General features: G+C 61.3%; 65 protein-coding genes (2 of these 65 running past the window's edge). 43 read left to right on the forward strand and 22 right to left on the reverse strand.

What is annotated here, in order from left to right:
• The 5 genes from AC3G88_RS21605 to AC3G88_RS21625 all read right to left on the reverse strand — a co-directional run.
• Nucleotides 1-524, reverse strand: partial view of a hypothetical protein gene (locus tag AC3G88_RS21605; RefSeq protein ID WP_488893913.1) — the 5' portion only. 187 nt of this gene lie to the left of the window's left edge; only the first 524 of its 711 coding nucleotides appear in the window; its start codon is at nt 522-524; the stop codon falls past the left edge of the window.
• Complete coding sequence (locus tag AC3G88_RS21610; protein ID WP_488893914.1) at nt 514-711, reverse strand: YqaE/Pmp3 family membrane protein; 198 nt, start codon at nt 709-711, stop codon at nt 514-516. Before AC3G88_RS21610 ends, AC3G88_RS21605 begins: the two co-directional genes overlap by 11 nt.
• Nucleotides 712-817: 106 nt before the next feature.
• Nucleotides 818-1,171, reverse strand: coding sequence for a PLDc N-terminal domain-containing protein (locus tag AC3G88_RS21615; RefSeq protein ID WP_488893915.1), 354 nt, complete (start codon nt 1,169-1,171; stop codon nt 818-820).
• Between the two features lie 19 nt (nt 1,172-1,190).
• Nucleotides 1,191-2,369, reverse strand: a complete 1,179-nt coding sequence (locus AC3G88_RS21620) for a FlhC family transcriptional regulator (RefSeq protein WP_488893916.1) — start codon at nt 2,367-2,369, stop codon at nt 1,191-1,193.
• Nucleotide 2,370: 1 nt separating this feature from the next.
• Nucleotides 2,371-3,549, reverse strand: coding sequence for a hypothetical protein (locus tag AC3G88_RS21625; protein WP_066733012.1), 1,179 nt, complete (start codon nt 3,547-3,549; stop codon nt 2,371-2,373).
• Between the two features lie 685 nt (nt 3,550-4,234).
• Between AC3G88_RS21625 and AC3G88_RS21630 the strand changes: the two genes are divergently transcribed.
• The 6 genes from AC3G88_RS21630 (at nt 4,235) to AC3G88_RS21655 (ending at nt 8,031) form a co-directional block, all read left to right on the forward strand.
• Nucleotides 4,235-4,543 (forward strand): hypothetical protein, encoded by a 309-nt coding sequence (locus tag AC3G88_RS21630; RefSeq protein WP_488893917.1) that lies wholly within the window; start codon nt 4,235-4,237, stop codon nt 4,541-4,543.
• A 99-nt stretch (nt 4,544-4,642) separates the two neighbouring features.
• Nucleotides 4,643-5,074, forward strand: a complete 432-nt coding sequence (locus AC3G88_RS21635) for a hypothetical protein (RefSeq protein WP_066733121.1) — start codon at nt 4,643-4,645, stop codon at nt 5,072-5,074.
• Nucleotides 5,075-5,080: 6 nt separating this feature from the next.
• Nucleotides 5,081-5,848, forward strand: a complete 768-nt coding sequence (locus tag AC3G88_RS21640) for a hypothetical protein (protein ID WP_066733008.1) — start codon at nt 5,081-5,083, stop codon at nt 5,846-5,848.
• A gap of 15 nt (nt 5,849-5,863) precedes the next feature.
• Nucleotides 5,864-6,391 carry a single-stranded DNA-binding protein gene (locus tag AC3G88_RS21645; protein ID WP_066733006.1) on the forward strand — a complete coding sequence of 176 codons (528 nt, stop codon included), beginning with the start codon at nt 5,864-5,866 and terminating at the stop codon, nt 6,389-6,391.
• A gap of 257 nt (nt 6,392-6,648) precedes the next feature.
• Entirely contained in the window at nt 6,649-7,719 is a 1,071-nt protein-coding gene (locus tag AC3G88_RS21650; RefSeq protein WP_488893973.1) for a DUF7146 domain-containing protein, read from the forward strand.
• Between the two features lie 99 nt (nt 7,720-7,818).
• Nucleotides 7,819-8,031 (forward strand): hypothetical protein, encoded by a 213-nt coding sequence (locus tag AC3G88_RS21655; protein WP_488893918.1) that lies wholly within the window; start codon nt 7,819-7,821, stop codon nt 8,029-8,031.
• Between the two features lie 72 nt (nt 8,032-8,103).
• On the opposite strand, the gene AC3G88_RS21660 is transcribed toward AC3G88_RS21655, so the two are convergent.
• The 3 genes from AC3G88_RS21660 to AC3G88_RS21670 all read right to left on the reverse strand — a co-directional run bounded on the left by AC3G88_RS21660 (nt 8,104) and on the right by AC3G88_RS21670 (nt 9,796).
• Nucleotides 8,104-8,235, reverse strand: coding sequence for a hypothetical protein (locus AC3G88_RS21660; protein WP_255366004.1), 132 nt, complete (start codon nt 8,233-8,235; stop codon nt 8,104-8,106).
• Between the two features lie 62 nt (nt 8,236-8,297).
• Nucleotides 8,298-8,765: a hypothetical protein gene (locus AC3G88_RS21665; RefSeq protein ID WP_488893919.1), complete on the reverse strand. Its 468-nt coding sequence runs from the start codon at nt 8,763-8,765 to the stop codon at nt 8,298-8,300.
• Nucleotides 8,766-8,773: 8 nt separating this feature from the next.
• Nucleotides 8,774-9,796 (reverse strand): PRTRC system protein D, encoded by a 1,023-nt coding sequence (locus AC3G88_RS21670; RefSeq protein ID WP_066733000.1) that lies wholly within the window; start codon nt 9,794-9,796, stop codon nt 8,774-8,776.
• 1,043 nt (nt 9,797-10,839) lie between these two features.
• On the opposite strand from AC3G88_RS21670, the gene AC3G88_RS21675 reads away from it, so the two are divergent.
• From AC3G88_RS21675 to AC3G88_RS21690, 4 genes are all read left to right on the forward strand, one after another.
• Nucleotides 10,840-11,970: a helix-turn-helix domain-containing protein gene (locus AC3G88_RS21675; RefSeq protein WP_488893920.1), complete on the forward strand. Its 1,131-nt coding sequence runs from the start codon at nt 10,840-10,842 to the stop codon at nt 11,968-11,970.
• Between the two features lie 14 nt (nt 11,971-11,984).
• Nucleotides 11,985-12,623: a hypothetical protein gene (locus tag AC3G88_RS21680; RefSeq protein WP_488893921.1), complete on the forward strand. Its 639-nt coding sequence runs from the start codon at nt 11,985-11,987 to the stop codon at nt 12,621-12,623.
• 155 nt (nt 12,624-12,778) lie between these two features.
• Nucleotides 12,779-13,072: an HU family DNA-binding protein gene (locus AC3G88_RS21685; protein ID WP_488893922.1), complete on the forward strand. Its 294-nt coding sequence runs from the start codon at nt 12,779-12,781 to the stop codon at nt 13,070-13,072.
• Nucleotides 13,053-13,994 carry a hypothetical protein gene (locus AC3G88_RS21690; RefSeq protein ID WP_488893923.1) on the forward strand — a complete coding sequence of 314 codons (942 nt, stop codon included), beginning with the start codon at nt 13,053-13,055 and terminating at the stop codon, nt 13,992-13,994. The genes AC3G88_RS21685 and AC3G88_RS21690 overlap by 20 nt, the downstream gene beginning before the upstream one ends.
• Before the next feature lie 99 nt (nt 13,995-14,093).
• On the opposite strand, the gene AC3G88_RS21695 is transcribed toward AC3G88_RS21690, so the two are convergent.
• From AC3G88_RS21695 to AC3G88_RS21740, 10 genes are all read right to left on the reverse strand, one after another.
• Nucleotides 14,094-15,041 carry a DNA/RNA non-specific endonuclease gene (locus tag AC3G88_RS21695; RefSeq protein ID WP_488893974.1) on the reverse strand — a complete coding sequence of 316 codons (948 nt, stop codon included), beginning with the start codon at nt 15,039-15,041 and terminating at the stop codon, nt 14,094-14,096.
• Between the two features lie 13 nt (nt 15,042-15,054).
• Complete coding sequence (locus tag AC3G88_RS21700; RefSeq protein WP_488893924.1) at nt 15,055-15,528, reverse strand: hypothetical protein; 474 nt, start codon at nt 15,526-15,528, stop codon at nt 15,055-15,057.
• Nucleotides 15,529-15,755: 227 nt separating this feature from the next.
• Nucleotides 15,756-16,004, reverse strand: coding sequence for a hypothetical protein (locus AC3G88_RS21705; protein ID WP_488893925.1), 249 nt, complete (start codon nt 16,002-16,004; stop codon nt 15,756-15,758).
• Between the two features lie 2 nt (nt 16,005-16,006).
• Entirely contained in the window at nt 16,007-17,251 is a 1,245-nt protein-coding gene (locus tag AC3G88_RS21710) for a DNA methyltransferase (RefSeq protein WP_488893926.1), read from the reverse strand.
• On the reverse strand, nt 17,251-18,252 hold the full coding sequence (locus AC3G88_RS21715; protein ID WP_488893927.1) for a phage Gp37/Gp68 family protein: 1,002 nt from the start codon (nt 18,250-18,252) through the stop codon (nt 17,251-17,253). Before AC3G88_RS21715 ends, AC3G88_RS21710 begins: the two co-directional genes overlap by 1 nt.
• The gene (locus AC3G88_RS21720; protein WP_488893928.1) at nt 18,249-18,542 is read right to left on the reverse strand and encodes a hypothetical protein; all 294 of its coding nucleotides are present in this window, start codon (nt 18,540-18,542) and stop codon (nt 18,249-18,251) included. The genes AC3G88_RS21715 and AC3G88_RS21720 overlap by 4 nt, the downstream gene beginning before the upstream one ends.
• A 74-nt stretch (nt 18,543-18,616) precedes the next feature.
• The gene (locus AC3G88_RS21725; RefSeq protein ID WP_488893929.1) at nt 18,617-18,964 is read right to left on the reverse strand and encodes a hypothetical protein; all 348 of its coding nucleotides are present in this window, start codon (nt 18,962-18,964) and stop codon (nt 18,617-18,619) included.
• A complete protein-coding gene (locus AC3G88_RS21730; protein ID WP_488893930.1) occupies nt 18,961-20,181 on the reverse strand; it encodes a DUF1173 family protein in 1,221 nt (406 codons plus the stop codon). The genes AC3G88_RS21725 and AC3G88_RS21730 overlap by 4 nt, the downstream gene beginning before the upstream one ends.
• Before the next feature lie 8 nt (nt 20,182-20,189).
• Nucleotides 20,190-21,650 (reverse strand): 3'-5' exonuclease, encoded by a 1,461-nt coding sequence (locus tag AC3G88_RS21735; protein WP_488893931.1) that lies wholly within the window; start codon nt 21,648-21,650, stop codon nt 20,190-20,192.
• The gene (locus AC3G88_RS21740) at nt 21,647-22,096 is read right to left on the reverse strand and encodes a hypothetical protein (RefSeq protein ID WP_488893932.1); all 450 of its coding nucleotides are present in this window, start codon (nt 22,094-22,096) and stop codon (nt 21,647-21,649) included. Before AC3G88_RS21740 ends, AC3G88_RS21735 begins: the two co-directional genes overlap by 4 nt.
• 158 nt (nt 22,097-22,254) lie before the next feature.
• Here AC3G88_RS21740 and AC3G88_RS21745 point away from each other — a divergent pair, with 158 nt between their 5' ends.
• The 10 genes from AC3G88_RS21745 (at nt 22,255) to AC3G88_RS21790 (ending at nt 31,363) form a co-directional block, all read left to right on the forward strand.
• Nucleotides 22,255-22,779 (forward strand): hypothetical protein, encoded by a 525-nt coding sequence (locus AC3G88_RS21745; RefSeq protein ID WP_488893933.1) that lies wholly within the window; start codon nt 22,255-22,257, stop codon nt 22,777-22,779.
• 209 nt (nt 22,780-22,988) lie between these two features.
• Nucleotides 22,989-23,141: a hypothetical protein gene (locus AC3G88_RS21750; protein ID WP_488893934.1), complete on the forward strand. Its 153-nt coding sequence runs from the start codon at nt 22,989-22,991 to the stop codon at nt 23,139-23,141.
• A 99-nt stretch (nt 23,142-23,240) separates the two neighbouring features.
• Nucleotides 23,241-23,726 carry a hypothetical protein gene (locus tag AC3G88_RS21755; RefSeq protein ID WP_488893935.1) on the forward strand — a complete coding sequence of 162 codons (486 nt, stop codon included), beginning with the start codon at nt 23,241-23,243 and terminating at the stop codon, nt 23,724-23,726.
• A gap of 11 nt (nt 23,727-23,737) precedes the next feature.
• Nucleotides 23,738-23,968 (forward strand): hypothetical protein, encoded by a 231-nt coding sequence (locus tag AC3G88_RS21760; RefSeq protein WP_488893936.1) that lies wholly within the window; start codon nt 23,738-23,740, stop codon nt 23,966-23,968.
• Between the two features lie 174 nt (nt 23,969-24,142).
• The gene (locus tag AC3G88_RS21765; RefSeq protein ID WP_488893937.1) at nt 24,143-24,847 is read left to right on the forward strand and encodes a hypothetical protein; all 705 of its coding nucleotides are present in this window, start codon (nt 24,143-24,145) and stop codon (nt 24,845-24,847) included.
• Nucleotides 24,847-25,602 carry a hypothetical protein gene (locus tag AC3G88_RS21770; RefSeq protein ID WP_488893938.1) on the forward strand — a complete coding sequence of 252 codons (756 nt, stop codon included), beginning with the start codon at nt 24,847-24,849 and terminating at the stop codon, nt 25,600-25,602. Before AC3G88_RS21765 ends, AC3G88_RS21770 begins: the two co-directional genes overlap by 1 nt.
• 62 nt (nt 25,603-25,664) lie before the next feature.
• A complete protein-coding gene (locus tag AC3G88_RS21775; protein WP_488893939.1) occupies nt 25,665-28,766 on the forward strand; it encodes an SNF2-related protein in 3,102 nt (1,033 codons plus the stop codon).
• Nucleotides 28,763-29,020, forward strand: coding sequence for a hypothetical protein (locus AC3G88_RS21780; RefSeq protein WP_488893940.1), 258 nt, complete (start codon nt 28,763-28,765; stop codon nt 29,018-29,020). Before AC3G88_RS21775 ends, AC3G88_RS21780 begins: the two co-directional genes overlap by 4 nt.
• 282 nt (nt 29,021-29,302) lie before the next feature.
• Nucleotides 29,303-31,012, forward strand: a complete 1,710-nt coding sequence (locus tag AC3G88_RS21785) for a M30 family zinc metallopeptidase (RefSeq protein ID WP_488893941.1) — start codon at nt 29,303-29,305, stop codon at nt 31,010-31,012.
• A gap of 45 nt (nt 31,013-31,057) precedes the next feature.
• Nucleotides 31,058-31,363 (forward strand): putative periplasmic lipoprotein, encoded by a 306-nt coding sequence (locus AC3G88_RS21790; RefSeq protein WP_488893942.1) that lies wholly within the window; start codon nt 31,058-31,060, stop codon nt 31,361-31,363.
• 85 nt (nt 31,364-31,448) lie between these two features.
• Here AC3G88_RS21790 and AC3G88_RS21795 read toward each other — a convergent pair whose 3' ends face one another.
• A complete protein-coding gene (locus AC3G88_RS21795) occupies nt 31,449-31,898 on the reverse strand; it encodes a hypothetical protein (RefSeq protein WP_488893943.1) in 450 nt (149 codons plus the stop codon).
• Nucleotides 31,899-32,228: 330 nt separating this feature from the next.
• Between AC3G88_RS21795 and AC3G88_RS21800 the strand changes: the two genes are divergently transcribed.
• The 16 genes from AC3G88_RS21800 (at nt 32,229) to AC3G88_RS21875 (ending at nt 44,985) form a co-directional block, all read left to right on the forward strand.
• The gene (locus tag AC3G88_RS21800) at nt 32,229-33,902 is read left to right on the forward strand and encodes a PRTRC system ParB family protein (RefSeq protein WP_488893944.1); all 1,674 of its coding nucleotides are present in this window, start codon (nt 32,229-32,231) and stop codon (nt 33,900-33,902) included.
• 74 nt (nt 33,903-33,976) lie between these two features.
• A complete protein-coding gene (locus tag AC3G88_RS21805; protein ID WP_488893945.1) occupies nt 33,977-34,423 on the forward strand; it encodes a PRTRC system protein E in 447 nt (148 codons plus the stop codon).
• 12 nt (nt 34,424-34,435) lie between these two features.
• Complete coding sequence (locus AC3G88_RS21810; RefSeq protein ID WP_008645396.1) at nt 34,436-34,660, forward strand: PRTRC system protein C; 225 nt, start codon at nt 34,436-34,438, stop codon at nt 34,658-34,660.
• Between the two features lie 90 nt (nt 34,661-34,750).
• Complete coding sequence (locus AC3G88_RS21815) at nt 34,751-35,884, forward strand: PRTRC system protein F (RefSeq protein ID WP_488893946.1); 1,134 nt, start codon at nt 34,751-34,753, stop codon at nt 35,882-35,884.
• Between the two features lie 11 nt (nt 35,885-35,895).
• Nucleotides 35,896-36,615 (forward strand): PRTRC system protein B, encoded by a 720-nt coding sequence (locus AC3G88_RS21820; protein ID WP_488893947.1) that lies wholly within the window; start codon nt 35,896-35,898, stop codon nt 36,613-36,615.
• Between the two features lie 2 nt (nt 36,616-36,617).
• Nucleotides 36,618-37,259, forward strand: coding sequence for a PRTRC system protein A (locus tag AC3G88_RS21825; protein ID WP_488893948.1), 642 nt, complete (start codon nt 36,618-36,620; stop codon nt 37,257-37,259).
• Nucleotides 37,256-38,059: a PRTRC system ThiF family protein gene (locus AC3G88_RS21830; protein WP_488893949.1), complete on the forward strand. Its 804-nt coding sequence runs from the start codon at nt 37,256-37,258 to the stop codon at nt 38,057-38,059. The genes AC3G88_RS21825 and AC3G88_RS21830 overlap by 4 nt, the downstream gene beginning before the upstream one ends.
• Before the next feature lie 210 nt (nt 38,060-38,269).
• On the forward strand, nt 38,270-38,743 hold the full coding sequence (locus AC3G88_RS21835) for an outer membrane lipoprotein (protein ID WP_488893950.1): 474 nt from the start codon (nt 38,270-38,272) through the stop codon (nt 38,741-38,743).
• Nucleotides 38,744-38,829: 86 nt separating this feature from the next.
• Nucleotides 38,830-39,231, forward strand: a complete 402-nt coding sequence (locus AC3G88_RS21840; RefSeq protein WP_488893951.1) for a hypothetical protein — start codon at nt 38,830-38,832, stop codon at nt 39,229-39,231.
• 169 nt (nt 39,232-39,400) lie between these two features.
• The gene (locus AC3G88_RS21845; RefSeq protein ID WP_066732847.1) at nt 39,401-39,784 is read left to right on the forward strand and encodes a hypothetical protein; all 384 of its coding nucleotides are present in this window, start codon (nt 39,401-39,403) and stop codon (nt 39,782-39,784) included.
• An 8-nt stretch (nt 39,785-39,792) separates the two neighbouring features.
• A complete protein-coding gene (locus AC3G88_RS21850) occupies nt 39,793-40,263 on the forward strand; it encodes a beta clamp domain-containing protein (RefSeq protein WP_066732845.1) in 471 nt (156 codons plus the stop codon).
• Between the two features lie 225 nt (nt 40,264-40,488).
• Complete coding sequence (locus AC3G88_RS21855; RefSeq protein WP_488893952.1) at nt 40,489-40,881, forward strand: hypothetical protein; 393 nt, start codon at nt 40,489-40,491, stop codon at nt 40,879-40,881.
• 66 nt (nt 40,882-40,947) lie between these two features.
• Nucleotides 40,948-41,301 carry a hypothetical protein gene (locus tag AC3G88_RS21860; protein WP_488893953.1) on the forward strand — a complete coding sequence of 118 codons (354 nt, stop codon included), beginning with the start codon at nt 40,948-40,950 and terminating at the stop codon, nt 41,299-41,301.
• Between the two features lie 72 nt (nt 41,302-41,373).
• On the forward strand, nt 41,374-42,921 hold the full coding sequence (locus tag AC3G88_RS21865; protein WP_488893954.1) for a hypothetical protein: 1,548 nt from the start codon (nt 41,374-41,376) through the stop codon (nt 42,919-42,921).
• Nucleotides 42,922-43,367: 446 nt separating this feature from the next.
• A complete protein-coding gene (locus tag AC3G88_RS21870; RefSeq protein WP_488893955.1) occupies nt 43,368-44,342 on the forward strand; it encodes a DUF932 domain-containing protein in 975 nt (324 codons plus the stop codon).
• 271 nt (nt 44,343-44,613) lie between these two features.
• On the forward strand, nt 44,614-44,985 hold the full coding sequence (locus AC3G88_RS21875; protein WP_488893956.1) for a hypothetical protein: 372 nt from the start codon (nt 44,614-44,616) through the stop codon (nt 44,983-44,985).
• A 95-nt stretch (nt 44,986-45,080) separates the two neighbouring features.
• On the opposite strand, the gene AC3G88_RS21880 is transcribed toward AC3G88_RS21875, so the two are convergent.
• From AC3G88_RS21880 to AC3G88_RS21890, 3 genes are read right to left on the reverse strand one after another with little or no spacing between them, the layout of a single operon-like run.
• On the reverse strand, nt 45,081-45,497 hold the full coding sequence (locus AC3G88_RS21880) for a bactofilin family protein (RefSeq protein WP_488893957.1): 417 nt from the start codon (nt 45,495-45,497) through the stop codon (nt 45,081-45,083).
• An 8-nt stretch (nt 45,498-45,505) separates the two neighbouring features.
• Nucleotides 45,506-46,123, reverse strand: coding sequence for a hypothetical protein (locus tag AC3G88_RS21885; RefSeq protein WP_488893958.1), 618 nt, complete (start codon nt 46,121-46,123; stop codon nt 45,506-45,508).
• Between the two features lie 4 nt (nt 46,124-46,127).
• Nucleotides 46,128-46,676 (reverse strand): hypothetical protein, encoded by a 549-nt coding sequence (locus AC3G88_RS21890; RefSeq protein ID WP_066732830.1) that lies wholly within the window; start codon nt 46,674-46,676, stop codon nt 46,128-46,130.
• A 651-nt stretch (nt 46,677-47,327) separates the two neighbouring features.
• Here AC3G88_RS21890 and AC3G88_RS21895 point away from each other — a divergent pair.
• From AC3G88_RS21895 to AC3G88_RS21925, 7 genes are all read left to right on the forward strand, one after another.
• Nucleotides 47,328-47,636, forward strand: coding sequence for a DUF7696 family protein (locus AC3G88_RS21895; protein WP_488893959.1), 309 nt, complete (start codon nt 47,328-47,330; stop codon nt 47,634-47,636).
• Nucleotides 47,585-48,898 carry a recombination directionality factor gene (locus AC3G88_RS21900; RefSeq protein WP_488893960.1) on the forward strand — a complete coding sequence of 438 codons (1,314 nt, stop codon included), beginning with the start codon at nt 47,585-47,587 and terminating at the stop codon, nt 48,896-48,898. Before AC3G88_RS21895 ends, AC3G88_RS21900 begins: the two co-directional genes overlap by 52 nt.
• A gap of 94 nt (nt 48,899-48,992) precedes the next feature.
• Complete coding sequence (locus tag AC3G88_RS21905) at nt 48,993-50,450, forward strand: metallophosphoesterase family protein (protein WP_488893975.1); 1,458 nt, start codon at nt 48,993-48,995, stop codon at nt 50,448-50,450.
• Between the two features lie 177 nt (nt 50,451-50,627).
• Nucleotides 50,628-51,143 (forward strand): hypothetical protein, encoded by a 516-nt coding sequence (locus AC3G88_RS21910; RefSeq protein WP_488893961.1) that lies wholly within the window; start codon nt 50,628-50,630, stop codon nt 51,141-51,143.
• Nucleotides 51,131-53,455: a sbcc family protein gene (locus AC3G88_RS21915; RefSeq protein ID WP_488893962.1), complete on the forward strand. Its 2,325-nt coding sequence runs from the start codon at nt 51,131-51,133 to the stop codon at nt 53,453-53,455. Before AC3G88_RS21910 ends, AC3G88_RS21915 begins: the two co-directional genes overlap by 13 nt.
• 205 nt (nt 53,456-53,660) lie before the next feature.
• On the forward strand, nt 53,661-53,945 hold the full coding sequence (locus AC3G88_RS21920) for a hypothetical protein (RefSeq protein WP_153950212.1): 285 nt from the start codon (nt 53,661-53,663) through the stop codon (nt 53,943-53,945).
• Between the two features lie 118 nt (nt 53,946-54,063).
• On the forward strand, nt 54,064-54,316 hold the start of the coding sequence (locus AC3G88_RS21925) for a phosphoadenosine phosphosulfate reductase domain-containing protein (protein ID WP_488893963.1). It continues 1,520 nt past the right edge of the window; 253 of the gene's 1,773 nt are visible here — the first part of the coding sequence; the start codon lies at nt 54,064-54,066; its stop codon lies off the right edge, out of view.

Consider the following 54,316-nt stretch of genomic DNA (forward strand, 5'->3'; position numbering starts at 1 on the left):
TTGGAGCCAAGCATGTCGGCCGGTTGAGTGAAATTCTCGACCTCGACCACTTTGACCTTGCCGATGCAGAAGCCGTCCCAGTTCTCAATGTTTCCCCCAGCGCCTTTTACTAGGTACTTTTTTCCCAACTCCGTGAGCGAGTACTCCGTTGCAGGTATAGGCGTCTTGTTCCAAGGATTCAGATTCGGCATCTCGGTGTCCGCTTGAGCCAATAGGCCGGCTTTCGCTAGTGCTTCCGCCTGTACCGGGCTCCTGAGGAAACGGAGTCCATCTTTCTTCTCGATCTTGTACGGGAACGCCTTAGCGGGCGCCAGGAGGCAGACACCTAGAGTCTTGTCGTAATAGTCTTGTATCGCCGACTTGAAGTTGCCCTTGTTCGCGTCCTGTTTGCTGCCGCACGCGGCGAGCGTGAATAGTGCGGCGGTCGACGCAAGTGTCAATGCGAGCTTTACTTTCATTATTGGGAGGGTAATCGTCCAGACGGTGGAGCGGCCGGCGGTAAGGCCGGGCTCTCTAGCGGCCACGATTGTTCAAAGCGGCCTGAATTTTCTTGTCGGTCTTGTACTGGCTCAGCGCGTAGGTCGACCAGATCGCGGCCGGAATCCAACCGATGATCGTGATCTGCAGGACCAGGCAGATAATCCCTGCGAAAGGGCGTCCAATTGTGAAGAACTGGAACCAGGGCAGGAGGATGGCGAGGAGCAAACGCATAGTAAATGTGTCAAATCCGACAAAGTCCGCAAGGATACAAGAAGGCGGACCGAAGTGGTATCGGTCCCTTCGTTGCCGTCCTGAACCCCCGATTGGAGGGGTGTCATCACCGTGAGCGGTAAAGTGTGGACCCACAATGATTGCAGATGTGGTGTTGCCGCACCTTGATGAACGCCTGCTCACGCCACAGTCGAATGCTCCGCGACCCGCAGCGATTGCAAGACATGCCCCCGGCTGCGTTTCCGGGATTGGCCTTGGCGTACTGTTCGACCGTGGGTGGACCTGGACGGGTGAGCGCGTAGGCGAGCAGTCCGAAGTAAGAGAAGACGAAGCATCCAAGACTCCAACCGAACTTCGAGCGGTCATCCCTCTGAGCCCAGCGGAAGGCCACGTAGGTAGGAATCAGGGTTACGATAATAATTGCAAAATAGCCGTTCAAGGTTCTACTCCAGTTTGGCACACGGTCGAGCGCGGTTTCGTTACTTGCGGCGACGGTTCCCGCCGCGCGTGGCCGTCAGCGTCCCGTTGCAGCAAGGGCACGTAAAGGAGTGGGAGAGTTCAATCTTCGCCGACGAGTTGGACGCCAGATATGGTGTCCCGCATTTCCGGCACGGCCAAACCGCCAACTCCTCATTCATTGCCATGGAACGCGCCAAGTGCATAGAGCGCTCGGGAGGCACTTTGCAATCGTCTGCAAAGAACGCTTTGTTGATGTCCATGGTTGCGACAAAGCTCTCCGGGGTCGAAACTTCGCTGGCAATGGCAGAGCGAAAGAGCCATATTTGGAAGGTCGATTGGACGCGGCGGGGCGCTGTCTCGATGAACCATGTCAATGATGATGGCGGCTGCCCGGAAGGCGACGCTTTGTCGTGGATCCTGCGGTACGCCTCGCGGACAACATCGATGCTGATGTTAAACAGAGACGACACGCTCTTGGCACGGCAACCGAAATACAGGAACGCCTCGAGGAGCGCCTCGCGTACGAAGTTCTCCAGGCGGAAGTTCCCCCAAGGCTCCGAGTGTGGGAGCCTGTCCGTGTGCAGCGGAGACGCCTGCATCAAGAAATGAGCGATCAGCTCCCGTGTCAGCCTCCCGGCGTGAGTCTCGAGCCAAAAGACCTCGTCGGCAAATCGCCAGTGGAACAGCGGCACCATGCGCTCGGAGATGGCGACGTCCATCTCGTGTTGCGGGATTGAGCGCAGATACGCCGCGAGCTCGTTGGAAATGCCCACCAGCGGCGCCGCGAGTACCGACATGTTGAGCAAGTCATAGAGCGCGGTGACATAGGACCGATTGGTGCTCTCGAGGGCAAGGCGCTCGACGATGGACAGATCGTTCGGCAGCGAGTCTTTCAATCGTTGCATCGTCATTGTCGGCATCCCGCCTTCGATGAACGAGCGCCAATCCGCCACCGAGGAAAGTGCCGGCGCGAACGCAAGGAAAGGTGTGCAGAAGACCTTATTAGCATGAGTCTGGTCGCTGCGCAGGGCAAAGAGGTCACTGTGGCTCACCCGGAAAACCCGTTCGAGGTCTGGACGTACCGCCATGGCATTCACCACATAGTTGCTAATGCGCAGATTGGCCGACAGGGCGCGGTCCTGGACCCAGCTCGGGACAATGAAGCGTTCGAAGATGGGGCGGGGAGAGTTCGCTTGCATGTCAGGCTCCGGTCAGGCCGTTGAGTTCGTTATGGAAGGATTCGATCCGACGACGCAGTGAAATCAAGGCGGGACCGTGCTCCTTCTTCTTGATCGATTGGATCGTTGCACGGAACTTGCTGAGGGCTTCATCGAGATCCGCGCAGAGCCCATCGATGCGTAGCGCCGTGCTGCGGGAGTCCGCCACCTGGGTTTCCTTGGCCTGAATCTGTACGTTCAAGTCACCGAGGTGTTGCTGTGCTTCGCGCAACTGCGCCTTTGCCTCGTCCAGTTGCTTATTGGCCTCGATGACAGCGTCCGCAACGCTCTTGTATTCCGGCGGCACGACTTCGACCTGCACCTCGCGGACGACTTCGCGAATCTTCGACTCGGTCAAGGTTTTCTGCAGCGCGGTCTTCTCCGCTGTCAGGCGCGACACCAGGACCTGCAGAGACTCCACGGCATTCGCTTGAGAGCTGAGAGCGGCCGTGGAACGATCGAGTTGCTCCTTCTGCGCCAGCTTTTGCGCTTCCGAGGTGTTCGCCTGCTCACGCATGACACGCATCTGGGCTTCGAGGTCCCTTTGGCGCTCGAGGCTCTCGTTCAGCTGGTCTTCCGCTGCTTGCAGCGTGGCCATGACGCTGTTCAGTTCCTGGTGAGTCTTCCGCGACCACTCGATGTAGGGAATGATGTCTTTGCGCGAATAGGTCTCGTTTGATTTGCGCGCATCGATGAAGCGCTGGATTTCTTCATCAGTGATGTCTGCGCGTTTCAGAATGGTCAGTTCGCCGAGATTCAGGAAAGTGATGGCGTCGGCATTGTCGGAGAAGTGATGGAAGGCTTGGAGGTACTTGATAGCCGAGCCTCGCGAAATCCTTAGCGCTTTCGCAGCGAAGGCATACAGCAAGGCATCCGCCTCGCTCTGCGAACGCTCTCCCTCACCAAAGCGCTTCTGAACCGAGGTGAGGATCGCGTGATAGATCTGGAACATGCGCGAGCCGATCGAGGCGTGTTCGCTAAGGATCCGACGCCGAGAGATTTCAATCTCTTGCGCGGCCTGGACGATGCGGCCGATAGCGGCGCTGTCGACGTATTGTCCCAATTGGCCCATGGCGAGCTCGCGCAAGGAATGCGAGGCGCTCGGATTGACGATATCAAATCGCGGCTGGCCGTCTTTATCTTCGTTCCCTTTGTTTTCCATCTTTGTTCCGTCATGAAAAGGAGAGTGATGCGGACCCGTATGTGCCGCACCTCCTTCAACCTACCACTCGAAAAGCGATGTCAAGTGAGACGAAAAACAGATGCAGCGACCGGACAGAAGCTTATGCCGTTGTCGAGCGCTTGTGAGGGTCGAAAGCTCGGCAAAACCACATAGCTTTCAACGCCCAAGCCCAAATCAGCGGTGCTTCAGTGCCTCTTTTATCGACTCGGGTTTAAGCAATTAAAGGCTAGTGCCCCTTCAGTAGGGACGCCCTGTCTATACAGGTTTCGCCCCTATGGACCCTGGCGTAAGAGCGCGGCGAAGGAACATGTTCCCTTCAAAAACGACGAAAGCTCGGTCTACAGACCACTGATTCGCAGGCGATGCCCACGAACGGGCCCAACCTTGTCAGGCAACGAAATCGCGTGTAGAGTCAACACTACCTTCAGCGTCCCTCGACGCATCGATATCGCGGTGGCCAACTGGCCTCGACATAGCGCAAGCATCAGCGCACCGCCCATTTCCCTATTTTTCCCGTACACCGATAGCGCCTTTACGACATGCGTCGCATGTCTTAAGCGCGTTGTGGTCGTGCGCGCGTCTATGGATTCCTTGCTCGTCCGAGCATCGAAAAATCGCCTGGCTTCAGCCAGGAAATCCCTTTAAACGTTTCTCGATAGAAACCATGGAATCCTTTGCCAAAAATCTCATCAAGCGTCCGCTTCAGCTTCTCGCATGGTCCCTGGCCCTGTTTGTAGCTTCGCAGTCGTTCATCGTTGCGATGTTCTTTTCCGCTGTTGTGTTCTTCTACCTGAAGGAGAAGGCCACGCAGGGGAAAAAGGTCGTACCGGCAGCGCCGAAAGATGCGACGCCTGAGAATGCTGCCGACTCCAAGCCGGCAGCTGTGGAGCCGACGACGCCGCCTGAGAAGCAGTACGCACGCTCGGCCGTGGTGACGCCAATCCGTCGTACCGGAACGCATGATCGTTCCTAATCACTAGCCGCCCGCTGTTTAGGGCGGCCTCTTCCACCTGTCGCGGGTATCCGATACCCGCCGGCAGGTGGGTCTTCGGACGCCCGTTCGGAGACCATGATGGACGCTTTGGCCGCTGGATGGCAGCTCGACTTCTTCGGTGAAGCCGCTGCAATCGTTGTGCCCCCTCCGAAAGTCGACCCCCTGCCGGACCCCTCGCTATGGAGCGATTCGGTCCGGGAGAAGATGGTCGATGCACTCATTAGCCTGGCTTGCGATAGCCGCCGCGGCGACAACATGCCAGAGTCGTTAATCGACTGTGCTGATCTGCTCCGTGACCGCATCCGAAACAAATCGTCGCTCGACTTGGAGGAGTACTCCATGACGCTCGGCTGGATCTTCGGTTACTGGGGTGGCGCGCTTCCCTATACGTACGTCTGTGCACTCTGTGGCGTGAGCCCCGAGGTGCTGCAGGACGTCGTTCTCAACAATGCCCGCCTAAAAGCTGACCTCGATGAGGTGCGCAGGCAGTGCTGCGGCTCACTCCTATAGGATCATATGACCTTCATTCAATTGCTCAGACACGCAGCTTCATCGCTGTTCATGTCGGTTACGCCGAGCGCTGCGACGAACGATGCACCGGTCAGCGTAGGTGCAGGCGCACCCAACGAATACCAAATCCACATTGACGGTATTCCGCACCTTTTTCGAGACGAGGGCGACCACGTCGTCCATTTTGTCGCAGCGTTCGATCGGACCATCCAACACACGGCCTTTGGCAACAAGCTTCTCCCCGAAGTGGTACCGCGTTGGAATAAGGTGCAGACATATCGCGGGCCGAAGGACACCCCCCAGTCCGTCGCCGAAGCCGTCGTTCGCAGCTCTAAGCGTCCTGGCACGTCCTCAGCAACGACACAGGAGCCTGGTGACAAGCGCCGGGTGGCTGGATTGCCGTCCGCGGCTCCACGTGACCCGGTGTCCGTTAAGACAGAAGAGCCGTCTGGCGCTGCCTACACCGTCGGAACGCTCGTGGAATGGGGCGAGATGGAGTTCCCGAATCGCAAGCCCGGCGGCAAGCCGACCTACCGATCCTTCGCCGTGAAGTTGCAGACCGAGGCAGGCATCAAGACTCTACAGGGCGAAGGCCTCAAAGACGTCCTGGCAGATGCCAGCTGCAAGGTGGGCGAGCGGGTAGGCATCAAGCGGCTCCGTAAAGAGAAAGTTCCCGCCTTCGATCACCAGACCGGCAATCCCATCCTCGACAAAAAGACGGGCGAGCAGAAGCTGTGGGATCGGTGGGTGTGGGCGATCAATCGTATTCATTGACAAGGAAGCATCAACATGGCGTCGGTAAACAAGGTCATCCTCGTTGGCAATCTCGGGAGCGATCCCGAAACACGATATCTGCCGAGCGGGGATGCCGTGACGAACATTCGCATCGCAACCACGGACCGTTACAAGGACAAGCAGTCCGGCGAGTTCAAGGAAGCGACGGAGTGGCATCGCATCTCGTTCTTCGGCAAGCTCGCCGAGATCGCGGGTCAGTATCTGAAGAAAGGATCGTCGGTCTACATCGAGGGTCGCATCCGTACACGCAAGTGGCAGGACCAGTCCGGCCAGGACAAGTACAGCACCGAGATCGTTGCCGATCAGATGCAGATGCTTGGCGGACGTGGTGGTCAATCGTCGGCCGAGAGCGGCCCTGAGGAAGCTGCATCATCCCGGTCACGCACGCGTGGTGATACCTCGCATGAAGCATCGAGGTCCAGCGGGTACGGCGGCGGTGGTGCACAGCCAGGATTCTTGGACGAAGACGACATACCCTTCGCGAGCAATCCGATGCTAGACGGTATCCCATTCCGTCGCTGATTCGCTGAAGCGCTGAAGTAGCAGGGCGCCTCGCGGCGTCCGCTGATCCATCATGTTCACTCCCTACTGTTGCCGGTACGCCGGCAACAGTAGCGCCACATCTTCCCCCCGCCCCGCGGGGCGCGACACAACCTTCCCACGATCAAACGTCATGCTGAAACGACCTTCTGGCAGAGCCGGGATGTCTTTTGAGCAAGCGTTCCTCCGCCTGTCTCAGGCATCGACAAACCTACTCCCCTGGAGTCCATCCCATGAAATTGAAGGATCTGAGCGTGATTGTTGCGAGTTGGGAATCCCGTCAATGGGATGCCTTCGTTGCAGAGTACCTGCCTGCCGGCGTGCTGACCGATGCATTCTGGAGCGGTCGGCCTTGTCCTTGCCCCATATGCGGAGGCAAGGATCGCTTTACCTACACCCGTAACCGTGATCGCGGCGACTGGGTGTGTCGGAAATGCAATAACGGTAGCCCTGGCGGTGGCGACGGCCTCGAGTTGGTCCGCCGCTATACCAACATGTCGTATTTCGAGATGAAGCGCAGGCTCAACGGCATCAATAATCCGGTGCCATTGGATTTGCCTAACAGGCCCGTTTCGGACCGTAAGCCGCTCGACTCGGCGGCAAAAATGCGCCGGATCGAGAGGCAGTGGACCGGTGCCGCTAGCCTCACGCCGGGCGACCACGCCATGCAGTATCTGGCTGCCCGAGTCCCAGGGCTGCGTGCTCCAAAGCCACAATCCTTGCGGCTGGCCGTGCAGGAGTACTGGCACGAAAAGCAGTTGATCGGAAAGTATCCGACGATCGTTGCGCAGTTCACGCTGCCAGACGGCCGTATGGCGACGGTCCATCGCACGACGCTGGACCCACACAAGCCCGCAAAGGCGACTGTGGTAACAGCCGATGGCGAGATTCTTCCCAACAAGCGCAATGACGTTTCTGCGCTTTCGCCTCGCGGCGGAGCAGTGCGGCTCATGCCGCCACGCGACGGCGAGCTCGGCATTGCGGAAGGGCTTGAAACGGCGTACGCCGCATACATGCTTTTTGGCATCCCGACCTGGTACAGCCTGAACCGTGTGTTGCTGAGTCAGTTTGTGGTCCCAGATGGCCTTGGGGTTCACACCGTTCACATCTTCGCTGACTTCGACGAGATCGACGTGAAGACTGGAAAGTCACCGGGAATGGCCGATGCGCTTGGGTTGCAAAAGCGCCTTCGCAGCGAAGGCTTTAAGGTCGTACTGCATCGCCCGAGGGTTCGCGGAACAGACTTCTGTGACGAGTGGCGGACTGCATATCAACTGCGGCAATTGTCTGAACAGGCGATCGCCGCCTAATTTCAGCCGCCGGTAACGGCGGTTCGTTCAAATCTCTGCCCTGTGGGTTCGCCCACAGGGGGCGAAATCAATGGTGGCAGATCCCCTCTGGAGAAAGCAATGCCACAGAAAGGCTTTACTGTCATCGTCAACAAGCTTCACATCCACGCCATGCGTAGTACGGCCAATCGGGACGTCCAGGCATGGAAGTCCGAAGCTCAGTTTTTTCACGTCTACCGAAAGGACGGCAGGGACACCTTCACGCTGCTGGAGAGCAACCTGTCCTTCGATTCCGCCGTGGATTTCTGTCTTGCTCCTTGCACGCTTCACTGAAGCGTGCCGACCTCATTAAACACAAAGCCCAGCGATCACGCTGGGCTTTTTTGTTTGTGTGGCGGCGATCGATTACGCCGTTCGGCGCGCCTTGATACCGCGGTAGACGGCGACGCAGGCCTCAAGCACACAGTAGCAGATCACGGTTGCGAAAACGAAGCGGTTGATATCGTGGTTGGTGGAAAGAAACTCAAAGAAGCGCATGACTGTTTTCTCCTGAACGGTTTGTTATAGATTGCCACAGCAATGTTGCGCGTCAAGTCGCGCTAGTATCGGGCGAGAGCTTGAGTGAGTGCGGCAACGTCGATCCCGGCCAGCGGGTCCGCAGGCGTGTCGGCATCTGCCCGAGTCTGCGCATCAGTGTCCGCCTGCTTCGCCGTTGCCAACGTTGTCGCCGTGACGGCTGGCGGGATCACAGGCGCGATGACGGGCTCTGGTGTTGCGGCCGGTACCGATGCCGGCACCGATGCGACTTGCAACGGTGCTGTGTCACCCGGTGACGAACGAGCATCGATGGCAAGCTGGCCCTCGAGCACGGCAGACGAGCCCGCGACCCCGAATCCAGGTATGGGCAGCCGGGGTGTGCCGTTAGCTACCGCCACGCCCATTGCCTGCAATCCTTGTCTTGCCAGCATGCGCAGAACGAAGGACCGTTCGCGAGCGGACGGAAACTGCTGCAGGTACGTGATCAGGTCGGACTCGACCAGGGTCACAGTCATCTGGAGCTTTTCCATGGAAGCCCTTACGCGGCGCGCTGTGCTTGGCGCGCTGCCGCGCCGATGGTGTAGAAGCCCCGCACATTCGCAAAGCACGGCGAGTCCATCATGTGGATCGGGTTAAGGGGAAACGCTGCCCGGATCGCCGGTGCATAGAGTTGGGCACCGCCGCCAGTCAGGATGATGGCGCGCAAGTCGTCGGTACGGCCCACGCGGGTCTGCACTTCCTTGACTGGCTGCTGGGTGAGCGCCATCGCTTCAGACAGGTACGGAGCCAGGTCGAGATTCTCCCCAAAATACACAAGTGGCTTGGCCTCGCGAATCGCCTTGTCGATGCGCTCGATGCCGGCATCGGGCTGGCCGCGGTCAGCGGAGATCAGGCTCGCGACCTGCTGATAGACACGGGCAGCGCCGCCAGGAACGCCGCCGCTGCGCGTATCGTCGACGGTGTAGCCCCGGGCCACCACCCAGTCGGTCGTGAAATAGCCGACATCGATGACCAGGTAGGCATTGTCGGGATCGTACTGCTTGCCGCTTTGCTGAATGTAATGAATGAGCGTCCCGAGCGGTTGCGGCAACGGCAGCACGCTGCCGACATGGATGTCGCCCCACCCGAAATCGTGCGTGCCGGCGAAGCGGTCCTTCAGGTGTGACGCGTACTTCTGTGTGTTATGGACCGGAAGTCCCAGCACGAGCCGGTCGACCTCCCTTGCGCCGGCATAGTGAAGTGCGCCGGCAAGTAGGGCGGCGTAGCCCGGCGTGGATGCGAAATCCTCGGATAACGAGCGGCCCGTATGATGCGCACCGCTGATCGAGACGTCCGGCCCGACCTCGTAGCGCGCACCATCCACTTCGACGCTCAGAACATTGCGGCCCTTGAAGACGCCGCCCCCAAATGCGTTCAGAGAGCTGTTCACCGCGAGCGGTGCAAGCGACGGGAACATGTTCGTCGCGATCTCGGAGCCCATCGCCCAGGCGGTCTTGGTGTTGCCATATCCGACGTCGATTGCGATGGTCGGGTGCTTGATGTGGTCGATTTGTTGCTTCATTGTCAGCTACCTTTCAGATGGATTGGTCCGTTCTCGTCGATGTGTCGCGGTCGGAGCAAGTCTTTGCGAGTCCCCGTTGATGGCACTTGGTCACCACTAAGTGGCACTTGGTGCCATCAAGTCCCATGAACTCGGACCAAGGGGTGGCACTTGAAGGGACTTGGCGGGACATGCTCAGGCGTGGACCGACTTCGTGGCACATCGCTTTCACCAACTCTACCGGCGAAAATGCGAAGTCAAGTTCCGAAAGCTGGTCGATTTGGCGTGCGAACCGTTGCCCAAGATTCGCATCCTGGTTTATTCTTGGTGCACCTACCGCGTCCCCGACGCATCGACCTCGCCGCCATCTATGCGGCAAATCCCCCCCGAATCCGTCTTACACATGGGATCGGGGTGCATCTGTCTGAGCCGCACAATGTCGCGGCATTTTTTTCAATCGGCTCAAGTACATACTGGACCACACTGAGTACCCCGTACACCGCGATACCAATTGGCTTTGCGGTCGGTTTTGGGGAATGAGCTGAAATGAGGACATGTGCAAGCCGGACACCCGGACACATTGGTACCTCGAACTATTCCACTAGCCCAGCGGCGAGAAGCGGGGTGAGCGAACGTTGAGCCCGATACACGGCGGTTCAGATGTCGCTACCTGAAGGGCAGGACGTAGGTTGATTTGATCAACCGGACGCTCCAACACCATACGAACGGCGTGCGCGGCCGTAGAACAGAACAGCGCAACAAGAGTTACGCGGGCGGCGTGGCGTGGTGCTTGCACCAAGCGGCGTTCATGCTGGGGAGCGGTTCCCCTCAGCAACCGGGTAGCCCGTCGAGCGTATTGCGCGAAGCGCAATAGGTTCGGTCGGGACAGTCATGCACGTTTCTTCCACGTGAGGGCTGACCAGCCATGGAATCGCTAAAGGACCTGGAAGAGCAGGGCCACCACTGGTGGATAAAGGGCAAAGTGGGGCTTAGATACGACACGCAGTGTTACGGGGAACACTGTGGGGATGTAGAACGCCGGACGTGGGAAATGGGAGGGAACGATGCGCCAGATGGCGGTATTCAACGTACGTGGATTGTTAGCAAAATACGAACTGCCTACTCGAATGAGGTCGGAGTTAGAGGTGGTATTAACCGACAACCTGAGGAAGATCCTCAGTCAGACGAGAGTGAGTCTGAAAAGCGCGTCGCTGAAGACGCAGGAAAGGCGAATGTACACAGTGTGCCGCTCGTTTGTGGAGTTACGTGAGCGAGGCTTCATGCTTGAGAGCCCGTACTCGCTGCGGCACAAGCACGTCCAGGCACTGGTAAATCGATGGGTGGAAGAAGGGCAGACCGGGGGGACGATCGAGAACAAGCTCAGTCACCTCAAGGCGCTCTGCCAGTGGCTTGGAAAGCACGACCTGATTCGCCCCCTGGGAGACTACACGGACAGGGAGGCGCATGGACTCGTCCGTTCCTATGTGACGAGGAAGGATAAGTCGTGGGAAGCGAACGGCGTAGACGCTATGGCGGTGATCGCCGACATCGAGAAGGACGACCCACGAGTCGCTATCCAGCTGAAACTGCAGTCGGCATTCGGACTACGCGTTGAGGAAAGCTGGTCGCTCAAGATTGCTACGGCGCTGAAGAATCTGGACACACTAAGGGTGGTCGACGGTACGAAAGGGGGGCGGAAACGAGAGGTGCCCATTCGGCTTCAACTTCTGGTGCTTGAGCAGGCCGCCAGGCTCGTTGATCCGCTGAGCGGCTCGACAACCCCATCGTCTTACAACATCAAGCGATGGAGAAGCCGTTACAACTCAGTGCTCCGCAAGCACGGCGTGTACAAGAAGGGGTTGGGCGTTACTAGTCATGGCTTGCGTCATGGGTGGGCGCACCAGATGTATGAGGAGTTGGCCGGCGTCCCTGCGCCCATTAAGGGCGGCGAGGCGCCTGATCTGGAGGCCCATCGACAGGCTATTCAGGCGATCGTGCTTGCCGCCGGCCATAGCAAGCCGTCCAAAAGTGGTGCTTATCTTTCAACGTTCGCAGCCATGGCTGCGGTCGATAGGCCACAAGTCTCGAAGGAAGATGTTATGGCGGCTCTCCGTCGGCATGGAGGGAACAAGAGCAAGGCAGCTGCAGAGCTGGGAATAACGCGCCAGAGTCTTTACCGACGAGTTGCCAACTGAGTGAAGGAGTTCACGTGCACGAAAACAAGGAATACACACAGGCGGAATTGGTAGCGATTGTGAAGGAAGGCATTTCCGTGGTCGCTATAGAGCGTTGGCCTTTGATCAAACTTCCTGAATCGCTGAGCACGGTAGCACGCGCTGCCTTAATGGAAGATCCTGACGACGCGAGCGCTCAGGAGGAGCTTGATCGTGCCCTACTCCCTCGGCACGGCCTACGTACCGCCTGGGGCTGTATCGTGGTGGAGTTCTCGGCGTCCGACTTGACGGACGGTACAGTGATGGTTGAAGTGTCCGGATACTTGAATGAGGATCCGTACTTGCAGCTACCTCATTTGCGACAGGGCGTCGAAGAGGTGGGGCTGTTCCTGAGTGACGTTGCGAACGCGATGTTGGAGTCTGAAGCAGAGCTATCGATGTGGGACTGCGATCTGGAATGGCAGGACAACTACACTACGAGCCAGCTATTTAATCTGTTGGGGTTCATTGGCGTTGCCGACAATGTCGCTTTCATGAGGGCCGGCGGCCAGATCGGTGATTGGCTTGCGAAGACTGACATACATGCGATCTTGCATGCCTGCCGTGATCCGAAACTGCTTTCCTCTCTTGACGACGAGTCTCGCCTTCCGATTACTCGGAGCATCGTCGAATAGTCGTCAACTGACAGCGCGTGATTTTGAGCGGTTTTCTTGAGCGTGCTCATGATAAAAACCCGGAAAGCTCGCGGTTTTGTACCGTCATTCCGGGTGATTTGCCGATGTGGGCATGGTTGAATCGGAATTTCCAAGACCAGTACGGAGAAACTTGCATGACCAAATCTGAACTAATTGACGCTATCGCTGCTGGTGTCGAGGGCCTGTCCAGGGCCAAGGCAGAGCACGCCCTGAACGCCACCCTCAATGCCATCATGGATGCCGTGGCCAAAGGCGACACGCTCACGTTGGTCGGCTTCGGTGCTTTCAGCAAGGGAGAGCGAGCTGAGCGGACTGCGCGCAATCCGCGCACCGGCGAAGAAATCCGGGTCGAGGCAGCCAAGACCGTGAAGTTCAAGGCCGGTCAGCGATTCAAGGATGCCGTAAACGGTGGCGCCGGTGCACAGTGACCAGACGGGCACGGCCTCGCCGCATTACGTGCCAGTCGCACAGCTGCTCGCCGGCACCACGGAGCTCCCCCAACGCATCGACGCATCGGTCGTGCGATATCGGGGCGTCACGTGTCATGTTTATGGCGTTCTCCATGGTCTGACCGGCGGTACCAACCGGCAATACAAGGCCCTGGTGGAGCAGGCCATCGAAGATGCCCCGGGCGAGCTAGTCTTTGGCGAGACGAAGTTCGGGAAGCTCTATCGAGGCATCCAGGTGGAGATGGACGACTGGACCGAGATTCCGCTGCGCGACGCCTTCCGGATGCAATTCAAGGCGGCGCTGACGCCGATGCGAATGTTCATGGTGGCCGCCGGCATGCGTCGTGAGCGCCGAACTGAGGTTGACCGCTTTGGAACGGGCGGTGTTCGTCGCCTGCAGGACATCGGCGGCTCCGCGGCTTTCCATGCTTTGTCGCCCGAGGAACGTCGCAGACTTGCGGGATTTCCCGATCCTTACTCGTACCTCGTGGAGAACTGTCGTCGGCGCACGGGCGGTGGTGACCGCAAAGGGCCCGTTTTTCCCGACCCGGATTGGCGTTGGCTCGCGATGATTGAGCCGGAACTCAACATTCCGTTGCGCAGCGTCTTTATGCTGGAGTTTGCTGTGGAGCGGGCTCGAGTGCTCGGCGCCAGCGAGATCTCGATTTTTGTTGGCGAGATTCACAACTCGGACATGGCGTGGTTGGCCGGCCTCGACGAAACGCTGCTGGACCAGACGGTACTGCGGACGGTGAACAGTGTTCGGTCGCGCGCCATAGAGCTCGCCGGTGCGCGAGGCCGGCCATCACGCCTCAGGTTTGCGCTTGCCGCGCTGGCGGGAGCCAGCATCCCGCTGTCGATCTATTTTGGCTTTGGTATGTGGCTCTGGGCCAACCGGTAGACCAGAAAACCGGTATCAAGAACGCGAAAGGCACGTCTACGGGCGTGCCTTTCGTCCTTTTTGAAGGGAACATGTTCCTTCGACTGCTTGTCCGGTGCGCTACCGTGCGTAGGCCAGAAGCAAGGTAGCCAGGGCGCCGGCGTCGCCTACAAGTCGATGGATCGAGCCTGCGGGAGATTTGTCTGCCAGTGATTCACCCGACACCAGCCACGAGAACTTCACACGGCGGGAGGTCTTTTCGCCGGGATGAGGCGTCGGCGCGGGAAGCTCAATGGGCTGCGATCGCTGCGCACCAGTGAGCGCCGGAAAAGGATCTACGCCCGTAAAGTGCGCAAGTTCATCGATGCTGATCGCGCTGTATGCCGGCGTCGCGTCGTTGCGAACCACATAGGCCGCCGCGCCCACACCTGGCACGTAGATGGCCTTCCACAGATAGGTCGGCACCCGGACCCGGCCATTAAGCGCCGCTGCGTCCTTTGCGAACGCCGGGCCGGTCACCACATGGACGGTGCCATGCTCTCGCGCGAGCCTGCGCGTCGAAGTCTCGATGTGGCTCCACGTCCGGCGGTTCGACACGCTGTGCTGAGGCACGATGTTGGCCAGGCTGAAACTCTCCGCCTGTGCGGATTTATCGGGGAAATCCGCGCTCGGCGATAGGTGGCCACGATCGAGTCCAGATTTTAGGTAGTCAGTAAGCCGTGCACGGGCCGATGCCGGGAGGCGGTCTTCCTCATAGAACTCGCTGTCGCGCGGAAGCTTGCGTGCAGCCTCTACGGCGGCGGCCGACAGGCGCTCTGCGGACCACAGCGCCGTACGTGTGTTGTCAGAGTAGAGCACGGCATACGCGCGGTAGCAGAGCAGGCGTGTATTCCCGGCCTCGACACGGACGGCGGGCTCGCCCACAGAGAGGACGTTCGGACACGGAGCAGCGTCTTTGGCGAGAGCCGAGGTGGTAATGCCCAGGGCGGCGAGGACAGTGATGAGCTTTCGGAGCATGGAAGGACGGAAGAGGTTGTTGGACACTCTTCCAGCTTGCCAGCCGATCACCGAAGTCAAGCCCTCATGGCTGCCACTGATCCGGGACGCCATCGATGGCTTTGCCGATGAACTCGTGCAGGTCCAGCAGGGGCCATTCCTTGTCGGCCAGCGCCTCTTCTGCGATCTCGGCGCAGAGAGCGGGAACCGGCTCGAATCGAACCATGGGTGCGCCGTCGATGTAGATGATCTTGGCGCGCTTGAGAAGCTTTTGATACCGCTCAGCTTGGGACACGACCGTCTCGGGCGGATCCACGTGCTTGAACACGTAGCCGGGTTGCGCCAGTGCCGCCGCCATGGCAGCGAACTTCGGGCCCACGGTCTCCCAATCCGAGGTGTTGGCGGCGATCAGATTCAGGAAATAAGGAATATCGGAGCTGGTCAGCGTGCGCCGTGCCGTCATGGAAATGGCTTCCTGATCGGCGCGGCGATGTTCGACCCGGTTGTTCCAGATCGCGGTAAGGGTGGCGAACGCAGTGTCGCTTCCCGGCGAATCCATGGGGACCGGCGGTGTGGAAATGCCGCATTCTTCACAAACAACGACGGCCTGGAGTCGTCCCGCAATATAGAGCGGGGAGCCGTCGCAATGTGCGCAGGGGAGAAGGCCGCTGGGCATGGGAATCAGTCAGGGTCAGGAAATGCCGGCATTATGCCTGCCCCGATGCTACGTCCAGCGAACCGTGGTGATGGCGCGTGCGAATAGCGGATGGCTACCGGGTGGCCATGCTACGGGGCGGCCATGTCGAGGTAGCCGGCAGAAGCGAGTAGGACTTCCTGCCGAGCCGCGGATTCGTAGGCCTGAACGATTTCGGCATGGTCGCGAAGCGCGGCGCCGATCTGCCAGAACTCATTGAGCCAGTGGCCGGGTAGCCCCATGGGACCCCCCATCTGGCCGGTCGCGATGGCGCCTCGGATGGCGAGGATCGTTTCGGGTTCGGGGTATTCGCGCTCTTTGTTGTCGTCGTACTGCGTCATGTTCAATATTTCGGTTGGGTGGCCCATTGGAGGGCCGGATGCATCTGAAAGCCGTCGGCCTGGCGGAACAGCTCGGCGGCGCCTCGGACGTACTGCAGGATCCATTCGGTCGCGATCCATCGCCGGCCCAGGCGCTCGGCAGCGAGTCCAGTCCGGATCGTGCCGCCGAACGGATCGACAACCAGGTCACCTGGCCGCGACAGGAACCGTGTAAAGAAGTCCGGGATGTCGGTCGGCTGCATGGCGCCGTGGGTCGGCAAGCCCAGATCCCGGGCGGCACGGCGATAGGCGCGAGTGTCCGCGCAGCTATGACCGCGTTCGATGACGTTGCGAGGCAGCCGTCCGGCCGTCTCGGTGCCAAAGGCGCGCTGACGAATACGGTAGGCGCCATCTCCGTAGACCGCGTCACGGGCCTCGCCGCCCGCGGCCATCAGCTGCCGGTGCCGTTCCGTGTGAGCCTGGAGAACTTGGCGATTATCGGCCCGCACGCAGGCGGGATCGTTGGTGAACCATAGCACCGGCTCATAGGCCGACGTGAGTTGCACGCTTTCCACGCAGGCCCATCGGGTAGGACCGGGCGGCTTGCTGTAGTTGACCCACGGCACGCGGCCCATGAGCGACAGGCCGAGGCGATCATGCAGGGCAAGCGTCAGCCGCTCTATATAGAGAGACCGGGCCGGACTGCGCGGCTCGAAGATGTCGTTCGACACATTGAGGACGATGCTGCCGCCGCGCACCAACCCGGCAACGATGGGTTCAAGAGCCTCACACAGGAAATCGACATATTGCGCCTCATTCGGGTTGCCGTAGGCCCGTGCCTGTCTCAGAGGATAAGGCGGCGAGGTGACGCACAGTGCGATCGGCTCGCCGAGGCCCCGAAACACATCCTCATGGCGTGCCCACACGGCCACGCCAAGCGTGGTGCTGAAGGCGACCAGCCGGACGCCGTTGGCGGCGCGATCCAGGTCTTTCGTTACCGGTTCAGTCAGTCTCCAGAACCCGGCGCGGTCGGCCACCCGCTCTACGATGCCCATGGACTTCAGCGTCTGCTGGTGCCAGCGCACGGCCCGCTTGAAGGGGCTGTGCATGGCGCCAGCCGTGCCGACCGGCACTTTCGCTCGAGCCTCAGCCAGGTCGATACCAGCTGCGCTGGCCACGGCATCGTAGAGCTGCGCCGTGGCGATACCGTCGGCAGGCGCGTCCGCGAATGCCGCGGCCACGTGTCCAAACAGATTCAGCTGTTGCATCAGAGGCCCCCTCTAGCCAGCGCCCGCTCGCATGCGGCCCCAACGTCCAGCGCCGTTACCGGAAAGGCGTCGTGCAACGTATCGTCGAGCAGGCGGCCCGCCGACTTCTTTCCGGCCCAGCCCATCACCCAGCCGTCCGTTGTCGTGGTCTTTTCACCAACGGGAGCACGATCGACCTGCCCCAGCATCGGTATCCACTCGCCCCATTGCTTGAACAGAAAAGGCACGCCGGCGGCCGCGCACTGGTCGCGCAGGCTTCGTGCCCAATCGGGGCTCATCGGCCGAGCGCTCCGACCGCTCTCGCCGCCGGCAATGATCCAGTCGATCGACCCCGACGCGTAGTCGTTGCCGGAGGTATGCAGAAGCTCGCACGTCATGGGCGAGAAGACATCGACATGGCCCAGCAGCGGTTCCATCGAGAGGAAGCGGGTCCTGGCCGGGGTGCGAAGTAGCTTTGGGATGTCCCGGTCCGCTTCGGTCTGGTTCACGATTGTTGCACCCAGCCAGATGTCCGCCGGCGCATTGCCTGCGATCCATGTCGCCAGCCATGGTACGAGCGGGTTGTCGGCGCAGTCATCGCGCAGCATCAGCGTGTTGAACGCCTCCCCGAGCCGCTTCGTGGCATTGCCGATGCGCTTGGTGAGAACCAGCTTGTCGAGGTTCGGCGTCTGCCGCCATACCTCGAGCATGTCGATGAACCAACCGATTGGGACTTCGTTGTCGAACACATCCGCGAGGCTCGCGCAGAAGACGCGTTGGCGTCGGCCATGAACGGCAGCGAAGGCCGCGTGGGCGGCGTTCCACCGAAACATCTTGCGCCAGTTGCCCGTGGACGTGCGGCGTCGGGGTGCGCCAAGACCCCAATTCGGGGCGGTGCCGCCGCCGAACCGCTGGTTGCGGGCTTCCGCATAGCAATGGTCGCAGCCGGGGCCCACCTTCTGGCAACCTTCCCACGGGTTCCAGGTGTGGTCAGTCCATTCGATTGTGGTGTTTTCGCTCATGCCTGGGCCTCGAACATGTCGATGGTCAGTGGATCGCGCTCCGGCGCAACGGCCGCAGACGGTTGGGCGGCCTTGCATTTGCTGCAGGTAGGCGGCACGGCGCCATGCGGGAGCCAGCCGCCTCTGCGCTTCATGCGCGTGGCCGTATGGCGCGGCTGGTGGCCGCACAGCGCCCGGCCTTGGGCTAGATCCACCAAATGGACCAGATAGCCGCCCTTGGCTCTCGCGGCGATAAGGCGGCGGCCACTTTCAACGAGAAGTGGCGGGGTGTTGTCTCGGTTGTTTTCCATATGATTTGAAGTGGTGGTCGCGGGCAGTCGAAGGCATTCGTCGTCCCACTCAGCCTATCGGACCGGTAACGAAGTCAAGACGGCGGCGTGAGGCCATAGCGGGCGGCTGCGGCGCGGAGGTGGTCAGCGTCGACTCGATCCGACTGGAGCGCGGCGAGGACTTCGCGGGCGAATCCCTGTAACGCCTCCAGTTCCTGGCCGATGGTTTCTCCAACGAACAGGAAAAGGCCATCAGGCATTCGGCGCACGAGCGTCGTCTCCTGCGACATGCGTAGCAGCAACGATTCGGCAACATCGGAATCGACTTCCAGATACCGCTGCAGCAGCGCGACGGAGCTCGCCCGAAAGCGCTGGACGAGATCAAGCGCGCGGGCGTATTCGCGATCAGACAGCGCTGCCAAAGCGATATCAGGCCCAGTCATTGGTGCTGGTGGTCCGGTGGAGGCAGTTGTACGGCAGCGAGCGGGCTGGCCGTGGCGTCCCACTCGATGACGGGGATGCCGGCGGCGCGGTATTGCACCCGCTTCTCTGTCATGCGGGCGTCATAGTCGGCGTTGCCCGTCATGCCGAGGACCTCGATGACGGTCTCTGGCGTCACGTCGGTCAAGACGAAGTCTGGATGCGCGGCGGCCCGGCCGATATGCCGCAGGGGCTTGCGGAACGCGCGCCGTTCCGCGATCAGGCGATCCGCCATGGCGATCTCGTAGGATGAGTCGCAGGGCAGAAAGTGGGTGTTGGCCAGCATCGCGGCCACGTCTACCACCCGCAGATACCCGCCCTTCGACATCTCGACCAAAAGCACGGCGACGCAGCGCTGGTCGTCTTTGCCGACGGCAGACAACGCACTCCCAAATGAACTCTGCAGGCCCGCATAGAGGTCTGTATTGAGGAAATAGCGCTGCCGGCTTTGTCGCAACACCAGTTTGCCGCCGTACTGCGAGGGTTCGTGCGACTCAATCTGGCCGATCACGATGCCGCGCGGGCTGCCTGCGGCCGTAGGAGCGAGCCGGGCCTGCCAAGCATCGAATTCGGCAAGGATCTCGGCCTTCCGACCGGGATCCCATCGCTGCAGGATGTGAAGCAAACCGTTTGCAGGCTTGCCGTTGATGCGGCATTCCGCCAGTTCGGTGGTCAGTTGGGACCAGCAGGCCGTCCAGCCGCGGTAGCCGGTGCCCGGCCACACGTTCAGCCCGGCTTGCTCCCAGGCATACTCCAGGAACGCCAGCAGACCGGCCGCGCGACGCTGCGGTTTGCTGCTCTGGCCTTGCGCAGAGCGCTGGACGGTCGCGGCCGGCGTACGAGTGGTCGCTGTCAGCGTGACCCCGAGCCGGATGTCGTGATTGCCGTCCTTGACCCGGAAGGCATCGAGGTTGTCGGTGGGACCCGCCTTGGCCAGCGTTTGCCGGTTGAAGGGGCATGCAGGTGCGTGGTGATGCGCCTGTTCCGGCCACCGCGCGAGCAAAAAGATGTCCCGGTGACGGCGGATCACCAGTTTAGGCCTGGGATGCTGCCTGCCGCAGCCGCATTCGGCAAAGCCCTGGATCGTTTTGGCGCGCTCGAGGTGGCGCGCATAGCGGCCGGGGTCGTCCAGTACTTCGTCGAGTGGGAACTCGTTCCCGCCAATCCGCACGGTGATCATATGTCCTCCTAGACGCCGGCATCCCGGAACATGGTGTACAGGTCGCGGCGGACCTCGCTGACGTCGAGCGCGTGCTTGGCGCGCGTCATCGCGACATAGAGCAGCCGCATCTCTTCGGCCGCCATGGTCAGCTTCCCGTCGTCGCCGTTCTTGAACTTGAAGTCGCCGGCAAGCTGCACCCGATCCCACTCGAGCCCTTTGGCACGGTGGACCGTCGAAACGATATAGTCGGCTTCGTCCTCGGGGGATACGCGGGTGAGGATCAGCCGCAAGTAGTCCACCCCCTCGTTGTCGATCAGCGAGACGAGCGGCTTGAGATCCCGGCCCGCGAATGACTCCGCGTACTCCTGCACCTCTTCCCAGGTCTCGAAAAGGGCAAGCGTGGCCGGAAAGCCGACGCGCTGGCCGCGCATGAGCTGCTCGGCCCCGTCCGCGAAGGCCCGGAGTTCGTCGACGTTGGCGCGGACCGCGACCCGGTCGCCTCGGCCAATGCCCTGGGCCAGGTGGGTCAGGACCGTGGCGTTCTTGCGGCAAAGGATGGCGTCAAAGCGATCCTGACCCGGAACCGGCTCGTGCAGGATGCGGGAAGCGACATGGTCCTGGCCACGCACGGGCGTGGCTTCGTCCATCAGCGCAAGAACACGACTGGCCAGTTGCGCGATGGCGGGACCGAAACGGAAGGACTCGGTGAGAGCGCACTCCGGCGCGCGGATATGGTCCATGGCGTTGACGGCGCCGCGCCATTCGTAGATCTGCTGGTAAGGGTCGCCCACGTAGATGACCTGGCATTGCTGGCCGCGCAGCACTGAAAGCATGAGGCCATCGGCATCTTGCGCCTCGTCGAACAGGATAAAATCCGCACCGATACGGGGGCGACTGCTTTGCCAAACCTTTACATATACGTCGTGTGCAATGGCTGACGGGGCGGAAGGGTCCAGGTATTCGGACCAGAGCCGCTTGACCGACGGCAGAAGCGCTTGGCGCAGATGCTCGGCCTCCTCTTCCTTCACGATGGCGTCCACCGGGATATGCCATGCGAGTGGTTCAGGTTGAGCAGAGCGGCAGAAGCGGGCCGCGCCATCCATCACCATCCGGGCGACCTTGCTGGGGCTCAGTTCCAGATCTTTGCCAATCGTTGTGGGCAAGCGCAGCTTGCCGAAGCCGTAGCGCATGGCGAGCTGATGCGGCGGCTCAACAGGATTCCTGAGCTTGCGCGTGATCTCGGGACTGGTACCGCCGTAAGCCAGGGAGTGGACCGTGCGGCAGCGGGTATTCTGCGGAAACTTGCGGGCCGCCTCGCTGGCGATTTCCTTGTTGAACGCGAGGTAGAGCCCGCGCGCGCGGCCGCGAGCCTCTGCGGCCATGCGAAGGGTCGAAGTTTTGCCGGCGCCTGCGTATGCCTTGACCTTGACGGGTCCGCCCGCCCGGACTGCCTCAACGACATGCTCCTGTTCAACGGTGGGCGTCATGGCATCTCCAGCGCGGCTTGTTCTGGCATGCTCGCGAGAACGCGGCGTCGGATTTCCAGTGAATGGGCGCGGGACACCTCGGCGCGTCGTGCGGCCTCGCCACTGGCGTTGTCCACGATGTAGGCAAAGTAGAACGCGGTGGTGGGGCCCGTCCACGCGAGCCACTTGGCCCGGACTTCGGCCCGCAGCTCTGCGCTCAGGGAGAAGTAGACGGCGCGCTTTTGCCGCCAGAGCCGAGCCTGCATGCTGCGCGTCGTGGCCTCGAGGCGATCCGATCTGCGCTGGCGGCGCGTCAGCTCTTCCTGCGCCGAGTGCTGCTCGGCCGCGACATGTTCCGCGAAGAGCGGATACCGATCGCGCTCACGTTGCTGCTTGCGGGCGAAGGCGGCCTGACGGCGAGTGTTGAAGTCGATGGGGTCGTGGCGTCCGAATCGTGTGAATCGCATGGCAGCAAGGTATGGAATGGTCTAAGACCAAGATACCGGCCCTGCGTCAAAGTCAAGGCGGCCGGCGGGCGAAGTTCGCCGTCAATCATTTTCGAGGCATAAATCCGGGCGTAGGCTTCGAAAGAGATAGAATTTCGCGCGCCTTTCACCAAAATCCCATGTCTCAAGCCACTACACCGATCGCTCGTGAGGTATCACTCGGCACCCGCCCGAAGAACGAGCCGCAGTTCATCGCCCCAGGCGAGCCCCAGTATGGCGAGATCGCGCGGCTGGATGCGTTCATTTTCAAGCGCTACCTGGACCGTGTTTTCTGGAACCCCAGGCCCGAAGTTCTTCGGTTCGAGGTGCGGGCCAACCCCTCTGCCGTGGGGAGCGTCTACGATGTGGTGGCTATCGTGGGGCAGGGCGAAGGCGAGGTCTGGTTCTCCGAAGATGCCGTCCCGACGCGCTGGGACTACGTCGCCATTACGGAGAGCAGTGACGGGCTGGGCCGGCTGCAACGCGAGAAGGCTAAAGCCGAAGGCAGGCTTCCGGACGATTACGTGCCGTTTGTGGGCGATGGACCGGTGCAGGACTATTCCAATTTGGAGAATCCCGAAGAGGTGGAGCAGCGCCGTTGGGCCGTTGTCAATCGCCTGCGCGAGGCGAACCGCCGTGCCCGCCAAGCGGCCGCCAAGCGCTAGGCGTCCTCTTCTTGTACGTCGCCGAGAGGCGAGGTAAGATTCGTCCGATTCTCCGCGCTTCTGCGCATCGACCTCGCCGGCGTACCGGCCATCTTCTTCTTTCACCCATCGGGGCTATGTCCCCCATGGGTCATGGCTCCCATTTCTTTGGAGCCATCAGGTCTCACATCGACGCCCCTGAAACTGCCGGTGCCATCGTTGCATTGGTCGTGATTCTTTTCACGGCGCTGTTCTTCATCGTCACGACCGGAAGCATTGCGCTGCTGTACCTGCAGTTGTCCACACTGATGATCGCCGCCCTGGTGGTTGCGGTCCTGTGGGTGCTGGCAAGGTTCTCGCATCTGTCGGGCCAGCCGGCCTGACCATCGCCGCGCGCAGCCTTCACGGGCTGCCGCGGCCCCTCCATACCCATCCGGGAAGCGTCCCGGTGGGGCGTTTCCCGTATCCATTAAGGAAACGCTATGTTCCATCCCAAGACAATCGACATCGAAGTCGGGCCAGTTCCCGCTGAGGAATCCTGCGCGCAAGTCGGCCACGACGATTACAGCGAGCGATCGCGCCGCGAGTGCGCGGTCTACATTCGACAGCTGCAGCGCATTTTCGGCTATCCCGAGCCCGCAATCCTACGATTCGAGCGCCGCGGCTTTGCGCATGAGCTTGGCCGCTACCACGAGGTGGTGGCCATCATGACCGCGAAAGGCGCAGACCTGTTCGACGAGTCGAAGCTGCCCTGCGAATGGGATCACATCGCTCGTGCAGAACTGACCTGGCTGCGACTGCAGCGACACTGGTGGGAGACCGTTCAGGCTCGCCCATCGGCGATTTCGCTGGTGCCGGATATCTTCCAACGCAACGAGATTCCGGAATTTCCGGACCATCCCGCTGCGATGTGGTGGGCCATGGGCTTTATGCCCATGCCGGCAGGCCGCGCAATCTCGATCCACTAGGAGCGCGCGCCATGAACCCGATTCAGAAGTGCACGGTCATCGTACACCTCTCCGGTGGCACGGTTCCGTATGTCGAGACCGACGGCCATGTGAACGTCGTGATCGTTGACCACGACATCGAAGGCGTCGACGAGACCGATCTCAAGACGCTCCCGGATGGCGGCGAGGCAACTGTCCGCCAGGAAGCGGCGGCCGATGTGAGCCGGCAGTCTGCGCAACACTGGCTGGACTTGGCCGTGTAGCCGGCGCGGCGTAGTTCCGGCAGTTCCATTCCATTCCCTCGGGAGACCTTCCCGACGGGGCGGTCTCCCTATTACCGAGACCGTCATGTACAACCAAATCATCGAAAAGTTCATTGCCGCACAGCAAGCGGCACGTCAGGCCTATCAGGACGCCGCTAAAACTTTGAGCGCGACATGCTCGCCGGCACCGGCACCGACGAACCGTTTTTCGCCGTAGGCGTGCGTTCGGCGTACCGGCAAGAGAACGAACTCGAGAAGTTCTGCCAATCTTTGGCCGGTAACATCGTCAGTCGGGCCCGCAGGGAGTTTGCTCCCTTGGGCGCCCGGCTCGATATCGACAATAGCGCCGAGTACGAGCGTGCCGGCCTGGATATCCACGAAGCCCTGAAGAAGGGGGAAATCCCCGACCTCGACAGGCTCTGGGCGTCGCTCATTGCCTTCTACAAAGGTGATGGCGGGGCGGCAACGGCCTACCGTCAGGCCGCGTCGCGAATCGTGCGCAACTTTGGCCTGCATCGTAACGCCGAGGTAAAGCGCACGGCGGCCGGCGTGGTGCTCAAGAAGCCGGTCTATACCGAGACGTCCTACAGGTCGAGCCGACGCAGGGTCGGATATCACAGCACCCAGCCAACGGCAGATTGCCTGATGGGTCTCGCCACTTTCGCGGGCAAAGCGGGTAATGCGCTGCTCGCGAAGCAGCTAACGGGCATCAACCTGTACGAGCTGGAGTACGTCTCGCGCGAGAAGATCGCCATGCCGGGCCTGGACATCACCTTGTTCAACGACAAGTGGGAGTTCAAGTTCTGCAACGAGCTGGCGGAGGCGCTGATGCTGTTCATTGGCGAGTACGGCCAGGAAGCCATGCAGGAGCGGCACTGATGTACAACGCGCTTGTAGAGGCGTTCCGTGCAGCGCAGGTGGCCTCCGCTGACGCGTTTGCACGGGTTAGCGCGCTGGCTGCGCAGGCGGGCGCCGTGGCCGTGGTCGTGCCGTTGCATGTTGACCATCCCGGCGAGTTTCGTCGTTTCCTACGCCGCCTGGTGGCAAGCCTGATCGATCGGGCGAGCAACGAGTTTGGCATCGCCGGGGCGCCGGTCAGCATCGACGAGACCCGCATCCCGGTCAACGGCTACCCGAACATCTGGGAAGCGATCCGTGCCGGAGAAACGCCGGATCTGGACAGGTACTGGCGGCTGCTCGCTGAGCGGTACGAACACTGCTGGCGGGCCCTGGCATGCCGTCAGATGGCCGAGACGCTCGCCGCCTCGCTGCAACTGGATTTGCCCAATGCGGTCCGGCGCTTTACCAAGGTCACGCGCTTGCGGCTCAAGGCGCCTTCGGTGGCGACTGCGGTGCGTCCGATGCGGCGTATAGCGGTGGAGGCGCACGCCGAAGTCCGCGCAGCATTGCTCGCGCTCGCGGCGTTTGCGCAAGACGCGGGTGAGCCTGCGCTGGCCGGATGCCTGCGGCAATTCGACCACGGTGAAGCGTTCGGCCCCCAGCAACGGCGGACCTTCCCCGGGCTGGATGTCCTGCAATACAACGAGTACTGGGAATTGCGCTTCTCCGCGGGTCTTGGTGAGCGCCTCCTGGCGTTCGTGGCCCAGCATCTATCCGAGCCAGTCGCCGCTTAAGCACGCTGGTCTCTTCTCCTTGCCCCGTCATCGACGGGGCTTTTTCTTTTCTGGAATCCTATATGACTCATTGGTACGAGCCCTTGCGGGCCATCGTCAGCCTCGGTTCGCAGGCGGACAAGATCGCCCACATGGGTGAATTGCACGCCGCGCGTCAACGGCATCTCTCCCAGTTCTTCACGCCCGATGCGATTGCCCGGCTGATGTGGGGCGTCGTGGAGGGCTGGCGACCCGGCCGTAAGGTCGCGGTGCTGGACAATTCCGTTGGGTCGGCGCGGCTCCTGCAGTTTGCCGATTCTGCGCTACACGCCATCTATGGCGTCGACGTGCATGAACCGGCGATCGCAGCCGTTCAGCAAGCCGTGGAGGCCGCTGGCTTCGAGGGCAGCTTCCGCCAGGCTGGGATGGAGGAGATCCACCCACGGCATTTTGACGTGGCGATCATCAATCCGCCGTTCTCGATTCACCTCGAATCGCCTCACCTGCAGGCGTTCGGTTGCGCCACGTGGGGCAGGTTCGGGCCCAACACCAGTGCTCTCAGCCATGAGTACGCGCTGGCCCAGGCGCTTGAGGCGGCACAAGTCGTGGTGGCGCTGCTGCCCACGTCCTTCGTCGACCGGTTTGTCGACGTCCTGGACCACCGGGATGCGCATAGCACGGCGGCGCGCCGCGTGGTCGGTATCTTCGATCTGCCGGTGTCCGCTTTCCGGGAGGAGGGCGCCACGGTTCACACGTCCATTGCCGTATTCGGTCGCTACCGCATGGGCAGGGTCGTACGCCAATCACATGGCGACTTCTCCGTCCCGCTGCCGACGCTGGATCTGAACGTAGACGATCGCTACTTCCATGAGCCGCGCCTGAACCATCAGGTTTTGGACGACGCCGGACCGGCGATCACGCGGCCAGTGACCTCGCAGAAACGGGTACGCATTGCCCATGACGGGCGGCGAATTGTCCTCGGGTTCGAGTGTGGTTTCGTCGAGGCGATGGTGCTCAACCGGGCGCTCGACAGTCGAATCGTGCCGATGGACGGCCAGCGGTTGCCCAACGGCATGCGCTACGCCGGCAGTGGACGCCTCGATCTCGAAGCCTATATGGTGCAGGATGACCCGATGGCGGCGCTGGATAGCCTGCTTCGGCTGATTCGCGATGCCGGCGGCGTGCCGCAACTGGCGCCGGGGTTCCTGGAGCATTTCGGGAAACGGATCCGGCGCAGCGCGCGCCAGGCCATGCCCCTGCGGCACACAGTCTGGACGACTGGTGTCAATGCGGCGGACGCGATCTCCGGCGTAGCGCTCAAAAGCCACGTTGTGGATCCGTTGAAATGGGGCAGCTCGGTGATCAAGGCTGGCGAGACGGTAGCATTCGCCCGCCAGCCCGACGGCCGTTATGCGTTTCAGGCTGGCGGCGCCGAGTTCGTGTTGACGCTCGACGAGCTCATGAGCAGGTTTGCGGTGAGCCGATCGGCCCAGACATGGGAAACCGTGCACGAAGGCCTCGCGGTCCGGTGGCCAGGCCAGGCACTCGCACTGCGACGGCGCATGCAGGCGCTCGGTATTGACCGTTGGCTGAACTGGGAATTCCAGCAGGATGATCTGGTGGAGTTGCTGCAAAAGCCGTGCGGCGCCGTAGCCGCCTGGGAACAGGGGTGCGGCAAGTCGCGGCTCGCCGCGGCCTTGATCCTGTTGTCCGGGGTCAAGCATGGGCTGATCGTTGTCGAGGCGCGGTTGGTGCCGGAAATGCGCGCGGAGCTGGCCCAGATCCTGCCGGCCGATGCCGTCAAGGTCATCGACTCGCCGGAAAGCCTGGGGGAATTGGGGCAGATCAATCTCATTGCCTACGAGCGCCTTCGCATGCCGGTTTGCCGCAATGCCTCCAAGCGCGTGACCTACGCCCATCGGTTGCGACGCCGTATCGGACTTTTGGTCGCCGACGAAGGGGAGCGGTTGTCCAACCCGAACAGCGACCAGAGCCGCGCGCTCTGGCAGCTTTCGGCACGGCGTCGCTACATCCTGACCGGCAGTCCGATAGCCAACTACCCGCGTGACGTGTTCGGCTTAATTGCGTTCACCGGCGGCGATGGCACGGCGGCCCAGCCCTACGGGTACCGCCGTGGGTACCTGGACCGCCAGTGGCTGGCCACCGCGCAACATGCTCAACGTGGCGTGGACCGCTTCCGGGATGACTTCGTCGTTCTGGAATGGGTGACCTGGGAGTTTGCGGAAAGCTTGCAAGACGGCGCGAAACGGGAGGTGCCCAAGATCGGGAACCTGCCCCTATATCGCCAGATGCTGGCACCCCACGTCAAGCGCCGCCTGGTTTGCGAGCCCGACGTGGCCAGGTACATCCAGATTGATCCGCCGGCAGTCGAGGTGGTTGAGACGGACTGGGACCCGGCGCACCTATCCCTGTATTTGCGCACAGCCGACGAGTTCGCGGACTGGTATCGGGATATCCGTCGTACAGACGGACGCTCGAACAACCTGATCGCGGTTCTGGCGCGGATTCGCGCCGTGCACTTCGCGGCCAACTACCCGCAGCATGGGGTAGACGGCGTCGGGGTGCTGGGGCAATTGACCAGCAAGCAGCGGGCCGCGATTGACCGGTTGGAAGCGATCGCCGCGGAAGGGAAGCAGGCCATCCTGTTTGCCGAGAATCCAGGCGTGATCGATTTGATCGCCGGGCAATTGAAGGCCCGTGGCGTCGATACGGTGCCGTTCCATGGGGGCATTCCGATTACGAAGCGCGTGGCCGACAAGGACAAGCGGTTCGTGAATGGTACGGCCACGGGGCTGCTGTGCACGAAGGGCTCAGGCAGGGCAGGGTACAACCTCCCCAACGCCGACTACGTGCTGTTCTACGACCGCTCGTGGACGTGGCGCATCGAGTATCAGGCGATGCGACGTGCTCTGCGATGGAACCGGAAAGGGCAGCTGAAGGTGATCTATTTCCACCTGCCGGGAAGCATCGATGTCTACCAGGACCAGATGGTGGCGCACAAGCGTGACGCCATGGAAGCCGGGTTGGATTGGGCGACACCGGAATTGGAAGACGAGGCGTTCCTGCACATGGATACGCTTCTCGATGCCTTTGTTGAGGATCTGGCGGCGCTTCACGGCCGCAAGAACCGCGACCAACGTCAACTGCTCAAGGAGGCAGCATGAAGGCGAATGAATGCAGCATCGCTCTGGGCGAGGGTGTGGCAACGGTCAAACGGCGCGGCACGCGCAGAACGACCGTCGCCAAGATCCTCGGCACCTTGGAAGCCGCCGATGGCGTCGAGATGATTTGTCTTGATCGCCTCGTCCACGGTGTCTTCGAGACGGAGATGGGCGGCTGGCAGGTCAGCGGGGCGATAACCACCATGCTGGCCAGACCTATCGGCCCGTTGCCGGAGAAAGACACCCAAAATAGCTGAGCTTTCGGGGGATTCACCACCCATAAACCACCATAAGATGGTTTCCGTAGCGCCCCGCTACGGAAGCTCTCTCAAGATGGACCCGTTCCTCCCCGCCCTCCTCGTGAGGGCGTTTTTTTTTTGTGAAGCCGTAGGGCGGGCTTTTCATCGACGCCCCCGGCTCCGGCGGTTCGGTGACTAAGGGTTATCCCCCGTGAGCGGGGTGTTGGACTCGGCAATTCCGCCGATATTCAGATGCCGCGAAATGAAGCGTCGCGGCCAACGAAACAAGGAAAAACACTCATGCGCAACCAGCGCACTTTGTCGTTCCCAGGGTCTCTCGCAATGGCACTGCTGACGTCCGCCGTACTGGCGGCATGCGGCGGCGGCGGTGATGGCGCTGAGCCCGCCACGCAATCCACCACGACGGCCACCACGGCGCCAACCGGCCCGGGTAACCAGACGCCTGCCGATCCTGTAGCCAAGCCGACGAGCGTCGTAGCGCCGGCCTGTTCGAACTGTGCCGCCGTGGATGCGAACACCTATGCGGGCACCGGCGTCGGCGTGTGGCAGAACATCAATGCCACGGCTGGCGCGGTCGACATGCCAATCAGCATCGATGGGCTCAAGGGCCAGGATGTGACGCTGGTGTTCACGAACCAGTCGGGCACCGCCCAGACCATGCCGACGATCCCGCTGACTTCCTCGTACCTGCCCACGGTGGCCGCGAGCGCCATCCAGTGGGATGACGGTACAAACGAGGTCAAGCGTCGTATCTCCGACTTCAACCGGGATGGATGGGCGGCGAAAGCTGGAGCCCGCGGCACCGCTCCAAGCAGCTCCTCGTTTGGCGCCACGCCGCTGCGCGCTGCCGCGTACACGCCAGGTGACACCCGCACCTTCTATCACGAGGACAACACGCAGCGCACCGTGACGCTGATCCGCACCGATGCTGCGTCGGATGGCACGACCGTGAACTTCTGGGTCGAGAGCACCGAGACAAGCCCGAGCAAGGTCAGCACGGCCATCGTCAATGCGCTGTACGCGGGATTTGTGCCGAGCGGCAAGATCTATGACATGTTGAAGCAGACCGGCGGCCCGGTCTGGGGGCCGCATGTGTACAGTGATCTCATCAGCGGGGCAGTCGCTCAGCCGATCGACATTGTGATCCTCAACTTCGACCACAATACCCAGCCGTTCGGCATGGTTGGATATTTCTACGGTCGCAATGCGCTGACGGCGGCTGCCGAACCGCTGAGTAACCAATCGGTGTCCTTGTATCTGGACTCGGAGACGCTTTACCTGGGCGGCCCTGACGGGATGAAGGCGATGCTGCTGACCATGGCGCACGAAGGCATGCACATGCAGAACTTTTACCGCCGTGGCGTGGTGAAGGGCCCGGCCTATGCCTTCAGCACGTGGCTGGAAGAGGCCTCGGCGATGATGATGGAGGACTTCGCGAGCCAGTCGATCGACCCGACCTATAACGCGATCCGCGACGTGCGCTTCCCCAACTACATCAACTACAAGGTCGGCTCGTACAACTGCAGCCTGCTGACGTGGGATCCGTTCGGCGCTGCCTGCGACAGCTATTCGGTGTCCGGCTCGCTCGGTGGCTTCCTGGACCGACAGCTTGGTCTTGGCTTCTACAAGCACCTGCTGAACAATGTGAGCAGTACAGACTCGGTGGCTGTACTGGACTCGTCGATCAAGGCGACCGTGCCGACGTCCAGCCTGGGTGAGCAGCTTCGCCGCTTTGCTGCGACGTCCGGTGCGCTGATGAAGGCGCCAAGCCCGACTAGCTTTGGCTTCCCGGCCCGCGCGGAAGGTGGCTTCACGCTGCCGGTAATCGATCCGCAGGCGCTGGTGGCCAGCCGCACGCTGACGCAATCTGTGCCGGCGACGCTCCAGCCCTACGCCAGCCTTCCGGTGGTCCGCAAGGCGGTGAATGGCACGTATAGCGAGACGGTCAAGGTGCCGGCTAACTCGACGCTGTCGGTCGTGATTCAATAATGGCCAAGGGGCGGCACATGGCCGCCCCATTTCTCTTCGAATCTGATGCGAAAGATCCTGATTTCGGCACTGATGGCCCTTGGTCTCGCAGCTTGTGCGACAGCGGCGACCGAGCAAAAGCAAGAGCTGGTGGGCGAGATTCACATTAAGGGTAACGAGCCGTTCCCTATTGTGATGCTGGAGACTGAGGCTCACGCGAACTGGGAGCTGGTCGGTGTGCCGTTGGACCAAGCCCGTTCGCTGACCGGTCACCAGGTGAAGGTGCAGGGCACTGTGGTCCGCGCGCCCGGTCCGGGAGTGTGGCTCCCCTCATTGCGCGTAAAGGAAGTGCACACCGAGCAATTGCGATAGTTACGATTCTCTCGCAGTTCCCGCGCGCCCCGAAGCGGTCCGCAGACGGGCGTCAAGGCGCGTTTGTCGCAGCTGGAATTTAGTCTCAGAGGCCATCCCTAAGTTGCCACCCTGCATCGTTCTTTACGAGCCACATGTTTTGGTGGTCAAAGGTGAACGAAATCTTGCCGCTTCCGTCGCCGCCCCTCGTGATCAAGGTGTAGATCTTGTCGTCCGCCACCTGTGGGCACGCACGTTGGATTTCGGTCCGTACGCCCATTTGATCGGCCTTTAGGCGATCGACTTGCTCCTTGTCCAGCTTCAGAGTCAGTTCGTAGGTCGTCTGAACATAGTAGAGATTTTCCTTGTTCCCTTGCGCTGGCTCGCCGAGTCGCTTGAAATCCGTCAGGCTGATGTACTTGCACCCCTCGAACTTGGCTGCTACGGCTTTCTTGGCGTCGGATTCAGACGGCTTGCCATCTCCGCATGCTGCAAGTCCGACCATGGCAATGGCGGTGAAGAGGAGGGTAGCCTGTTTCTTGATGTTGGAAGGCATGTCGCTTTAGAGTGCGTTAAGGGACGGACTCATTGTATTACGGCAATTGGCGTCTCCGATTGATGCCCTGCCGGGAATGCAGATCCGTGTTCGTGGCATGGCCACAAACGAGGACCGGGAAGATCGGGCCGGAGTAGTGTTGTCTGAATCGCGGTTTTTCGGTATTCTTTGCAAACCTACCGCGTCCTAGACGCATCGACCCCGCACCTCCTGGTGCCAGCTTCTGCAGTACGGTGGCCGGCCAGCTTCGCTGGTGGTCCATCCTTCCATCCCATCGGGAACCACGTTCCCGGTGCGGCAACGGGTTCCCCATTTCCGCGAGAACCCACAATGCAAAACCCCACTGTCGTTATCGGCAAGATCCGTCCTGGCTGCAACCCGCGCAAGTACTTCGACGCTGCGGAAATGGCTGAACTGACCGAGTCCATTCGCGTGGATGGTGTCATCCAGCCAATCCTCATTCGTCCCATCGAGGACGAAGAGCACGGCCATGAGTACGAAGTCGTAGCCGGCGAACGCCGCTACCGCGCTGCTCTGGCCGCCCACGGCGACGGGTACGACATGCCTGTCAATATCAAGGTCCTAACGGACGCCGAAGCGCGTCGCTACGCACTCATTGAAAACGTGCAGCGCGCCGACATGGCGCCGTCGGAGGAGGCGGCATCGGCAGCTGAAATTGTCGGTCAACTGAAAGGCGACCGCGACGAAGCAGCCCGCCAGCTTGGCTGGTCGCGCTCCACGCTCGACAAGCGCCTGGCGCTGATGAACTGCAGCGAATCCGTTCTGGAGGCGCTCAACACGCGTACCATCCAGCTCGGTCACGCCGAACTCCTGGCCACGCTCGCCAAAGACAAGCAGGACAAGCTTCTGCCGGTCATCGTGAGCGAGAAAAAGCCGGTTGCGGAACTGAAGAAGACCATCGAGGCCGCCGCGTGCAGCCTTGAAGCGGCCATCTTCGACAAGACGGAGTGCGCGGCATGCCCGCACAATTCATCGTTGCAAACCGAGATGTTCGGCGAAGCCATTGCCACCGGCAATTGCACGAACCGTGCATGCTACGACGGGAAACTCGGCAAAAAGCTCGAAGGCATTGCCTATGGGCTGAAGGACGAGTATCCCATCGTGCGCATCATCCGCCCCGGTGACAACCATACCCGGATCCAGTTGAAGGTCGAGGGCCCGACTGGCGTCGGCGATGAACAGGCGAAAGCCTGCCACGCTTGCCAGAACTTCGGCGCGGCTGTCAGTGGCCTGCCCGATTCCATGGGTAAGGTCTACAGCGGCCAGTGCTTCGATACCGTCTGCAACCAGCAAAAGGTTGCTGCGCGTATCAAGGCCGAAAAGGATGCCACCAAGGCGCCTGCAGCCAAGCCGGCCGCAGGTGGCAAGGCGGCCCCTGCGAAGAAGGGCGACCAGTCCTCTACCGCGGCCGACAAGCCCGTGACGTCGATCAGCGAGGGTGAAAAGGTGAAGGCTTACCGTACCGCCCTCTGGCGCAAGGCCCTCCGCAAGGAAGTCGCGCAGAACGCCGACCAGGCGAACTCGTATCTCCTGGCGGTTGCCCTGAACGGGCTGGCGCGCAACATCGCCGGCGACGTGATGGGCAAGTTCTTCGAGAAGCTGACCGAGCAGAAGTCGTCGTCCTCGCTGCAGGGTTGCCTGACGGCCATCCACGCGTTGGATGAACAGAAGCGACAGCAGCTGACGATCGGCCTGACCGTGGCAGCCATCGATGGCGTGGAGGTGGGCAATCTCCGCGAACTGTGCCGATATCACAAGCTGGATCTGCGCAACCACTGGAATCTCCAGCAAGCGCAGGATTTTCTGGAAATGCTCACCAAGTCGGAAATGAAGGTTCTCGCCGACGAGTTGGGTATCCGCAAGGTGCTGGGCGATGGGTTCGCCAAGCTGTTCAACAAATCGAAGCCCGAAGTCATCGCCGGCCTGCTGGCGGTTGACGGCTTCGACTACACCGGCAAGGTGCCCAAGGTTCTGGGCTACTGATCCGCTCACCTATCCATCTGCAGAGGGCGCCAGTCGGCGCCCTCTGTCATTTCATTCCCCCAAAAGGATTCACCATGTTCACCCAATTGATCCCGCTCGTTCGCGCGAGCGACAAGGTCGTGCTCACGCTGACGATGCAAGGCGACACGATGTCCGTTGTTGTGATGCCCGTCATCAAAGACGCTGCTGACCCCGCACTGACCCGGCCTCTGATCCTGTCGGCTACGCCGGCGGAACTGGATGCCGAGTTTGCGGCGGCCGTCACCAGCGTAACCGAAGCTCATCGCTCGCTTGCCGAGCAGGCCGAGGCAACGAAGTCGATTCTCGATGCCGCCAAGTCCACGCAATCGTCAAAGGCGACGAAGGCACTGGCCAAGGCCGCGTCGCCCTCGACGTCCGACGCCACCAGCGATGCCGGTGACGATGACGAAGCAGAAAGCGGTGGCGGAGCGCAGACGACGGCTAATGCTGGCTCGAGCGCACCGGCTTCCACCGGTACCGACCTTGCTTCGCTGCTGTAAAGGAGAACTGCCATGGCACTCGAAGTTACGCAGCTCACCCGTGAGTTTTCCTACAACGGCATGACGTTACCTGATGTGGGCCCGCAGTTCTCGCCCGACCAGGTGCGCGATGTCTATTCTGCCCAGTACCCGGAGCTGACCACCGCCGCGGTGGACGGCCCGGAAGTGAAGGGCGGCATCGCTCGCTACACGTTCGTCCGCGCCGCTGGCGCCAAGGGCGCATATGCGCAAGTCTGACCTGATGAAAGCACTGGCCTCCGGCCAGTTCTCGTCCACTACGAAGCCGCCCGAGAGGGCGGTTGTTTTGCATTCTGAGGAGACTCAACAATGCTGTTCGACCCTCGGTCGTTTGTTACAGCGGTCGATGCAGGACAACCCGCATGGACGCCTGCGCGACAGCATCCCGTTGCCAAACGTCGACCTCCCCATGATTTTCTGACGCTCCCGGCCATCCCGGAGGCAACCCCCAGCCGTGCGCTTCTGACCTTCGGCGATGAAGTGGACGTCAAGGACCTCGTCGTCGAGCAGTTCAAAGCCGGCGTGCTTAAGGCCAGCCACGTCTCGAACGCGTCTGGTGCTGGCGACGCCTTCTCTCAGGCGTTCTATGGATGGCTTTCAACGCGCGTTCCCACGACGAAGGTGCTCAGTTTCGACTTCGCCCTGGTGGATCAGGCTGCTGTCGACGTTGAGATATCCGAATTCGGCTTCGACATGCAAGACCGCTCGTCGCTGTATCTCGGGATCCGGCTGGAAGAGGAGACCGTCTATACGCTCACCGCAGAGCGTGCCGACGCGTTGCGTCAACTCGATCCGTCGCTGGTGCACATGACGTTCCATCTGATCCGGGCGGCCGCTTGCAAATCGCTGCACGTTCGCACACCCGATGATTTGCTGGATATGTTTGGTCGATGGCATTGGGACTACGAGACGCTAACCGATGACGAAGAGGCGCGGGAGCACCTCAAGGAACGGTTTGGCGGCGACGATCCGGACATTGATCGGTATCTGCCTTCCGTGGTGCGGGCCGCGATCGCGCCTGATGAAGTACTTCCAAAGTGGCAGTGGGCGCGACCTGACTGGCCATTCACGCTACTGAGCCGCAGGAAGCTTCGACAGCTCGCGCGCCAGGGCCAGGATGACTGGCGCGGCGGATTCTGTAGCGCACTGGCGGACCTGGATCTGGCGTTGGAACGGATGGGAGATGCATCCCTCATGCGTAATGCACAGTGGGCAGAACCGGCGTACTCCGCTGCGACGATTGCCTACCAGCACAGCGACTACGTTGGCGAAGTGCTCGACGACCACTTCGAGTGCGCTAACAACGGCGGCTATGCCACGTATTTTCAATGCTTCATTCCGTTCGCTGACAAGCCCAAGTCCATCCGAGCCCAGTACAGCGCTCTGCACGAGACCCTCAAGCTGATCGCGCTACTGGATCGGGTTCTTGAACATTTCATTTGAAAGGAGGCCGTATGGCCGCAATCCTGACCGCTTCGCGGTCGCATGAGGTGGCCCTGCAGGGGGCCATTTTGCTTTATGGGACGGGACCGGGACAGTTTTCGTATGCAACGGCCCATCGCATCGAAGCGGAAGCCTCCGGGCGTCCGGTGATTGGCGCTGGCGTGCCACTGAACCGCATGGCCCTGATCCACGCAGTTCGCGAGGTAGCAGAGCATGCCCTTCCCAAGGGCGAGTTCCTGACACCCAACGTGCTGTCGATCAGTCCGAGTGCCGTGACGTGGTGGTGTCCAGCCACCCGACGTCGCGTGTTTTTCAAATGCAAGGAGTTGGGCGAGCGTAGCGCCATCGTTTCGCACCCGGCGTTGGTCTTCCAGGCGTCGCAATCCGGCTTCAAGGTTTTCGCCCTGAAAGGGGAGGAGCGCCCGGTACCGGAAAGCGCGCTGTTCGAGCCGCCTTACTTCAACACGTGGGACCACGGGAAGATCTGCATTGGCTCGGCACATGTGCCAAAGCAGATCGACGTGGCCTCGATTACCGGATGGGAAGACGGGTTCTTCAACTCAGCGTTCACCCATCCCAATCACGGCGGTAAGCGCGTCAAGTACAAGCGCGGCGCCTATGCCTTCTGGAAGGACATGCTGGACGGTCAGTTTCCCGACTTTCCCAAGCAAGTCCTCGTTCCCATGAAATTCACGCTGGCCGATCTGATCGCCGGCAGAAAGGAGTTGTAACCATGCATCCTGCTGACGCTGCTCTGCAGCAGTCTTTTCCGTCCGTGATGGTCCCGCGCTTCGGTGCGCTGGCCACCATGGAACACCCCGGCGAGCGTCTGCTCATTGCTGCCAACGGTGTCTTCCTCGAAATCGTGCGGCCCTGGCTGCGCGTCGTTCGTCGTCTCGGTGCCTTCCAGTTCCGCACGGCAATCCCCTATGGCGAGGTGGTGGAAGCCACCGAACTACGCTGCGGGCGAGTTCCAGATGACCTGATCGGCGAATTCGCCGCGATGGCACGCGCTGAGCATCCCAAGGAAACGGGCGCCTGGATCGTCTGGAATGCCGCAACAGGGGCATTCCGACTGGTCCCCGTGCGAATCCTGGACCACAGCAGCGGTCACCTGAATTACGACCGTCCGTCGCTTGAAACTGGCGAGGTCCTGGTGGTGGACTGCCATTCGCATGGTCGCCATGCCGCGGGGTTTTCGCCAACGGACAATGCCGATGACCAGCACGACGTGAAGTTCGCGTTCGTGATGGGCAATTGCGATGCCGCTGTGCCATCGCTCGCGTTGCGTCTCTGCGCCAAGGGAATCTTCGAGAACGTAGAGAGGGTTCCAAGCGAATGGCATGACGCGGTGCGAGAGGAGGTGCTGGCATGACCTTCGTCCATCGCATCCCCGCTGAGATGACCACCCGTGCATGGCAAGTAGCCGTTGTGGGCGCTGGCGGCACCGGCAGCGCCTTGCTACCTAACCTCGCGCGGCTTCATCATGCCATGCTGGAGCTAGGACACCCGGGCGGTATCGACTGCACGGTCTACGATGACGACACCGTCAGCGAGACCAATGTCGGCCGCCAGGGGTTCTACCCGGTTGATGTGGGCCAGCCCAAAGCGACGCTCATTGTGAATCGCCTGAACAACCTGATGGGTACGCGGTGGGACGCCGAGATACGTCGGATTGGGAATGACGACCGCTTTGACTGCGACCTGGTGATCGGTTGTGTCGACACGCGGAGCGCCCGCAAGGCGATCCTCGACGCGATGCAACGTGGCGAGGGTGGCTACTATCTCGACTGCGGTAACGAGTCGGACAGTGGGCAGGTGATCCTCGGCCAGGTCGGCGGCCCAGCCGCGGAACGGCTTCCCCATGTGGGAGACCTGTATCCGGAGCTGCTGGACCCGAAAGGGGACAAGGCGGACGCCGCGCCGTCCTGCTCGATGGCCGAGGCGCTGCAGAAGCAATCGCTTGTGATTAATCCGGTGATTGCGGTACAGGCGTACAACCTGCTGTGGACGTTGTTCCGCACCGGGACGCTGCAGTACTGCGGCGCATTCGTAAGTCTGGCCACAGGGCGCACCAGCCCGCTGCCGCTGGATCCGGTTGCCTGGGAGCGCTTCGGCTATAAGCTGAGCGCGACCAAAGCCCGTGCCAAACGCAAACCGCGACAATCCGTTTGAACAGCCGCTCCCCAAAAGGGAGTGGCTTTTTTCATTTGTGCGGTCCGTTTGACTGTTGCTGCCGTGCAAAGTCGCTGTTAATATTTCCGCACCTACCGCGTCTCAGACGCATCGACACTTCCGGTTGTATAGCCGGACAGCTTTTTTCTTCTCCCACCTACGGGCCTTCCTGCCCGTGGGCATGTTGGCCCTATTTTCATCGAGGCCATCATGTTCAAGCGCATCGTTTCGCTTTTCCTTTGCTCGGTCATCTTCACTGGCTGCGCTGTCCAGCAGACGTCTCCGAATGCCTATCGCAGTTCGGAAGCTCTGCGCACTGGTGCCGTCGAAGTCGTCACTGTCGTCCGTGTCCGCCAGGTCACGATCGTCGATAGCGATGGCTACACGTCGGCCAATAGCGGTGTCCCCGGTATCGTTGGGGCGGTCGTGGGTGGCCTGCTCGGTGCCCGTGTCATTGGCGGCGGCAATGGGCGTTACATTGCCGGCGCGATGTCCGGTACGGTGTCGGCCGTCGCAGCGCAAGCTGTGGCCAGCCACATGAACCGCCGCAACGGCCTGGAGGTCATTGTCCGCAAGGAAAATGGCAGCCAGATCGCCGTCACGCAGGATGCCGACCAGCAGTTCGTCACGGGGCAGCAGCTCTATCTCGTGGCGTCTGGTGGCGGTTACCGTCTGACGCGCTAATCGGGTTCCAGTCGGAGCCCCAGATTCCTTCACCTTCCCCGCACGGAGACCCCGTGCGGGGCTCCCTGCGTCCATCGGAGCAATTTATGCCGCCCCTGGCAGACGCACCTTCCAAATTCTCTCCTGTCCTCACCGAAGGCAAAACGGTTGACGAGGTTGTCCAACAGATCTATGCCAGCCTCCGTAGCACGGAGCTGGAGCCGGAATGGATCGATGCAGCCAACTTTCCGGGCGATGGCAACGAAGCCCTGTATGGCCCGAAACCGGATCGACCGTGGCCCGAACTCGGCCCACGCGATCGTCTCGCCGTCTATCTGCAGCGAGGGTTCTCTGAAGGCTGGATCGTCTATGTCGATCACATCGGCTATGCCGGTGAGGCGCCAAGCCGGACGACAGCCCTGCAGAAGCTCCTGGTCGGCAAAACGTTGTCCCAACAGCATGGCTGGGATCTCGTTCGCGCGATCAGCAAAATGCTCGATGTCACCTGACATCGCCGCGTGCTGGCCCGAGAGGGCTTGCCCAAGCCTCCGGGCTTCGGCAAGCCGTTTTCACCCGCGTCACTGACGCATCGACCCCGTCCGGCATCGCCGGACTACCAACCCAGCTGGGACAACCGTCCCGTTGGGGAAGGATGTCCCGTCCTTATCCAGGATATCCATGAAAATCCCCAAATCCTTTACCCGTCGACATCCGTCGACCAACACTGCGGCATGCCAGGCGATTCGTCGAGACGCTTGCCGCGTTTTGCGCCGTGTCGCCGGCGACATGGCGTTGCGCCCACGTGATTTCACGATCCGCGAGCATCGCCAGCGTCGTCGCGACGTCGACGTGTTCGCGTTGCACACCGACTCGTTGCTGATCGAGATCCAGCATCCTGCTGGCGCAGAAGGTGGTGTGCTCATGTCCTACCGGACATGCCGCGGCCGCAATGACCTCACCGGTGGCCGCGACAATGCAGTCAGCGTCGAATCACTGGCCAGCGAGCAAGGCTATGCCAACCTGGTTGCTACGCTCCGCGTGGTGGCCGGACGTCGCAGCTAGGAGGCCCGATGTCGACACTGATTAAAGTGACGTTTTCGGCGACATCCGGCGAGGAGGTCTCTGGGAAAGCGCAGATCGACCGCGCGCAGGGAATCGTTACGCTCCCCGCCCGGTTTTCGATTTCGATCGAACGCGCCAAAAGTGCCGGCGAACGCTTTGAGATCGTCGCGCATGACAATGGATACAAGTATCCGCTAGTGCATCAGGATGCCGATCGTTACGCACTTGCAACCACCGCCCGTCGCCGGGATGGCTTCTTGCATCAGGCTTGGCGGGCCATTACCGAGCCGCATAAGGACCAGCGCCAGCAGTATGGCCGGTTCGCGCATACCCTCTCGGCGGCGGCGCTGATCGGCTTCGCAGGCTACCTTAAGTCGATGCCAGCCTGGTCCTGGCACGCCGCATGGGAGCTCTTCTGCTTTTTCCTGTGCGCTGCGGTATTATTCGTTGTAGGCGCAGTCCTTTCCAAAGGAGATTAACCATGTTCGGTGTCGCACTTCTCGTCCTGACTGGCGCGATTTCCGCGTTCTTGCTTTGGGCAGACCGCAACGGTCGTCGTGTCCACAAGGACTGAAGCCAATCCCTTCTCAGGAGCCGATTCGTCGGCTCACCGCTTGAACGCATCCCTTGGGATGCGTTTTTTCTTTGTCACCCCACACGGGCGCCGTCCCGTCGGGACGTCTCCCCACCAAAGGAGTATCCCGATGAACCGTACCGTCTATGGCGCAGGCCTGGCCAGTCATCCCGCTGGCGTGCATCTGTGCGTCAGTGTCTATTCCACCAATCTTCGACCCGCGATCTCGCTGGTCTGCGCCGACGACGAAATGCCCTATGGCGTGCTGTCGGTGAACCTGCCGGACGCCAATCTCGCCGATGACGAGATTCTCGTTACGGGCGATTGGAACTTGCCGACCGATCTCAAGGCTGCCTTGCTTGAGACAGGCAAGTTTGTGCAAACCGGCCGGTGGAATCAGGTCGGCTTTGACCGCGGCGATGTGTGGCGCATTGCCGACGCCGAAATCCTTGCGGAGGTTGCGGCGGCACGAGTCGTTGCCAGTCGCGCCAAAGCTGCACCGCGTACTGCGTCCTTGGTCTGACCTTTCCCTTCACCTTCAACCCTTGCGGGCCCATCCCGCAAGGCGATGGGTCTTTAGGAGCTATCCATGCCCATCACCATCGACGGAACCGGCCTCGCCGGCTCGCCTGGCCTTCTGCGCATCGCGGTAGAGCTGTACGCGGTGAACGACCGCGCTGCGCTGTCGCTGATCGAATCGAAGACCGGCGACCTCTACGAGACCTTTACTAGCAACGTCCCCAGCGAAACGCTTGCGGACAATGAGGTGGTTGTCGGCCTGTGGCGCCTGCCAATGACCACAGTGGTGGCATTGCTCGATTCGGATTGCTTCGAACCGGTTCGCACGCTTGCCGTAGGCAGCGCCCGCGGTGCCGTCTGGCGCATCACTTCGAAGGAACTGTTGCAGGCGATTCACGACGCCAGAGCGGCAGAGCCGGCCTAACCGGTACCACCATTCCTTCCAACCCTCTCGGGGCATGTCCCCGAAGGGGCATGCTCCGTACTGGAGCCTTCCATGTATGTTATTCACATCGGCCAGCGTGCCGAGCATCGCACGACGCTCGCCGGCGTGCTGCAGTACCTGAACGACGATCGCGACGGCAAGGCCGTGCCGCGCGTCGAAGATATCGCAGTGCGCCATGTGGAACGTGGCGTGATTCCTGTCGAGCGACTTGCCAGCGGCAATTTTGCCGTGCGGCCGGCCGGTACCCGTCGGGCGATCCTTTCGATGATCCTCGATGAGGTCGATCAGTTCATCGTTCGTGTGGGCGGCAAGATCCTGCGTCCGCACGAGATGAGCCGGGCCGCGTGGGGCGCCGTGGTGGCCGCCGGCCGCCTGGCGTACTTTCCTGCTGAAGCCATCGACATGTCCCAGGACGATGCGGGACCGCTGTTCCACACGGTCGATCTCTTCGAGGAGCAGGGGCCTTTCGACATTGCCGACTTCGTTTGCGGCGAGTTCATCCGCCGGTTTGGCTATGGCACGAATGGCCCCCTGTACCACCCCGCTGCGAGTCCAAACTGCCGTCACGAAGTCCATGTGGCCTACGCGTTGATGCGTGGAGAGAAGGTACGCGACTGCCTCATCAACACCTATCGCGACAATCCTCACCATGCGCGTTCTGAGTTCTGGATGCGCTCGTTGATCGAAGTGCCAGCGCTGCGCGGGGCCTTGTCGCCCAGCGTGCTGCAAGCGCTCTGCCAGACAATGCGTGGCGAGAAGCTGGAGATCACGACGCACAACGTTGGCAAGTTGATCGCTGCGCTGCGCAATGTTCCGAGTGACGGAACCTATGTGCATGTCGATGACGCCCTCTTCGCGGCGGGAATCTTAAGCCCGCTGACTTTGCCCACAGCGCGGCCCCTTGAAGGCGGCGATGCCAGGCCTGTCACCCGGCTTGCGGCCAGGATCCACCGTCTGATCAGCGAGCGGCAATACCAGCAAGCCGTGCAGAAGGCGACCGAAGAGCGCGAAGGGCGAAGGATCAGCCAGCGCGAGTTTGATCGCCAGACCAGGGCGGCGGCGGCCTACCGCGCCGGCTATGGATTCGACTGGGCAAACCGCGTTGCGCTGGCAGTCATGGAGCGCAATGTCGCGGCGGTGCTTCACATCTTCGATGGCCCCAAAGACTGGAACACCGACTCCAAGCGCGCGCTGCGTGACGAAATCGGTGTCGACGTCTTGCAATGCACAGCGGCCGAACGTCGCCGGCGCCTGTTCGAGCTCTGCGGATTCTCCGAAGCAGAGCAGGCACAGTGGGAAGCGAACGATGCTATCGACAAAGCACGCAAGCGGGCGGAACGTCAGGTTGCCGATGCGAAGTCGCTGGCCGAAAGCACGACCTACCGACTCGAGACCGGGCAGACTATGAACGGACGCGAGTACGTGGACTTTTGCATCGATGCGGGCTTCTCTCAGCTCATCGACGAGCGGCGCGGCAACGTCACGCGATACCGTATCTATGATCCGGTGAAGCGCGTGTCGCGGCCGTTGCGTGCAAAGGACGGCACGCTCGATTATGCGCGGGCACGCCTCACGAACGCCGTACCTGCGTTTGCTTAACCGTCACCCCCGGCCATGTTGGCTGGGGGCTTTTCTTGAAACAGCTATGCAAATGCCGAGCATTCAGCGGCTGCGCTGCGCCGCTTTCGCGATAGCCTTATCGGCACCGACAAAGCTCTGTTTGCACTGAAAGCCGTTCAGTCCAAACCGAGTTTTACCCGCGTCATCGACGCATCGACCCCAAACGCCGGCATGCCGGCCATCTCTTGAAACCGCCCACAGGGACCGCTCCCTGATGGACGGCTCCGTGGGTCTCTCTGTGATTCCCATGCATACCATCTTGCAGTAGCCACCCGGCGCGTTGTCATTCGTCGCCGCTGGCGGTGATGGCAAGCGTCCTACCTCGAACGCGCCCATGCGCGGTCGTCATTCTCATCTTCCCTTCTTTTCATTCCCGATCCTCAGCGCAGGCTGTCGGTCGCGCTTTCCATACTAGGAGCATTTCCATGTCCCATCTCGTTCAAACCATGGCTTACGCCGGCGCAACTCCCTGGCATGGCCTCGGAAACCATCTGGCCGAGCATCAGCCGCTCGAAGTCTGGGCAGAAGCCGCCGGCATGAACTGGCGCATCGAGGAGACCAACGTGATGTACCGCGTTGGCTCCCATGATCTCGACCCGATCAAATCGTTCCCCGAGCAGAAGGTGCTGTACCGCTCCGACAACGGCAAGCCGCTGTCGACGGTGTCCCAGCGGTACCAGGTTGTGCAACCCGCCGAAATCCTTGAGTTCTACCGCGACCTTGTTCAGGTAGGCGGCTATCAGCTCGAGACGGCCGGTGTATTGAAAGAGGGCCGCAAGCTGTGGGCGCTCGCTCGCACGGGGCAGTCGGCGATGCTCAAGGGCGGCGACGAAGTCCGTGGTTACCTGCTGCTCGCGACGGCGTGCGATGGCACGCTCGCGACCACGGCGCAGTTCACCTCTGTCCGCGTGGTGTGCAACAACACCCTGCAGATCGCCCTGGGCAGGAATCGTGGTGCGGTGAAGGTGCCGCATCGGAGCCAGTTCGACCCGCGCGCCGTTAAGGAGGAGCTCGGCATTGCCATCTCGTCGTGGGACAGCTTCCTGGCCAACATCCATAGCCTCGCAGACCGTAAGGTCAGCCAGGCCGAGTCGGAGCGGTTCCTCCAGCGGCTGTTCACCTATTCGTGGGCCAAGGATGATGCGTACGCGCCCGCGAGGATGAACGAGCGTGGTTTGAAATCCGTGCTCAACCTCTTCGATGGAGCAGGTCGTGGCGCAGCGCTGGAATCAGCTTCGGGCACCGCCTGGGGCTTAGTGAACAGTGTCACCGAGTACGTGGACCATCAAAAGCGTGCACGCTCTTCAGGTAACCGTCTGGATTCGGCGTGGTTCGGTGCCGGCGCAACGCTCAAGCAGCGCGCATGGGACGCAGCCCTTGAGCTCGCGGAACTTGCCTAAGCGATCGACGTCGAGCGATTCTTCTATTCACCTTCAAGCGATCCCCTCCAGTGCCGTTGTCTTGTACTGGAGTGGTCGTTTCAGGTCTTAAAGCCCCGGCACAGCCCGGGGCTTTTTTCTTTTACTCGTTGCCATGTTCCATATTGATTTCTACTCACGATATCCGCGTTGGCTTTTTCGCGGAGACGATGCCGCGATTGCCAGGCTACGGGGCGAATACGTTTGCCGTAGCACGGCGGGGAACAGGGTGCAGCGAGTACGGGAGCGACTCGTGCACCAAACCGTTGAGATCTCCAGCCTGGAGAAGGACCAGTTCTCAGGCCTCTACACCGCGTGGCTCGTCGAGGCCCGCGATCGCCTGACGTCCCTCAGCTACGACACCTGGATGGACCTGCGATTCCAGCAGAACCAGGGTACTTCCGCGACCTTCAGTCAGGGCGCAGTTGTCTTTGACCTGATACATGGAGTGCTTTACGAAGTCAGAGGCAAAGACCGCCTCCGCCGCATCTTCCGTGTACAGTTGGATGGAAACTTTCCCTATCTGTCGTTCAGGGATCCCGGAAACGCGATTGATTTTCCGTGGATCACATTCCCTGGTGTTTTCACGCAAGCAGAATTGATGACGCTGCGGCGTGTGCATTAAGCAAGAAGGCCCGACAACAGTGTTGTCGGGCCTTTTGCTTTTGAAAGAAGGGTCTCAGACCGCCGCTTTCGCCATTTTTGAAAGGAACATGTTCCTCAAGGACTCGGGCTGGGGGTCTCTGTCTCGTCGATACGGATCGAGGAGGCCCCCTCGTTGGAGGGGGATGGTGGCACATAGCCCACCGCAGGTACCCGCGTAATGGAGCTGCCCTCGAGCGTCACGTTTTCACCGAGACGGATGGTGCCCGCATAGAAGATGCGACCGATCACCCGCCCGTTGATCCTGAGGGAGGCACGGCTCTTGACGTCGCCTTCAACGGTCCCGTCGATGATGATGTGCTCACCCTCAACGTCCCCGTGCACGACACCCCCACGGCCGATATGGAGAAGGCCGTGGGTCGCTCTGACGTTGCCGGTAACGAGGGCAAGGCAGGTGAAGCCGTCCTCGGATACGAGGTCGCCGTGAATGCTCATGCCGGCGCGCAGGACGCTGAAAGTTGGAGTACTGGTCATTGGCGCTCTTAGAACAATTTGATATCGCGGGCGGAGGCGGGCTGCTGCGAGACAGCAGGGCGGGGGCTCTGCGCAGGCCCAATGGGCGCAGCGGCCTTTGCCGGCGCGGAACTCGACGCGGCAGCGGCCTTTGGCGGGGGCGAGGACACCTTAGGCGGCTCCTGCGGGGGTAACGTGATTTTCGCGGTGTCGGCAGCGGACGCTGGCGTCGCAGTGGCGGATCTAGGCACAGCGGCGGCCGCGCTGGCCGCGTCAGTGCGCACTGGCCACTCGTGCGGTGCGGAGCTCGACTGCGCATCGATGGGCGCAGCGGGCGTCGGTTCGGGCGCGCTCACGACTGCCGAAGGTTGCGCATTCTGGCCACGGGCGTCGCGCTTGCCCATCGAGCTACCGATGAGAAACATCGCGGCCGCGCCGACCGCGAATACGACGGCCCACAGGGCTCGCGGCGTTACGGACTTGCCACCGCCGGTAGAGGCAGAGATGCCATCAGCGCCAGAGGCGCTCGTCCCGTTGCCCAGTCGAAACTGCGAGGGCGCCGTGCGGGCCGGCGAGTGCGAAATGTCGATGGTCAGGGTGGGTTGGGCGTACTGAGCATGCAATTGCTCGATCTCGCGCATGTCCATGGGTCTAGTTCCGGGGAGAGTTGAGGAGGGTGCCATCCGGAGCGAACCTGTCGGTGTCCGGTATGCACAGTTGCTGGATGGCTTTGATTCGTTTGGCGGCGACCGCGGTGGTGTTCTCACGCGCCTCAGCGGGGATGGATTCGCAGTTCACGCCGTAGAGGGTCTCGGCAAATAGCCTGTCGTACTGCATGAGCAAGCGAAGCAGGCGGCCGGCAAAAGAGTGCGAGACCTGGACTTCCCGGCTCTCGTAGAACAGTGGAATCTCGACCTGGTCCTTGCTGCCAATCCACTCCAATGCCTTGGCGTACCATCCCTCTGCATCTCGAAACGCCTCATCGAGCGCCTTGACCTTCCCGCCGCGCGCGACGACAAACTTGGACGAGCAATAGTAAAAATGCGCGTCCAAGAAGTCGCGAGCGAACTTGGAGCAGTATTCGTGTTGGGTGGCGGACGCCGTTGCCGGTGTTAGTCGGCTAAGGCGTTCCTCGCTGTTCAGGCGCTCAATGGGCCTGAGCCCGGTGATGGGCTTCTTGGGTGGATCTTGTTCGGCCATTTGTCCATGTCTTTGGATGCTCTCTCAATCGAAATTGTCGGACAAGAACGGACGCCACATGACTTTGAAAGCTACGCGAAATAGGCGAGCATTCGCCAGTTTTGAAAGAAAGTCCTGTGCCACAATGCTTTCACACCTAGCGTCATTGACGCATCGACTCTGACTCCTGGCGAGTCCATCTCTTTGTTCAAGTCGTGCATTTGCGCACGCGCCGACTGGTTGGCTACCAGTGTGGATATCTCTTGTGCTAAGTGTTTTCGCCGAACACTTCCCCTCATCAGCTCGTAATACGCGTTCCTCGCTGTGCCTTCTCATGAGTGCACGCTGGGACACCGTTCGAGCCTGGGACCATGTGGAGCTCTCTCAAAGGCCCCTCCTAGGCAGAACGGCAGACGTCGAGCCGATCCGTGAACCTGCGGCCGAACCTGTGGGTTCGCGAAAAGGGTTGTTGTGCAGCGTGACCATGCTGCACGAGGGCGACTTTACGTCCTCAACATAGAGCCGCGCGCATTAGTGCGCCGCTCCCTGAGTGCCACGCCCCCGGAAGGGGCGTGGCAGTTCGGGTTCCTGCCATCAAAGCTCGCTGCCGGCGCAAACCGGGGCGGGCTTTTTTTGTTTCTGGATGAGAGACCTCGATTCCAGGAGCAATTCATGCACCACCAGAACGCCGAGATTTCCGCCGCCATCGCGGCCACGCTGGATCTGCGCCGTCCCGAATACCGGGACATGCCGCAGGCCTGGCGCTCCCTTTGTGAGGCGGCATATGTCGCCAGTCTTCCGGAAGCCGCACGCGCGGACTTCCTTAATCGCGTAACGACCCAGCGCGGGGCCGACACAGCCCTGCGCCTTCGGGAGCATGCTGCGTCCATCCGGGCAAAAGTCGTTCAATTCCTGGACAGGAGAAACGCATGCATGCACCCATCACCTACAGCGAGCCCGGCGGACGCCGAAGCCTGCTAGAAGAGCGGCCCATGCGGCCGCCCATCATTGGCAAAATCCGGCCCGGCATCAAAGTCCTGACGAAGGCTGCCCGGGACCGAGAACAGGCCGTAAAGATCCACGATGCGCTTCTTGCCCGCGGCGAGAGTTTCGAGCGCATTGGTGCCGAGATCACCCGTGCGACCGGCATCAAAACACCCTTGGTTCCCAAAAACGTCCCGTGGTTCACCTGCCGCGGCTCCGACTTCGCCAACCCTGCCGTGGCCGACAATATTGTCCAGCGCTACGGTGAGGATCGTGGCGATGGCAATGGACACCGCCTCTGGCGATTCCCCGTTGTCTTCGCGTTTGACGATTGGCTGAGCAACATGCCGAACCAACTCGTGTCGTGGACTAAAAGCGGTCGGCAATTCTTCTCCGAGTACGGTCCCGACGGCATGCGCTACTGCAAGATGTACGCGCCGGCAGTTCGTGATGAGCGGGCCAACCGGGCGAAGCGCGCTTGGGGCGGACGCAAGATCATCCTGCGCCAGGACGAAGCGATTCCGGACGGCATCTGCGACCCTCAAGAATGTCCGCAGTATCAGACTGGTCATTGCAGCCTCTCGGCCAGCTTCTTCTTCGCGATCCCGCATATCTCTGGCCTCGGCCTCATCGAAATGCCAACCACGTCCATTTACGTTTTGCAGAAGGCGCATGCCGCCATGCAAACCGTAGCGATGGCCCGCGGCGGCAGGCTCGTCGGCGTCAAGTTCTGGATGTCCAAGCAGGAGATCGAGATCAGTCGTATTGACGACACCGGCATGCCGGTGCGCCAGATGCAATGGCTCATCACCCTGGATGCCGAAATCGATATTGCGGCGTTGCTCGATGGCTCGGACCGGCGCCCGCCGGCTCTAGAGTTGGCGGAACAGGCGGTCGCTATGCTCGAAGGAGACGGTGAAGTTCCTCTGCACGTCGATGCCGGTGCCACTGATGACCCGCACGTCGGATCGTCGGAGGTTGGTGTCGATCAGCCCCCTGGGCCGGCGCTCGCAACCGGTACGGAATCGGGTAACCAGGACCTGGAGAGCGAGTATCTCGATCTTGTGCAGCGTCTTGGGCTCAATAGCGAGGATGGCACCCGACAACTGAAGGCCTTCGCAACGGCGACCTTTGGGCGCGGTTGGTCCAAGCGCGATCAGGATGTGCAACGGTTCTTGGATGAACTGCGCACCGCCCTGGGTAATCCGATGGCTTTCCGCGAGCAGGTGGCGGCCATCGCTGCTGACGTCGCTACGTAACATCGCCAGCCTTGTGCCGGCAGTTGAGGGAAGCCTATGGGCTTCCCTTTTTCCTTCTTGCCGCATGCCGGCACATTCCCTTGGAGGTTCCATGATGCTCAACGAAGGCGAAAGCCTGCTTGCAGCGCATTTCTCTGATTTGCACTATTCACCCGGCCACTTGGCGGAGGCGGATCGTTGTTTTGGCTTTGCGGTAGAGGACGCGATCGCAAGTCGCTGCCATGTAGCCGTCGTATCGGGTGACTCGACGGATCACAGGCTTGATGCGCACACGCCGGCGCTCTCTGCGCTGGCACGGCGGGTCCACCAGTTGTCTGCCCACATGCCTGTCCTAATGTTGCAGGGCACTTTTAGCCACGAACCGCCCGGCACGCTGGATCTGTTTCGACTGATCGGTGCAAGTCGCCCCGTGTACGTCGCGGATCGGATTCACCAGGTCGCACTCATTGGCGAGGCGTTCTTTCCGAGCGATGGCGCGATTTTCAGCCATGCGGAAATGGACCGCCTGCTGACGCTGCACGGTTTGCCGGAAGTCGTCTTCACCTGCGTGCCGACGGTCAACAAGGCCGTCTTGGCGGCCGCTGCCGGCGTGGCGAACGCTGCGACGGCGGTTGGCGACCACCTGGCTGACTATCTGGCGGCTGCAGGCGCGATGAACCGTCAATGGCGGTCGCGTGGCGTCCGTACCATTGGTGTTTCGCACGGTACCGTCAACGGCTGTCAGACGGAGCACGGCGTGCCGATGGCCGGACTCGACCATGAGTTCACCATTGGCGCGCTGTTCGATGCTAACTGCGATGGGTTCATGCTCGGTCATATTCATCGTGCCCAGCAGTGGGAACGTGAGGGCAGGGTGGTTGCCTATCCCGGCTCAATCGGACGGTTCCATTACGGCGAGATCGGCGCGAAAGGCTATCTGCAATGGCGGGTTGCACCGGGGGAGGCTACAGCTTCCCAAGTGCAAACGCCGGCGAGCGAGACCGTATGCATCGACTTCGACGGTCCACCGGACATGGCGAAGCTTGCCGAGACGGCCGTCGACGCTGCCCACAAGTTCGTGCGTGTCCGCTGGACGGTCAACGAGGAGCATCGCCAGTTAGTGGATCGCGACGCCATCGAGGCGCTCTTTGGCGCCAGTGCGGAGGTCAAGCTCGAAGCGCGCGTGCTGCCTGCGGTTCGCAGCCGCGCCGAAGGCATCAGCCGGGCCGCAACATTGTCCGAGAAGCTGGGGCGATGGTGCGAGTTGACCGGCACCGATGCAAATCCGTTGCTGGACAGTCTGTCGATGCTGCAGAACCTCGATGCACAGGCGATCGCCGATCAAGTGCTCACAGGCCTTGCTGAGACGCCAAACGCCATTCCCGCTACGCAGGAGGTGCAGGCTGTGGAAGCTGCTGCGCTGCCCTTCATTGCGAAACTGGGGGAGTTGGAACTGGATGAAGATGTTCCCGCGCCCGATGCGACACCTGCTGTCTCGGTAACGGGACCTGCACCACCCATCGCGACCGCGGCCACGCCGATGAATTGGCTGACCGACGATCTTTTTGCGTAGCGATACGCCAATCCCTAGAACATTGCGAAAGCCATGTTCCGACAGCCTTCGAGGTTGTCGAAAACTGGTTTTACCCGCGTCCCTGACGCATCGACCCAGCAGTACCCATTTCTTTTCTACTACCCAGGCGGGTGCATCCCGTCCGGGGCGCACTCCGTCATTTCTTTGGAGTGCAAGATGATTCTCTACCACGCCGGTCCCGACTGGCTCTTTGTCGAGGAAACCTTTATTAACCGCTCGGCCATGGCCAAGCGCCTCTGCGAACAACACGGCTTTACGCAATGCATGATGTATGAGCCGTTCGGCCCGGGCCGCGGCGCCGTGATCGCCAAGCGCGACCACATGCTGGTGATGGCCTTGGGCGAAGCGGGTGGAAACACCTTCTTTGCCGTGGCGCCGTCCAAGGAACTGCAGGACTTGATCTGGTCGTTCTCCAATGGCCTGGCGTCGCAGTGGAGCGAGCTGGAACTGCGCGCTCTCACGGGCCTGCAGGACTGGGACGCTGTCATGAAGCTTGCAGCCAAGCAGTTTTCGGCTGCGCGACGCTCAGTTGAGCGAGCTATCGCCGATAAGCCTGAGCAGGACGCGCCAGCGCTTCCTGACGTTCCGACCTGGGATGAGGATGCCATGGAAGTGCCGTCGGACTATCTCCATTCCTTCGACGGCTCGGAGGTGTCCGAATGCGCCCACTGAAGCTGACGCTTTCGGGGTTCCACGGGATCCGCGACGGCATGCATCGGGATAGCATCACGGTCGACCTGTCGACGCTGCCCGGAGGCCTGATCGCCCTTGTCGGCCCCAATGGAGCGGGGAAGACGACGATCATGGACAACCTGCATCCATTTCCCATCATGCCGAGTCACGCGAGCAAGATGTCGGCCGACGCATTCTCATACTGGGATCATCTCTGCGCTCCGCGCGCGGAGAAGGACCTGGAATGGGAGCACGGCGGCAAGACATACCGTTCCGCGTTTGCATTTCGCAACCCCGGCAAGAGCCGCAAGGCTGAGTACTACCTGTTTGAGAAGGAAGCCGATGGCGTCTGGAAGCCGTTCCAAATGGCCGACGGCACGCTGTCGGACGGCAAAGCGGATACCTACAACCGGTGTCTGGAAGCCGTCTTGGGTTCACCCGAGGCTTTCTTCACCAGTGTGTTCTCTGCCCAGAACCGGCGTCCGCTGGCCAGCTATCAGCCAAGCGAGATCAAGAAGCTGCTCGCCGAGCTGCTCGGGATCGATCACTTGCGAGACTTGTCTGCGAAGGCAGCCGAGGTCGCCAAGCTGCTTACCCGCTCGCTGGACACCCTGCAGCGCGACGTGCTGACCCTTACGGGGAAGCGCGATCGTGCGGTTGTGGTGGCCCGCGAGATCTGGCAGGTGGGCGAGGCCCTCGATGCCGAACGCAATGCGCGTGATGCGGAAACGACCAATGGCGCGAAGCTGTTACAAGAGCGCGCGACGCTGGCGGCGAAACAGGCCGCCAATGCCGGTACCGAAGCGCGGTTGCGGGAACTGAACCAGCGCAAGGGAGAGTTGGACAAGCGTGCCGCATCGCTTACCGACGATGAACAGGCTGCTGCCGGACGTGCTTTGGCGCGCCGGCACGATCTGGATCGGCAAGCGGCAAGCCATCGTGCGGTACTTGCAGACGCGGCCGACATTGAGGCGGCTGCGGGCGAGAGGGATATCGTGCAACTGGCCATTGGGCGGAGGCAGGATGAAGTTGCCCGCCAGCGCGCGATCGTGGAGAAGCTCGATGCCGTCCAGGTCGAGCATGCTGCGCTCAGTACAGAGCTCAAGGGGCTGGAACAGCAAGGCATCGCCGGCGCGAAGCTAGCCGATTCGTTGAAGCTGCAAGCTGATGTCATTGATACCGTGCCATGCCGGGACGATCCCATGCACGCCGCCTGTCCACTGCTGGCGCAGGCTCGCAGTGCCAAGGCCAAGCTCGGTGATCAGGTTGTATCAGTCAAGGCACTGCGCGAGAGCTATCGGAAGAAGCAGGAGCACATGCAGTCGATGCAAGCCGCAATGTCTGAACGTGCTACCGCCCGCGCTGCGCTTTCCTCCCTGGAGGCCCACCTCGTGCGTGACCAACAGCTGTTGCAGCGCCTCACGGCGACGGCCGCGAAGAAGCCGTTGCTGGATGCTTCGCGGCGAGGGTTGGCGCAGGCCGAACGCGATCTGACAGCATTGAGCGAGGAGGACGCGTCCCGAATTGAGCGCCACAAGCGCGATATTGCGGACGTGCAATCTCAGCTCGAAGCGGTGCGTCGGGAGTTAGCATCGCTGGCCACAGAGGATGTGACCGGCATGCTGGCCCAGCTGGACCGCCAGATTGCCGCCAGCCGGGAGGCTGTCGCGGCGTTTGCCGGCCGGATCGAAGCACTGATTCGGCAGGAGAGCATGTTGGTGGCGGAGCGTGAGCGTCTGGACTCTGAGCTTGCTGGCATGCCTGCGCTAGAGGCGAAGGCGCAGGCGATCTCCGACCAGATCGCGCAATGGAAGTTGCTTGCCAAAGGACTGGGCAACGATGGCGTCATCGCGTTGTCCATCGATGACGCGGGCCCGGCCATCACGCAGATCGTCAATGACTTGCTGTTGGCTTGCTATGGACCGCGATTCACCATCGCGATTCAAACGCAGACGGCACTGGCCAGTGGTGAGCTGCGCGAGGGCTTCTCCATCAACGTGATCGACGCCGACAACGACACCACAAAGGAATTCGGCGTGATGTCAGGTGGACAGAAAGTATGGATCAATGAGTGCCTGACGCGCGGAATCGCCCTGTATCGGGCGCAGGACGCGCAGCAGCCTTTCCAGACGCTGTTCACCGATGAAGCTGACGGTCCGCTCGATCCGGAGCGCAAGCGCGCCTTCATGAAGATGAAGCGCGAAGTGCTGCGAGTTGGTGGGTATCAGCGGGAGTACTTTATCTCGCAGACGCCCGACCTGGTAGACGATGCCGACGGCGTCATCGATGTCGTTGCGCTGGCGTTGCAGTAGCGCCCGGCGCCATCCACTAACTATATGCCCGTTTCCCGAAAGGGAGCGGGCATTTCTTTTCGTTTCAAATGTCTGGGAATGTCTTCTCGCCGCTTCCGTTCAATCCGGCGTCATGAGGTTCATATCCCCCCTTCCGAAGGGGTGCCTTTGGGCAACCCGCAACCGTTATCCACACAGGCGTAGCCCTGTTCTTAGGCTCTGAATTATGTCGAAGATATTTGTCACGGCCGACGAGGCCGAGAAGTTGCTGCCGCGGCGCCGGAAGATCCACACGTTTATCCGCATCTTTGGATGGCAGGGTGACAACGTTGAACGTGATGCGCTGCTGGAGGTGTTCAAGGCTGCGAAGAAAGTGGAGGTTTCGCAGGAAGCTGCGTGCTTCGATCATTACCTCGCGGTAAAGATCGACGGCATGGTGACCTACATCGAAACCAATCTCAAGGCCTTGGCCAAGTTTGGCCTGTTGCCGCCGCACCGCAAGGTGGCTTGAAGTTCCGGCGGACCATCGTCCGTCGTCTGCATCCCACTGCCCGCCGATCCCAAAGGACTGCGGGTCCAACCCAACGGGTCCAGCGCCCGTTGGGGCGTTGGTCCACCTAAGGACCTTCATGGAATCCATCTCTCTCTTCCCGCAAGGCGCGTTCGAACCTATTGAACGCAAGGCCGACAAGGCCATTGCAGTCATCCTCGCGCTTTTCACCGCTGGCCACCCGGTCGTTGTTGCGTACAGCGGCGGAAAGGACAGCAGTGTCGTCGCAGCCCTGGTGCTGCATGCTGCGTTGCTGCATCACAGCGCCGGCGGCAAACCGACAGTTGTCGTGACGACGGGGGACACTCTCGTGGAGTCTCCTGAAGTCGCCC

It is taken from the genome of Cupriavidus sp. 86D6, from assembly GCF_057815095.1.

Bases quoted from the DNA above. Each gene is read 5' to 3' on its own strand.
- AC3G88_RS21610 (WP_488893914.1), bottom strand. From the start codon at position 711: ATGCGTTTGCTCCTCGCCATCCTCCTGCCCTGGTTCCAGTTCTTCACA.
- AC3G88_RS21620 (WP_488893916.1), bottom strand. From the start codon at position 2,369: ATGCAAGCGAACTCTCCCCGCCCCATCTTCGAACGCTTCATTGTCCCG.
- AC3G88_RS21625 (WP_066733012.1), bottom strand. From the start codon at position 3,549: ATGGAAAACAAAGGGAACGAAGATAAAGACGGCCAGCCGCGATTTGAT.
- AC3G88_RS21630 (WP_488893917.1), top strand. From the start codon at position 4,235: ATGGAATCCTTTGCCAAAAATCTCATCAAGCGTCCGCTTCAGCTTCTC.
- AC3G88_RS21635 (WP_066733121.1), top strand. From the start codon at position 4,643: ATGGACGCTTTGGCCGCTGGATGGCAGCTCGACTTCTTCGGTGAAGCC.
- AC3G88_RS21640 (WP_066733008.1), top strand. From the start codon at position 5,081: ATGACCTTCATTCAATTGCTCAGACACGCAGCTTCATCGCTGTTCATG.
- AC3G88_RS21645 (WP_066733006.1), top strand. From the start codon at position 5,864: ATGGCGTCGGTAAACAAGGTCATCCTCGTTGGCAATCTCGGGAGCGAT.
- AC3G88_RS21655 (WP_488893918.1), top strand. From the start codon at position 7,819: ATGCCACAGAAAGGCTTTACTGTCATCGTCAACAAGCTTCACATCCAC.
- AC3G88_RS21660 (WP_255366004.1), bottom strand. From the start codon at position 8,235: ATGCGCTTCTTTGAGTTTCTTTCCACCAACCACGATATCAACCGCTTC.
- AC3G88_RS21665 (WP_488893919.1), bottom strand. From the start codon at position 8,765: ATGGAAAAGCTCCAGATGACTGTGACCCTGGTCGAGTCCGACCTGATC.
- AC3G88_RS21670 (WP_066733000.1), bottom strand. From the start codon at position 9,796: ATGAAGCAACAAATCGACCACATCAAGCACCCGACCATCGCAATCGAC.
- AC3G88_RS21675 (WP_488893920.1), top strand. From the start codon at position 10,840: ATGCGCCAGATGGCGGTATTCAACGTACGTGGATTGTTAGCAAAATAC.
- AC3G88_RS21685 (WP_488893922.1), top strand. From the start codon at position 12,779: ATGACCAAATCTGAACTAATTGACGCTATCGCTGCTGGTGTCGAGGGC.
- AC3G88_RS21700 (WP_488893924.1), bottom strand. From the start codon at position 15,528: ATGGATTCGCCGGGAAGCGACACTGCGTTCGCCACCCTTACCGCGATC.
- AC3G88_RS21705 (WP_488893925.1), bottom strand. From the start codon at position 16,004: ATGACGCAGTACGACGACAACAAAGAGCGCGAATACCCCGAACCCGAA.
- AC3G88_RS21710 (WP_488893926.1), bottom strand. From the start codon at position 17,251: ATGCAACAGCTGAATCTGTTTGGACACGTGGCCGCGGCATTCGCGGAC.
- AC3G88_RS21715 (WP_488893927.1), bottom strand. From the start codon at position 18,252: ATGAGCGAAAACACCACAATCGAATGGACTGACCACACCTGGAACCCG.
- AC3G88_RS21720 (WP_488893928.1), bottom strand. From the start codon at position 18,542: ATGGAAAACAACCGAGACAACACCCCGCCACTTCTCGTTGAAAGTGGC.
- AC3G88_RS21725 (WP_488893929.1), bottom strand. From the start codon at position 18,964: ATGACTGGGCCTGATATCGCTTTGGCAGCGCTGTCTGATCGCGAATAC.
- AC3G88_RS21730 (WP_488893930.1), bottom strand. From the start codon at position 20,181: ATGATCACCGTGCGGATTGGCGGGAACGAGTTCCCACTCGACGAAGTA.
- AC3G88_RS21735 (WP_488893931.1), bottom strand. From the start codon at position 21,650: ATGACGCCCACCGTTGAACAGGAGCATGTCGTTGAGGCAGTCCGGGCG.
- AC3G88_RS21740 (WP_488893932.1), bottom strand. From the start codon at position 22,096: ATGCGATTCACACGATTCGGACGCCACGACCCCATCGACTTCAACACT.
- AC3G88_RS21745 (WP_488893933.1), top strand. From the start codon at position 22,255: ATGTCTCAAGCCACTACACCGATCGCTCGTGAGGTATCACTCGGCACC.
- AC3G88_RS21755 (WP_488893935.1), top strand. From the start codon at position 23,241: ATGTTCCATCCCAAGACAATCGACATCGAAGTCGGGCCAGTTCCCGCT.
- AC3G88_RS21760 (WP_488893936.1), top strand. From the start codon at position 23,738: ATGAACCCGATTCAGAAGTGCACGGTCATCGTACACCTCTCCGGTGGC.
- AC3G88_RS21765 (WP_488893937.1), top strand. From the start codon at position 24,143: ATGCTCGCCGGCACCGGCACCGACGAACCGTTTTTCGCCGTAGGCGTG.
- AC3G88_RS21770 (WP_488893938.1), top strand. From the start codon at position 24,847: ATGTACAACGCGCTTGTAGAGGCGTTCCGTGCAGCGCAGGTGGCCTCC.
- AC3G88_RS21775 (WP_488893939.1), top strand. From the start codon at position 25,665: ATGACTCATTGGTACGAGCCCTTGCGGGCCATCGTCAGCCTCGGTTCG.
- AC3G88_RS21780 (WP_488893940.1), top strand. From the start codon at position 28,763: ATGAAGGCGAATGAATGCAGCATCGCTCTGGGCGAGGGTGTGGCAACG.
- AC3G88_RS21785 (WP_488893941.1), top strand. From the start codon at position 29,303: ATGCGCAACCAGCGCACTTTGTCGTTCCCAGGGTCTCTCGCAATGGCA.
- AC3G88_RS21790 (WP_488893942.1), top strand. From the start codon at position 31,058: ATGCGAAAGATCCTGATTTCGGCACTGATGGCCCTTGGTCTCGCAGCT.
- AC3G88_RS21795 (WP_488893943.1), bottom strand. From the start codon at position 31,898: ATGCCTTCCAACATCAAGAAACAGGCTACCCTCCTCTTCACCGCCATT.
- AC3G88_RS21800 (WP_488893944.1), top strand. From the start codon at position 32,229: ATGCAAAACCCCACTGTCGTTATCGGCAAGATCCGTCCTGGCTGCAAC.
- AC3G88_RS21805 (WP_488893945.1), top strand. From the start codon at position 33,977: ATGTTCACCCAATTGATCCCGCTCGTTCGCGCGAGCGACAAGGTCGTG.
- AC3G88_RS21810 (WP_008645396.1), top strand. From the start codon at position 34,436: ATGGCACTCGAAGTTACGCAGCTCACCCGTGAGTTTTCCTACAACGGC.
- AC3G88_RS21815 (WP_488893946.1), top strand. From the start codon at position 34,751: ATGCTGTTCGACCCTCGGTCGTTTGTTACAGCGGTCGATGCAGGACAA.
- AC3G88_RS21820 (WP_488893947.1), top strand. From the start codon at position 35,896: ATGGCCGCAATCCTGACCGCTTCGCGGTCGCATGAGGTGGCCCTGCAG.
- AC3G88_RS21825 (WP_488893948.1), top strand. From the start codon at position 36,618: ATGCATCCTGCTGACGCTGCTCTGCAGCAGTCTTTTCCGTCCGTGATG.
- AC3G88_RS21830 (WP_488893949.1), top strand. From the start codon at position 37,256: ATGACCTTCGTCCATCGCATCCCCGCTGAGATGACCACCCGTGCATGG.
- AC3G88_RS21835 (WP_488893950.1), top strand. From the start codon at position 38,270: ATGTTCAAGCGCATCGTTTCGCTTTTCCTTTGCTCGGTCATCTTCACT.
- AC3G88_RS21840 (WP_488893951.1), top strand. From the start codon at position 38,830: ATGCCGCCCCTGGCAGACGCACCTTCCAAATTCTCTCCTGTCCTCACC.
- AC3G88_RS21845 (WP_066732847.1), top strand. From the start codon at position 39,401: ATGAAAATCCCCAAATCCTTTACCCGTCGACATCCGTCGACCAACACT.
- AC3G88_RS21850 (WP_066732845.1), top strand. From the start codon at position 39,793: ATGTCGACACTGATTAAAGTGACGTTTTCGGCGACATCCGGCGAGGAG.
- AC3G88_RS21855 (WP_488893952.1), top strand. From the start codon at position 40,489: ATGAACCGTACCGTCTATGGCGCAGGCCTGGCCAGTCATCCCGCTGGC.
- AC3G88_RS21860 (WP_488893953.1), top strand. From the start codon at position 40,948: ATGCCCATCACCATCGACGGAACCGGCCTCGCCGGCTCGCCTGGCCTT.
- AC3G88_RS21865 (WP_488893954.1), top strand. From the start codon at position 41,374: ATGTATGTTATTCACATCGGCCAGCGTGCCGAGCATCGCACGACGCTC.
- AC3G88_RS21870 (WP_488893955.1), top strand. From the start codon at position 43,368: ATGTCCCATCTCGTTCAAACCATGGCTTACGCCGGCGCAACTCCCTGG.
- AC3G88_RS21880 (WP_488893957.1), bottom strand. From the start codon at position 45,497: ATGACCAGTACTCCAACTTTCAGCGTCCTGCGCGCCGGCATGAGCATT.
- AC3G88_RS21885 (WP_488893958.1), bottom strand. From the start codon at position 46,123: ATGGACATGCGCGAGATCGAGCAATTGCATGCTCAGTACGCCCAACCC.
- AC3G88_RS21890 (WP_066732830.1), bottom strand. From the start codon at position 46,676: ATGGCCGAACAAGATCCACCCAAGAAGCCCATCACCGGGCTCAGGCCC.
- AC3G88_RS21895 (WP_488893959.1), top strand. From the start codon at position 47,328: ATGCACCACCAGAACGCCGAGATTTCCGCCGCCATCGCGGCCACGCTG.
- AC3G88_RS21900 (WP_488893960.1), top strand. From the start codon at position 47,585: ATGCATGCACCCATCACCTACAGCGAGCCCGGCGGACGCCGAAGCCTG.
- AC3G88_RS21905 (WP_488893975.1), top strand. From the start codon at position 48,993: ATGCTCAACGAAGGCGAAAGCCTGCTTGCAGCGCATTTCTCTGATTTG.
- AC3G88_RS21910 (WP_488893961.1), top strand. From the start codon at position 50,628: ATGATTCTCTACCACGCCGGTCCCGACTGGCTCTTTGTCGAGGAAACC.
- AC3G88_RS21915 (WP_488893962.1), top strand. From the start codon at position 51,131: ATGCGCCCACTGAAGCTGACGCTTTCGGGGTTCCACGGGATCCGCGAC.
- AC3G88_RS21920 (WP_153950212.1), top strand. From the start codon at position 53,661: ATGTCGAAGATATTTGTCACGGCCGACGAGGCCGAGAAGTTGCTGCCG.